The organism is Microbacterium sp. KUDC0406, from assembly GCF_021582875.1.
Taxonomy (GTDB): Bacteria; Actinomycetota; Actinomycetes; order Actinomycetales; family Microbacteriaceae; genus Microbacterium.
Map to the genome: position 1 here is coordinate 2896302 of NZ_CP091138.1, position 57376 is coordinate 2953677.

53 protein-coding genes and 1 pseudogene (2 of these 54 only partly in view) are annotated in these 57376 nt (G+C 69.2%); 37 read left to right on the plus strand and 17 right to left on the minus strand.

The window, feature by feature from the left end; translation table 11 throughout:
- Positions 1–812 carry the 5' portion of an LLM class F420-dependent oxidoreductase gene (locus L2X99_RS14305; RefSeq protein ID WP_236135291.1) on the minus strand. 118 nt of this gene lie to the left of the window's left edge, so only the first 812 of its 930 coding nucleotides appear in the window; it begins with the start codon at positions 810–812; its stop codon lies beyond the left edge, outside the window.
- A 232-nt stretch (positions 813–1044) separates the two neighbouring features.
- Here L2X99_RS14305 and L2X99_RS14310 point away from each other — a divergent pair, with 232 nt between their 5' ends.
- From L2X99_RS14310 to rplI, 11 genes are all read left to right on the plus strand, one after another.
- Positions 1045–2145: a glycosyltransferase gene (locus tag L2X99_RS14310; protein WP_236135292.1), complete on the plus strand. Its 1101-nt coding sequence runs from the start codon at positions 1045–1047 to the stop codon at positions 2143–2145.
- A gap of 689 nt (positions 2146–2834) precedes the next feature.
- Entirely contained in the window at positions 2835–3494 is a 660-nt protein-coding gene (locus L2X99_RS14315; protein ID WP_236135293.1) for a hypothetical protein, read from the plus strand.
- A 156-nt stretch (positions 3495–3650) separates the two neighbouring features.
- Positions 3651–4844: an acylneuraminate cytidylyltransferase gene (locus L2X99_RS14320; protein WP_236135294.1), complete on the plus strand. Its 1194-nt coding sequence runs from the start codon at positions 3651–3653 to the stop codon at positions 4842–4844.
- Between the two features lie 29 nt (positions 4845–4873).
- Complete coding sequence (locus L2X99_RS14325; RefSeq protein WP_236126154.1) at positions 4874–5080, plus strand: type II toxin-antitoxin system VapB family antitoxin; 207 nt, start codon at positions 4874–4876, stop codon at positions 5078–5080.
- Between the two features lie 13 nt (positions 5081–5093).
- Positions 5094–5534, plus strand: coding sequence for a PIN domain-containing protein (locus L2X99_RS14330; RefSeq protein WP_236126153.1), 441 nt, complete (start codon positions 5094–5096; stop codon positions 5532–5534).
- A gap of 105 nt (positions 5535–5639) precedes the next feature.
- Complete coding sequence (locus L2X99_RS14335; protein ID WP_236135295.1) at positions 5640–6512, plus strand: N-acetylneuraminate synthase family protein; 873 nt, start codon at positions 5640–5642, stop codon at positions 6510–6512.
- Positions 6509–7891, plus strand: a complete 1383-nt coding sequence (locus tag L2X99_RS14340) for a DUF6716 putative glycosyltransferase (protein ID WP_236126151.1) — start codon at positions 6509–6511, stop codon at positions 7889–7891. Before L2X99_RS14335 ends, L2X99_RS14340 begins: the two co-directional genes overlap by 4 nt.
- A 125-nt stretch (positions 7892–8016) precedes the next feature.
- Positions 8017–8382, plus strand: a complete 366-nt coding sequence (gene rpsF, locus L2X99_RS14345) for a 30S ribosomal protein S6 (RefSeq protein WP_236126150.1) — start codon at positions 8017–8019, stop codon at positions 8380–8382.
- 5 nt (positions 8383–8387) lie between these two features.
- Positions 8388–8897 carry a single-stranded DNA-binding protein gene (locus L2X99_RS14350; RefSeq protein WP_236126149.1) on the plus strand — a complete coding sequence of 170 codons (510 nt, stop codon included), beginning with the start codon at positions 8388–8390 and terminating at the stop codon, positions 8895–8897.
- Positions 8898–8961: 64 nt separating this feature from the next.
- Complete coding sequence (gene rpsR, locus L2X99_RS14355) at positions 8962–9216, plus strand: 30S ribosomal protein S18 (protein ID WP_071641238.1); 255 nt, start codon at positions 8962–8964, stop codon at positions 9214–9216.
- Between the two features lie 11 nt (positions 9217–9227).
- On the plus strand, positions 9228–9680 hold the full coding sequence (rplI, locus tag L2X99_RS14360; RefSeq protein WP_236126148.1) for a 50S ribosomal protein L9: 453 nt from the start codon (positions 9228–9230) through the stop codon (positions 9678–9680).
- Between the two features lie 70 nt (positions 9681–9750).
- Here the strand turns inward: rplI and L2X99_RS14365 are convergent, their stop codons facing one another.
- The 4 genes from L2X99_RS14365 to L2X99_RS14380 are packed head-to-tail and all read right to left on the minus strand — an operon-like array spanning position 9751 to position 12545.
- Positions 9751–10680 (minus strand): formylglycine-generating enzyme family protein, encoded by a 930-nt coding sequence (locus L2X99_RS14365; protein ID WP_268928520.1) that lies wholly within the window; start codon positions 10678–10680, stop codon positions 9751–9753.
- Entirely contained in the window at positions 10677–11111 is a 435-nt protein-coding gene (locus tag L2X99_RS14370; protein ID WP_236135296.1) for an ROK family protein, read from the minus strand. The genes L2X99_RS14365 and L2X99_RS14370 overlap by 4 nt, the downstream gene beginning before the upstream one ends.
- The gene (locus L2X99_RS14375; protein WP_236135297.1) at positions 11084–11866 is read right to left on the minus strand and encodes an ROK family protein; all 783 of its coding nucleotides are present in this window, start codon (positions 11864–11866) and stop codon (positions 11084–11086) included. The genes L2X99_RS14370 and L2X99_RS14375 overlap by 28 nt, the downstream gene beginning before the upstream one ends.
- Positions 11847–12545: an HAD hydrolase-like protein gene (locus tag L2X99_RS14380; RefSeq protein ID WP_236126145.1), complete on the minus strand. Its 699-nt coding sequence runs from the start codon at positions 12543–12545 to the stop codon at positions 11847–11849. The genes L2X99_RS14375 and L2X99_RS14380 overlap by 20 nt, the downstream gene beginning before the upstream one ends.
- Before the next feature lie 306 nt (positions 12546–12851).
- Between L2X99_RS14380 and L2X99_RS14385 the strand changes: the two genes are divergently transcribed.
- The 12 genes from L2X99_RS14385 (at position 12852) to L2X99_RS14440 (ending at position 28888) form a co-directional block, all read left to right on the plus strand.
- Entirely contained in the window at positions 12852–14171 is a 1320-nt protein-coding gene (locus tag L2X99_RS14385; protein WP_236135298.1) for an ABC transporter substrate-binding protein, read from the plus strand.
- Positions 14171–15082 (plus strand): carbohydrate ABC transporter permease, encoded by a 912-nt coding sequence (locus L2X99_RS14390; RefSeq protein ID WP_236126143.1) that lies wholly within the window; start codon positions 14171–14173, stop codon positions 15080–15082. The genes L2X99_RS14385 and L2X99_RS14390 overlap by 1 nt, the downstream gene beginning before the upstream one ends.
- Before the next feature lie 50 nt (positions 15083–15132).
- Complete coding sequence (locus L2X99_RS14395) at positions 15133–15906, plus strand: carbohydrate ABC transporter permease (RefSeq protein ID WP_236126142.1); 774 nt, start codon at positions 15133–15135, stop codon at positions 15904–15906.
- Positions 15907–15908: 2 nt separating this feature from the next.
- Positions 15909–16967 (plus strand): alkaline phosphatase family protein, encoded by a 1059-nt coding sequence (locus tag L2X99_RS14400; RefSeq protein WP_236135299.1) that lies wholly within the window; start codon positions 15909–15911, stop codon positions 16965–16967.
- Positions 16876–17499, plus strand: a complete 624-nt coding sequence (locus tag L2X99_RS14405) for an MgtC/SapB family protein (protein WP_236135300.1) — start codon at positions 16876–16878, stop codon at positions 17497–17499. Before L2X99_RS14400 ends, L2X99_RS14405 begins: the two co-directional genes overlap by 92 nt.
- A complete protein-coding gene (locus L2X99_RS14410) occupies positions 17486–18337 on the plus strand; it encodes a DUF6528 family protein (RefSeq protein ID WP_236135301.1) in 852 nt (283 codons plus the stop codon). The genes L2X99_RS14405 and L2X99_RS14410 overlap by 14 nt, the downstream gene beginning before the upstream one ends.
- Positions 18338–18345: 8 nt before the next feature.
- Complete coding sequence (locus tag L2X99_RS14415) at positions 18346–20124, plus strand: sulfatase (protein WP_236126140.1); 1779 nt, start codon at positions 18346–18348, stop codon at positions 20122–20124.
- Positions 20117–21799 carry a hypothetical protein gene (locus L2X99_RS14420; RefSeq protein WP_236126139.1) on the plus strand — a complete coding sequence of 561 codons (1683 nt, stop codon included), beginning with the start codon at positions 20117–20119 and terminating at the stop codon, positions 21797–21799. The genes L2X99_RS14415 and L2X99_RS14420 overlap by 8 nt, the downstream gene beginning before the upstream one ends.
- A gap of 33 nt (positions 21800–21832) precedes the next feature.
- Positions 21833–22996 carry a M14 family zinc carboxypeptidase gene (locus L2X99_RS14425; protein ID WP_236135302.1) on the plus strand — a complete coding sequence of 388 codons (1164 nt, stop codon included), beginning with the start codon at positions 21833–21835 and terminating at the stop codon, positions 22994–22996.
- Complete coding sequence (locus tag L2X99_RS14430; RefSeq protein ID WP_236135303.1) at positions 22993–26007, plus strand: glycoside hydrolase family 2 TIM barrel-domain containing protein; 3015 nt, start codon at positions 22993–22995, stop codon at positions 26005–26007. Before L2X99_RS14425 ends, L2X99_RS14430 begins: the two co-directional genes overlap by 4 nt.
- 130 nt (positions 26008–26137) lie before the next feature.
- Positions 26138–27535, plus strand: a complete 1398-nt coding sequence (locus tag L2X99_RS14435; RefSeq protein ID WP_236126819.1) for an FAD-dependent oxidoreductase — start codon at positions 26138–26140, stop codon at positions 27533–27535.
- Positions 27536–27586: 51 nt separating this feature from the next.
- Positions 27587–28888, plus strand: a complete 1302-nt coding sequence (locus tag L2X99_RS14440) for an MFS transporter (protein ID WP_236126137.1) — start codon at positions 27587–27589, stop codon at positions 28886–28888.
- Positions 28889–28917: 29 nt separating this feature from the next.
- Here L2X99_RS14440 and L2X99_RS14445 read toward each other — a convergent pair whose 3' ends face one another.
- Complete coding sequence (locus L2X99_RS14445) at positions 28918–29859, minus strand: sugar-binding transcriptional regulator (protein WP_236126136.1); 942 nt, start codon at positions 29857–29859, stop codon at positions 28918–28920.
- A gap of 315 nt (positions 29860–30174) precedes the next feature.
- On the opposite strand from L2X99_RS14445, the gene cofE reads away from it, so the two are divergent.
- Both cofE and fgd read left to right on the plus strand, forming a co-directional pair.
- Complete coding sequence (gene cofE / locus L2X99_RS14450; RefSeq protein ID WP_236126818.1) at positions 30175–30969, plus strand: coenzyme F420-0:L-glutamate ligase; 795 nt, start codon at positions 30175–30177, stop codon at positions 30967–30969.
- Positions 30966–31979, plus strand: coding sequence for a glucose-6-phosphate dehydrogenase (coenzyme-F420) (fgd, locus tag L2X99_RS14455; RefSeq protein WP_236126135.1), 1014 nt, complete (start codon positions 30966–30968; stop codon positions 31977–31979). Before cofE ends, fgd begins: the two co-directional genes overlap by 4 nt.
- 5 nt (positions 31980–31984) lie before the next feature.
- Here the strand turns inward: fgd and L2X99_RS14460 are convergent, their stop codons facing one another.
- The 8 genes from L2X99_RS14460 to L2X99_RS14495 form a co-directional block, all read right to left on the minus strand.
- On the minus strand, positions 31985–32314 hold the full coding sequence (locus L2X99_RS14460) for a hypothetical protein (RefSeq protein ID WP_236126134.1): 330 nt from the start codon (positions 32312–32314) through the stop codon (positions 31985–31987).
- An 87-nt stretch (positions 32315–32401) separates the two neighbouring features.
- A complete protein-coding gene (locus L2X99_RS14465; RefSeq protein ID WP_236135304.1) occupies positions 32402–33193 on the minus strand; it encodes an ABC transporter ATP-binding protein in 792 nt (263 codons plus the stop codon).
- On the minus strand, positions 33190–33342 hold the full coding sequence (locus L2X99_RS14470) for a hypothetical protein (protein ID WP_236126133.1): 153 nt from the start codon (positions 33340–33342) through the stop codon (positions 33190–33192). Before L2X99_RS14470 ends, L2X99_RS14465 begins: the two co-directional genes overlap by 4 nt.
- Entirely contained in the window at positions 33339–34421 is a 1083-nt protein-coding gene (locus L2X99_RS14475) for an iron chelate uptake ABC transporter family permease subunit (RefSeq protein WP_236126132.1), read from the minus strand. The genes L2X99_RS14470 and L2X99_RS14475 overlap by 4 nt, the downstream gene beginning before the upstream one ends.
- Positions 34418–35398 carry a putative F420-0 ABC transporter substrate-binding protein gene (locus tag L2X99_RS14480; RefSeq protein ID WP_236126131.1) on the minus strand — a complete coding sequence of 327 codons (981 nt, stop codon included), beginning with the start codon at positions 35396–35398 and terminating at the stop codon, positions 34418–34420. The genes L2X99_RS14475 and L2X99_RS14480 overlap by 4 nt, the downstream gene beginning before the upstream one ends.
- 344 nt (positions 35399–35742) lie before the next feature.
- Positions 35743–37605: a beta strand repeat-containing protein gene (locus L2X99_RS17965; RefSeq protein ID WP_268928521.1), complete on the minus strand. Its 1863-nt coding sequence runs from the start codon at positions 37603–37605 to the stop codon at positions 35743–35745.
- A gap of 94 nt (positions 37606–37699) precedes the next feature.
- The gene (locus L2X99_RS14490) at positions 37700–38833 is read right to left on the minus strand and encodes a hypothetical protein (protein WP_236126130.1); all 1134 of its coding nucleotides are present in this window, start codon (positions 38831–38833) and stop codon (positions 37700–37702) included.
- A 389-nt stretch (positions 38834–39222) separates the two neighbouring features.
- Positions 39223–40374: a hypothetical protein gene (locus L2X99_RS14495; RefSeq protein WP_236135305.1), complete on the minus strand. Its 1152-nt coding sequence runs from the start codon at positions 40372–40374 to the stop codon at positions 39223–39225.
- Between the two features lie 543 nt (positions 40375–40917).
- On the opposite strand from L2X99_RS14495, the gene dnaB reads away from it, so the two are divergent.
- Together dnaB and L2X99_RS14505 are read left to right on the plus strand one after the other, a co-directional pair.
- Complete coding sequence (gene dnaB / locus L2X99_RS14500) at positions 40918–42285, plus strand: replicative DNA helicase (RefSeq protein ID WP_236126817.1); 1368 nt, start codon at positions 40918–40920, stop codon at positions 42283–42285.
- A 10-nt stretch (positions 42286–42295) separates the two neighbouring features.
- The gene (locus tag L2X99_RS14505; RefSeq protein WP_236135306.1) at positions 42296–42859 is read left to right on the plus strand and encodes a class I SAM-dependent methyltransferase; all 564 of its coding nucleotides are present in this window, start codon (positions 42296–42298) and stop codon (positions 42857–42859) included.
- Positions 42860–42978: 119 nt separating this feature from the next.
- On the opposite strand, the gene L2X99_RS14510 is transcribed toward L2X99_RS14505, so the two are convergent.
- From L2X99_RS14510 to L2X99_RS18420, 3 genes and pseudogenes are all read right to left on the minus strand, one after another.
- Positions 42979–43419 (minus strand): nitroreductase family deazaflavin-dependent oxidoreductase, encoded by a 441-nt coding sequence (locus L2X99_RS14510; protein WP_236135307.1) that lies wholly within the window; start codon positions 43417–43419, stop codon positions 42979–42981.
- Positions 43420–43443: 24 nt separating this feature from the next.
- The gene (locus L2X99_RS18415) at positions 43444–43809 is read right to left on the minus strand and encodes a DNA/RNA non-specific endonuclease (protein ID WP_329608037.1); all 366 of its coding nucleotides are present in this window, start codon (positions 43807–43809) and stop codon (positions 43444–43446) included.
- Positions 43805–44248, minus strand: a pseudogene (locus L2X99_RS18420) (DNA/RNA non-specific endonuclease); the annotation flags it as partial. The gene L2X99_RS18415 and the pseudogene L2X99_RS18420, both read right to left, overlap by 5 nt.
- Before the next feature lie 171 nt (positions 44249–44419).
- Here L2X99_RS18420 and L2X99_RS14520 point away from each other — a divergent pair.
- From L2X99_RS14520 to L2X99_RS14565, 10 genes are all read left to right on the plus strand, one after another.
- On the plus strand, positions 44420–46894 hold the full coding sequence (locus L2X99_RS14520; protein ID WP_236135308.1) for a family 20 glycosylhydrolase: 2475 nt from the start codon (positions 44420–44422) through the stop codon (positions 46892–46894).
- Between the two features lie 146 nt (positions 46895–47040).
- A complete protein-coding gene (locus L2X99_RS14525) occupies positions 47041–48312 on the plus strand; it encodes an ROK family transcriptional regulator (RefSeq protein WP_236135309.1) in 1272 nt (423 codons plus the stop codon).
- Between the two features lie 46 nt (positions 48313–48358).
- Complete coding sequence (locus L2X99_RS14530; RefSeq protein ID WP_236126124.1) at positions 48359–49141, plus strand: ABC transporter permease; 783 nt, start codon at positions 48359–48361, stop codon at positions 49139–49141.
- Positions 49138–49947 (plus strand): ABC transporter ATP-binding protein, encoded by an 810-nt coding sequence (locus L2X99_RS14535; RefSeq protein WP_236126123.1) that lies wholly within the window; start codon positions 49138–49140, stop codon positions 49945–49947. Before L2X99_RS14530 ends, L2X99_RS14535 begins: the two co-directional genes overlap by 4 nt.
- Positions 49948–49970: 23 nt before the next feature.
- Positions 49971–50996: an aliphatic sulfonate ABC transporter substrate-binding protein gene (locus L2X99_RS14540; protein WP_236126122.1), complete on the plus strand. Its 1026-nt coding sequence runs from the start codon at positions 49971–49973 to the stop codon at positions 50994–50996.
- 89 nt (positions 50997–51085) lie between these two features.
- On the plus strand, positions 51086–51490 hold the full coding sequence (locus L2X99_RS17970) for a sulfatase-like hydrolase/transferase (protein ID WP_268928522.1): 405 nt from the start codon (positions 51086–51088) through the stop codon (positions 51488–51490).
- Positions 51491–51531: 41 nt separating this feature from the next.
- Positions 51532–52530, plus strand: coding sequence for a sulfatase/phosphatase domain-containing protein (locus L2X99_RS17975; protein WP_268928523.1), 999 nt, complete (start codon positions 51532–51534; stop codon positions 52528–52530).
- Positions 52531–52696: 166 nt separating this feature from the next.
- Entirely contained in the window at positions 52697–55336 is a 2640-nt protein-coding gene (locus L2X99_RS14555) for a family 20 glycosylhydrolase (protein WP_236135310.1), read from the plus strand.
- A 23-nt stretch (positions 55337–55359) separates the two neighbouring features.
- A complete protein-coding gene (locus L2X99_RS14560; RefSeq protein WP_236135311.1) occupies positions 55360–56550 on the plus strand; it encodes a discoidin domain-containing protein in 1191 nt (396 codons plus the stop codon).
- A gap of 29 nt (positions 56551–56579) precedes the next feature.
- A protein-coding gene (locus L2X99_RS14565; RefSeq protein ID WP_236135312.1) for a beta-galactosidase crosses the window boundary here: on the plus strand, positions 56580–57376 show its 5' end (the start). The gene runs 3052 nt beyond the window's last position; only the first 797 of its 3849 coding nucleotides appear in the window; the start codon lies at positions 56580–56582; its stop codon lies off the right edge, out of view.

Sequence of the window (57376 nt, forward strand, 5' to 3'; positions counted from 1 at the left end):
CGTTCCGCGATCTCGGCGGCATCGCCCACGACGGTGGCGCTGCTGCGCACATCGTCGAGAGTGCGTCCCGCCGTCTCCGCGCGACGCCGGATGTCGGACTCGGTCGCGCCGGCGAACGTCGGCAGCGCCACGGACATCTTCAGCGTCCGCGGGTCGCGGCCGATGGCCTCGCAGGCCGCGCGCACGCCGGCGAGCTTCTCCTCGACGACCTCGTTCGGCTGGAAGCCGATGTTGAACTCGGTGGCGAAGCGCGCGGCGATCGCCGGCGTGCGTCGCGGTCCGCCGCCACCGATGACCACCGGCATCCTGGTCTGCACCGGCTTCGGCAGCGCGGGGGCGTCCTGCAGCGTGTAATGCTCTCCGGAGAACGAGAAGGTGTCGCCGACGGGCGTCTGCCACAGGCCGGTGATCACGGCCAGCTGCTCTTCGAGCAGCCCGAACCGGCGCGCGGGGAACGGGATGCCGTAGGCGCGGTGCTCCGCCTCGAACCAGCCGGTGCCGAGGCCGAACTCGACCCGGCCGCCGGACATCGCGTCGACCTGAGCGACCTGGATCGCGAGGATCGCCGGGTACCGGTGCGTGGCGGACGACACCAGGGTGCCGAGGCGGATGCTCGTGGTCTCGCGGGCGAGGCCGGCAAGCGTCGTCCAGGCGTCGGTCGGCCCGGGCAGGGGAGAGCCGTCTCCCATGCGCATGTAGTGGTCGGACCGGAAGAAGGCGTCGAACCCGTGTCGCTCGGCGGTCAGGGCGCAGGCAAGCTGGTCGTCGTAGCTGAAGCCCTGCTGCGGCTCGGTGAAGATGGTGAACTCCATGGGATCACGCTATCCGTGTCACCCGGCGTTCACCTCGGCGTCGCTCGCGCTTCAGGTCGGTGTCGCACCATCGGCGGATGGCCGCACCGCTCGTGACCGTGATCCTGCCCGCGAAGGACGCAGGGCAGTACATCGGCACGACGCTGGAGACCCTCACCCGGCAGTTCGACGATCCCGGGCGCTGAAGCTCGTCGCGATCGACGACGGTTCTCGCGACGAGACCGGCGCGCTGATGCGGCGGTACGCCGAGCGGTTCGACAGCGCGGAGGTCGTGGTCAACCCGCATCCGCGCGGCCTCGCGACAGCACGCAACCAGGGCCTCGTGCACGTGGAGGGCGACGCGTTCTGCTTCCTCGACGGCGACGACTGGATGCAGCCGCGCCGGCTGGAGGTGCTCGTGCGGGCTCTGGGCGAGCTGCGCTGCGACTTCCTGCGCACCGACCATGTCACGGTCAAGCGCTCCGAGCGGCGCCTGGTGCGTGCGCCGTTCACGCACCGCGGGGCGGTGGCCGACCCGCGTACGGCGATCCTGCCCGCAGACGACCGCACGATGGTCGACTATCCGTGTGCCTGGGCGGGAATACTGCACCGAAGGGTGCTCGATCAGGGCCTGGCGGGCTTCACCGACGGGCTGTTCACGGCCGAGGACCGGCCGTGGATCTGGCGGCTGCACCTGCGGGCATCCTCCTTCGCCGTGGTCGACGCGCCGCATCTGCTGTACCGGCGCGGGGTGACCGATTCGCTGTCGAAGACGCTCGACCGGCGGCAGCTGGACTTCAGCCGCGCGCTCGGCGAGGTGCTCGATCTGGTCGAGTCCGATCCGGATGCCGCGCCGCTGATGCCGAAGGCCGTCGTGACCGTGCTCGCGCTGAGTGCGCACCACCTCGTGCGCGCGCGCCGGATGCAGCCGGCCGTGCGGAGGGAGCTGCGCTCCGGCATCCGTGACCTGCTGGCGCGGCTGCCGCAGGAGGAGGCGCGAGCGGCGGTCGCGCAGCTCGGCGGCCCGCGCCGCCGGGTGCTCGCACGCACCCTGCGCGAAGCGACCCGCGTCTCGCCGCCGTCCTCGCGCGTCCGCACGGATGCTCCCGGGCTGCCGGAGCAGGCGTTCGGCGACCATGATCCAGGTCATCATGGAACGCGGTGCGGAAACGCGGCGGGGCGGCCCGGTGGCGGTCGGAGGCGCGGACGCGAACGGAGTCCGGGTCACGGTCGAGAACCGCGCCCCGAGCGATGCCGTTCCCTCCCCACCCCGTCGATCCGGTCCCATCGCCTGCGGATACGCAGCAGCTTCGACCCACACCGCGCGCGACCGCAACCGGGGGCACGACGATGATCCAGGTCTTCGCGCTGCACAGCGGCTACGGCCTGATGACCGCCGGCAGCGGCGATCGACACCGGTCTGCTCGGCGACGCCGAGCGCATCCTCGTGCCGATGAACACGGCGAAGATCTCCGAGACGGCGATCGACCTGGCGACCACAGCGCGGTTCCGCACCCTGCGGGCGCGATTCGACCGGGTGGAGCCGCTGAACCCGCTGATCGATCCGCGGCATCCGACCTCCTGGGATCCCGACGAGCAGGATCTGCCGATGCTCGAGCGACTGTTCCGCCGCGCGTGGGCGATCGGCGACAAGGACGTGGAGCTGTACGTGCAGTCTCCGCAGGTCGCTCCGGCGCTCACCCTGATGAGCCTGTTCCGTGACGCGCGGCTCGGCGTGATCGGCGACGGACTGATGACGTACTCGCCGATCCGCAGCCGGCTGCCGCGACAGGTCACCGAACGCATCGCCCGGGTCGTCTACTCCGATGTGGTGCCCGGGGTCGAGCCACTCGTGTTCGCCGAGACCGAGGCTGTGCGGATGCCAGTGTCGATGGGCCCCTTCGGCACCGCTCTGCGGGAGGTCGGCGACGCCGCCCCGGATGCCGCCCTCGACGCGCTCGCCGCAGACGGACGCCGGACGGCGCTGGTGCTCGGGCAGTATCCTCGGCCCTGCGGCTCGTCTCGCCCGAAGAGGAGACGGCCATGCAGGTGGCGATGGTCGATCGGGCGGCATCCGCCGGCGCCGAGCGCATCGTGTTCAAGCCGCATCCGTCAGCGCCGCCGGCCCTGCGCGAGACTCTGGCTGCCCGGGCGTCGTCCCGAAGGGTCGCGTTCGCGGTCTACGAAGGGGATCAGCCGGCCGAGTACGTCGCGCAGCGCCTCGGAGCGACCGATGCCGTCGCCGGGTTCTCGACCGCGCTGCCGACGCTGCGCACGCTGTCCGGCATCCGTGTGCACGCCGTCGGCACGGGCACCGTGCTGGCCCGGCTCGACCCGTACGAGAACAGCAACCGGATCCCGGCGACGATCGTCGACGCTCTGGAGCGGGACGCCTTCACGACGCCCGGTTCACTGCAGCGGCTCGTCGACGCGGTCGGCTACGCCATGCAGCCCGAGATCATGGCGCATCTGCGGCCACGTGCGGTGCAGCGGCTGACGTCTCTGCCGGCATCCGTCCGGGAGCGGTACGTGCCCCCGCAGCGCCTGCGCGCACTCGACCTGCCCGGCGCTCCGGCGGCGACGACGATGCAGCGCATGCTCGAGCCGGCCGGCGGCGTCGGCCGCGTCGAGGAGCTGCGGCTCACCGCCGCCGGAGCGAGGCGCAGGGCACGACGGGCGTGGAAGGCGGTGACCGGCCGGTGACGCGCTCCGATGCCCCCTTGGCGCGAAACGGCGTGCTCACGTCGTTCCGGTCGCAGCCGTTGCGGGTGCGGAGGGCGTGGACCCGCAACGAGTGAGACCGGAGCTGAGGGAACAGGGAGCTGAGGGAACAGAGGGCGAAGGAACAGAGGGCGGACGATGAACGACAGAGGACTGACGGTCGCGATCATCCCGGCGCGGGGAGGGTCGAAGGGTGTGCCGGGCAAGAACCTGCGCCGGGTCGGCGGGGTGCCGCTCGTCGAGCGAGCGGTGCGGGCCGCGGCATCCGCCGTCGATCTCGTCGTCGTGAGCACCGACGACGTCACGATCGCCGCCGTCGCGAGGGATGCCGGGGCGCGGATCGTCGACCGCCCCGCCGAACTCTCCGGAGACGAGGCCTCTTCGGAGAGCGCGCTGCTGCACGCACTCGACGTGCTCGAGGACGACGGCCTGCGGGTGGGCACCGTGGTGTTCGTGCAGGCGACGTCGCCGTTCATCCCCACCAAGGGTCTCGCCGAGGCGGTCGCGCTGATCGAGGATGGTACCTACGACAGCCTGTTCTCGGCGCACGAGACCTACGGTTTCCTCTGGCGGAGGGATGCCGGGGGAGTGGCCGCGGCGATCAACCACGACGCCGCGCACCGCCCGCGCCGGCAGGACCGCGAGCCGCACTATCTCGAGACCGGGGCCTTCTACGCCTTCGACGCGACCGGGTTCCGGCGCTTCCGGCACCGCTTCTTCGGGCTGGTCGGCATCGTGACGGTGCCCGAGCGCACCGCGATCGAGATCGACGACGAGCATCAGCTCGCCCTGGCCGAGGCCCTCGCCGCGGCTGCCCCTCCCGCGCCCGCACGCACCCCCGCGCCCGCCCCGATCCCGGCTCTCGCCCTCGTCACCGACTTCGACGGCGTGCACACCGACGACACCGTGACCGTCGATGAGCACGGGCGCGAGTCGGTGCGGGTCAGCCGCGAGGACGGCATGGGGGTGGCCCGGCTGCGCCGGGCCGGCATCCCGATGCTCATCCTCTCCACCGAGACGAACCCCGTCGTCGCTCGTCGGGGCGAGAAGCTGCGGGTGCCCGTGCTGCACGGCGTCGACGACAAGGCGGCCGCGCTCGCCGCGTGGGCGGAGGAACGCGGCATCCGCCTCGAAGACATCGCGTACGTGGGCAACGACGTCAACGACCTCGGTCCGCTCAGGCTCGTGGGCTGGCCGATCGCCGTCGCGAACGCGCATCCGCAGGTGAGGGCCACGGCCCGTGTGATCCTCGCGCGGCGCGGCGGCGCCGGCGCCGTGCGCGAGGTCGCCGAGCGGATGCTGGCCGCGGAGCGCTCGCAACGGATATACTGAACTGAAGAACAGGATATCCGGAGGTCGCGATGACCAAGACACTCATAGATGTCGACGACACGCTGCTCGAACGCGCGATGGAGCTGACCGGTACGGCGACGAAGAAAGCCGCCGTCAACGAAGCCCTTGCGCAGGTCGTGCGCAGAGGAGAGGCTCTCGGCTACATCGATCTGATCAGCACGGGGATCGTGGTCGAGCTCGATGACCCGGACGTGATCGACGGCGCTCAGCGCTGACCGGACCTGCGCCATGCGCCAGATCTTCCTCGTCGACAACTCGGTGCTCCAGCGTGTCCACCGCTCGGTGCCTGTGAAGGAGGCGCTCACCGAACTTCTCGCCGCCGGAGACTTCGGCGGATGCCTGCCGCAGCTCCTCGAAGAGGGGTACTCCGCCAGGTCGGCCGACGAGCATGCGATCCTGCTCGATGCGAATCGCAGAGCCAAGATCTTCCTCCCGCCGGATGGTCGGGTCGCCGAGATCGCGGTCGACCTGCAGAGCAGGCTGTTCAACTCCGGCGCCGGCCGCTCCGTCGGCGTCAGCGATCTGCAGATCGCCGCAACCGCGATCCGGCACACCGATGAGGCGCAGCGAGTCGTCGTCGTGCACTACGACGCCGACTTCGAGAACGTCGCACGCATCGCCCCGGAGTTCGCGCACCGCTGGATCGTGCCCCACGGATCCGTTCACTGACGTCACCGTCCCGCCTGCGGCCCGTCACCGCCGCGTCTCCCGGGGTTCACCTGCCGCCCGTAGACCGGAGGGAGGGGACCGTAGGCCCCGGAACGGAGCGTCATCGTGACCGTCAGCATCGGAGACCGTGTGGTCGGCGGGGGCCGCCCCGCGTACGTCATCGCCGAGATCGGCCTGAACCACAACGGCGATGTCGAGATCGCCAAGAAGCTCATCGACGTGGCCAGGGAGGCCGGTGCCGACGCGGTGAAGTTCCAGAAGCGCACCCCCGAGATCGCCACGCCGGAGCACATGCGCGACGTGCCGCGCGAGACGCCGTGGGGCACCATGCCCTACCTCGACTACCGCCGCAGGGTCGAGTTCGGCCGAGACGAGTACATCGAGATCGGCGACCACGCCACGATGTCGGGTCTGCACTGGTTCGCGTCGCCGTGGGATGTGCCGAGCGTCGAGTTCCTTGAGGACCTGGGCGTCGTCGCGCACAAGGTCGCCTCGGCGAGCCTGACCGACACGGAACTGCTGCAGGCGCTGCGCGCCACGGGCAAGCCCGTCATCCTCTCCACCGGCATGTCCACGACCGAGCAGATCGACCGCGCCCTGGACACCCTCGGCACCGACCGCACGATCCTCATGCACGCCACGTCGACGTATCCGATGGAGCCGGGCGAGGCCAACCTCAAGATGATCAGCACGCTGCGCGACCGCTACGCCGGCGTGCCCGTCGGCTACTCGGGCCACGAGCGCGGCCTGCAGATCTCGCTCGCCGCCGTCGCCCTGGGCGCCGTGGCCGTCGAGCGGCACATCACCCTGGATCGCGCGATGTGGGGATCCGACCACGCGGCCTCACTCGAGCCGGGCGGCTTCGAGCGGCTGGTGCGCGACATCCGCGTCATCGAGGAGGCGCTCGGCGACGGCGTCAAGCGCGTCTACCCCGGTGAGCTCGCCCCGATGGCCAAGCTGAGGCGCGTGGGAGCATGACGTACCCGGGCAGCCGGGCCCCGCGCCTGCGGGTGGTGGCGATCGGTGATGCGGATTCGTTCGTGAAGTGGTCGGCCGCGCTGATCGACCGGGTGCCCGACATCAGCCAGCACATGCTGCTGGTGCGCACTCCGCTGGTCGTCAGCGACGCGCAGAAGCGCGCCGCGCTGGCCGGCACCCGGTTCGCCGAGGATGCCAGGTCGGTGACCCGCCTCGCGTACGCCGATGTGGCGTCGTGGCTGGCCCGCGACCGCCCCGACGTGGTCGTGCTGGCCGGCCGCGCACCGTTCGTGCGACTGCTGGGCTGCGAGATCGACCGGCTCGCCGAGCGGCCGATCGTCGTGAGCGGGCTGCCGGGCATGTCGATCCCCGCGCTGCGCGGTGCGCTGGAGTACCGCCGGCACACCGATCTCATGGTGGTGCACTCCCGACGCGAGGTGGCCGCGTACTCCCGGCTCGGGCGCCGGCTCGGCGTCACGGTGCCGATCGCGCTCGCGACGCTGCCGTACGCGCCGAGATCGGATGCCGCGGCCGAGGGCGCTCCCCGCGCGCCGGTGCGCGGCACCGAGACCGAGCTGCTCACCGGCCCCGGCACGGATCTCGTCTTCGCGGCCCAGGCGCTCGTTCCGGCCGCGCGTGCCGAGCGCCGCCGGATCGCCGAGATCCTTCGTCTCGCCGCGGTGGCGGATCCGGCTCGGCGGGTGGTCGTGAAGCTGCGGTCGCGCCCCGGCGAGGCCGAGACGCACGAGGAGCGCGACCCATACATCGACCTGCTCGATGGCGCACCGGACAACCTGGTGCTCTCCTACGCGCCGATGTCCGAGGCGCTCCTCACCGCTCAGGGTCTGGTCACCGTCAGCTCCACCGCGGCGATCGAGGCTCTGGGGCACGGAGTCCCCGTGATCGTCCTGGACGAGTTCGGGGTGCGGCCGGAACTGCTCAACCAGGTCTTCGAGGGCAGCGAGCTCGCCGGCTCCGCCGATGACGTCGTCGCGCGGCGGTTCCGGTATCCGGATGCCCAGTGGGCGGCGACCAACTACTTCCATCGGCCGGACGAGTCGATCTGGTGGGACGAGGTGCGCCACCTCGTCGCGCTGCGTCGTCGCGGACTGCTGCCCGCACGCTCCGTGCCGAGGCCGCGCGGCGGCGCACTGCACGCGGCGTGGCACCGCAAGAGCGTGCTCGGCGCAGAGGACCGCACCGTCAGTGGCGCGATCGCCGGCCTCGTGGGCGCCCCCGTCGCGGCGGCTCTGCTGGCCAGTAAGCGCCGCCGCGCGGCATCCGACGGCAGGGAATGGCAGGACGAGGCGAACGACTTCACGCTCGCGCCCTCGCCGCTGGTCGAACCTGTGAAGAGGCACGCCGCCGTCATCCGCTAGACTGTTGTGGTTGTCTGCCCGGCGGATGCTTCGACAAGCTCAGCAACCGGGTCAGGCACGTGCAACACACCCTCCTGCTTCCGGGAAAGTCCCGGGAGCCGTTCTAGTCCGAAGGAGGTGGGTAAGTGACGCACCAGTACGAGCTCATGGTCATTCTGACCCCTGAGCTGGACGAGCGACAGGTTGCCCCCAACCTCGACAAGTTCCTGAAGGTCATCACTAACGATGGTGGCTCGATCGACAAGGTCGACATCTGGGGCAAGCGCCGTTTCGCCTACGAGATCAACAAGAAGACCGAGGGCATCTACGCCGTCGTCAACTTCACCGCGACCAGCGAGGCCACGCAGGAGATGGACCGCCAGCTCAAGCTGAGCGAGCTCGTCTTCCGCACCAAGGTCCTGCGCGCCGAAGAGGCCCAGGCCATGGTCGCCGCAGAGGCGAAGCGCGCCGAGGCCAAGGCCGCGCGCAAGCCCAAGGCAGCGAAGGCGTAATCGCCATGGCCGGCGAAACCGTCATCACCGTGGTGGGAAACCTCACCGCCGACCCCGAGCTGCGCTACACGCAGAACGGGCTGCCGGTGGCGAACTTCACCATCGCCTCGACCCCGCGCACCTTCGACCGTCAGGCGAACGAGTGGAAGGACGGCGAAGCGCTGTTCCTCCGCGCCTCGGTGTGGCGCGAGTTCGCCGAGCACGTGGCGGGCTCGCTGACCAAGGGCATGCGCGTCGTCGCACAGGGTCGTCTGCGTCAGCGTTCGTACCAGGACCGGGACGGCAACAACCGCGTCTCGATCGAGCTCGAGGTCGATGAGATCGGCCCCTCGCTCCGGTACGCGACCGCTCAGGTCACGCGCGCCGCATCCGGCAACAGCGGCGGCGGCAACTTCGGCGGCGGGCAGTCCCGTCCGCAGCAGCAGGTCTCGGAAGAGCCGTGGTCGACCCCCGGCTCGTCGAGCGCCGACGCCTGGAGCGCTCCGGGCAGCTTCGGCGACGACACCCCGTTCTAACTTCTGGGTCCCTGAGCCTGTCGAAGGGCACAGGAACTCCCAACTCATCTCGTAAGGAAAACTCATGGCTGGAAAGTCGAGCGGCGACCGCCGCAAGCCGCGGAAGGGTGGCAAGCCCACCGCTCCCGCGAAGTCCATCCGCGTGGGCGTCATTGACTACAAGGACGTCGCCACGCTTCGCAAGTTCATCTCGGAGCGTGGAAAGATCCGCGCCCGTCGTATCACCGGTGTCTCGGTGCAGGAGCAGCGTCTGATCGCCAAGGCGATCAAGAACGCACGCGAAATGGCGCTCCTGCCCTACGCTGGCGCTGGCCGCTGAGGGGTACCGACATGGCAAAGCTGATTCTCACGAACGAGGTCGCCGGGCTCGGTAGCGCAGGCGACGTCATCGAGGTCAAGAACGGGTACGCCCGCAACTACCTCATCCCGCAGGGCTACGCCGTGGCGTGGACCCGTGGTGGCGCCAAGCAGGTCGAGTCGATCCAGGCCGCCCGCCAGGCACGCGCGATCCACGACCTCGACGAGGCCAAGGACCTCAAGGCGAAGCTCGAGGCCGGCAAGGTGCGCCTGTCGGTCAAGGCCGGCGCCGAGGGCCGTCTGTTCGGTTCGGTGAAGCCGGCCGACGTGGCCGACGCCGTCGCCGCGGCCGGAGTGGGCTCGATCGACAAGCGCAAGGTGCACATCACCGCCCCGATCAAGTCGGTCGGCGACCACGAGGCCACCATTCGTCTGCACGACGACGTGACCGCCGTGATCGTGCTGCAGGTGATCGCCGCGAAGTGATTCGCCCGATGGGCTCCTGAGCCTGTCGGAGGATGCCCCGTTCTCCTCGGAGAGCGGGGCATTCGGCGTCTCAGGAGACTGAGACCGTTCGAAACCCCGCGTTCGCCATCGATGAGTCCGGGGTGTTCGACGAGCGCGCGGAGTTGCGATAGCGATTGCAGTACGAGTCGTGGCACAGGAAGCTTCCGCCGCGGAGCACTCTGGTCGACTTCGGCGTGAACCAATCTCCACACCACTCCCAGACGTTGCCCACCATCTGCCAGAGCCCGTAGCCGTTCGGTTCGAACGTCCGCACAGGGGCTGTCGTCAGCCATCCGTCCTCGCCGCTGTTCTCATGCGGGAAGGTCCCCTGCCAGATGTTCGCCCGCCATCCGCCATCGTCGATCTCGCGGTCTCCCCAGGGATACTTGGCCGATTCGATCCCGCCTCGGGCGGCGTACTCCCACTCTGCTTCCGTGGGGAGGCGACGCCCCGCCCAGGCGCAGTAGGCGTTGGCGTCATTCCAGCTGACGTGCACCACAGGATGGTCGGCGAGTCCGTCGAGGTCGCTCAGCGGTCCGCGCGGATGCCGCCAGTCGGCACCTCGGACGCCCCACCACCAGGGGGTGCCCGGCGCACGTCCGATGATGTCGTCGTCCCGTGCAGCCAGCGCGCCCTGGAAGACCGCCGAGAACCCGAAGTTCTCGGCCTCCGTGCGGTGACCGGTGTCGGAGACGAACCGCAGGAAGTCGCTGTTCGTCACTGTCGTGACATCGATGTCGAACCGGCCGAGAGCCACGCCGTGTCGAGGCGTCTCCCCGTCGCCGACGTTCGCATCTCCGGACGAGTCGCCCATCAGGAACGACCCCGCAGGTATGCGTGTCTGGCAGATCCGATGCCGATCCGTCGACCGGTGCTCGGGCGACTGGGGTGCTGCCGCGGAAACCGGCAGCGACCGTGAGTGCCGGGGCCGCGACGGTGCGCAGCAGGACGGGTGGCCGTCGCCCGCAGCAGGGTTCATCGCTGTCGGCTCGCGTCGTCGCTCCGGCGCCGGTCGCCGGGGAACTCGGCGTGGATCGCCGTGACGGCAGCCCCTCGAGCCCACTCGAAGAAGTCCATCGGACGCACGAGCGGTCGCTGCTGTGCGGTTCCCGCTGACGCGTACTGCTGGAATCCCCGTATGAGCGCTTCCTCGGCGAGATCACACAGATGGATGCCCTCACCGGACAGGATCACGGCGTCCACGAAAGTGGTGGAGGCGATCTCGGCGGCGGCGTGACCGATCGCGTACGCCGCCTCCTGGACGACTTTCAGAGCGAGTGGATCACCGCGGCGGGCGAGCTCCAGCACATCGTCGATCGTGAGCGGACGCGATCGGCCCACCGACGCCGCGGCGACGATCAGCGAGGGCGCGACGTAGCTGGTCAGGCATCCGCGATGTCCCTCGGGCACAGCGGGCCCGCCGGGTCGACGGGCAGATGCGAGACGGCGTCCATGCGGGAGTTGAGGACGGAGTCGTGCATCACCACGCCGTCGTGCATGACCACTCCGTAGCCGATCCCTGCGCCCACGGTGAGCAGAGCGAATCCGTCGTACTCCCGCCCATGGCCGAACCAGTGCAAGGCGCGGAGCAGGCCGACCACGTCGCTGTCGACGTGCACCGGCACGGTGAAGTGCGGGGCCAGGAGGGTCCGCAGCGGCACGTCCTCCCATCGCAGATGCGGACCGACGATCACCCTGCCATCGGCGGACACTGTCCCGCCCAGGGTCACGCCCACCGCATCGAGGGGTCGCGCCGAGCCGCGTTGCAGTTCGGCGGCGACCGCGGCGATCGTGTCGATGACGGCGTCGACACCGGTCGACGGGAGCGGCAGCGCCGTGCGTGCCAGCTCCCGAGCGCGCAGATCGGTGGTGACGCCGAACACCGTGTCCGAGGTGACCTTGATGCCGGCGAAGCGCCCTCGGCTCGGCTCGACGTCGAGTCCGAACGCCGACCGTCCCAGTCCGGACGAGAGCGGTCGGTCGGTCTCGATGAGCACTTGGCTTGCAAGGAGGGGACGGATCAGCCGGGTGATCGTCGCGAGCGAGACGCCCAGAAGCCCGGCGAGCTCCGAGCGTGTTCGAGGCCCGTTCACCAGGAGATCCGTCGCGATCGTGCGCGAGAGATCTGCGGCGCGACGGGGGTGCTCATCGACGGATCCCCGCACCAGGGATCCGTGCGGGCAGCAGGTGCGTCGCCAGTTCCGGCACGTCCTGCACGACCGCCATCGCTCCTGCGCCTTCATCGTCGTCTCCGAAGCCCCATCGCACCAGGATGGCGGCGATGTCGTTCGCCTGCGCCCCTTCGATGTCGTGTCGACGATCGCCCACCAGGACGGGGGCGGTGAGATCGCAGCCGGCATCCGCCAGTGCGCGCAGGGCGTCGCGCACCACCTCGGCCTTCGTGCCGCCGGTCTCGTCGTCGCGTGCGCCGCAGATCACGACGAAGTGCTGATCGAGTCCGAGCCGCTGGAGGATCTGCACGGCCAGGGTGCGCACCTTGGATGTCGCCAGCGCCAGCGGGATGCCCGCGGAGTTCAGGTCTGCGAGCAGGTCTCTCATCCCGTCGTAGACGGTGACGTCGTGCATTCGCGGCCGGTACTGCCGGCGGAACTCCCGCACGAGGTCGTCGAGATGGTCGCCCGGGGCGCCGACGATCGTCGAGAAGCCCTCGCGGATCGGCGGGCCGGCGAACCGCAGCAGCGCGGACGCCAGCAGAGCCGGATACCCGGCCCGGCGCAGTGTGGCGGCCGCGGCGGTGGTGATCGCGGCGGCCGAGTCGGTGATCGTGCCGTCGAGATCCAGCAGGACCGCGGTCGGAGCCGGGGTCGAGGAGAGTTCGGCCATGCGCATCACTCCTTGACGGGGTCGACTTCTTTTCGCAGGGGAAAGCTGCGACGGAAGCGACACTAGCGCGGGGTCTGCGGTCGCGGCCGTCCGTCCTCGCGAGGACGGATCCCGTGCGCCTGCACGTCCGTGCACGAGGCCGCGAAATACCTGGCCACTCCGACGACAAGGGCGGGCACACATGTGCAGCTCCTGTGGCGCGCCGGAGTCTGCGCAGTAACTTCAACTCACTTCGCCTCTTTCCGCTGTGAAAAGATCCGCGAAACCCGAACCCAGAGATCTCTGATTCCAAAGGAGGAACGTCAGATGAGACGGACACAGAAGGCACTGATCGCGGCAGCGACCGCCGGGACCATGATGCTCGCCCTCGGAGGCTGCGCCGGAAGCGCCGCGGAGAAGGACGACGACGGCCGCATCGTCGTCACCTTCTGGCATTCGATGAGGGCGAACAACGGCGAGCAGCTGCAGAAGTACATCGATGAGTTCAACGACAGTCAGGACAAGATCTACGTCGATGCCTCCGAGCAGGGCATGTACGGAGAGGCGTACACGAAGGTGATGCAGGTGGTGGGGACCGAGGACGCCCCCGATCTCATGCAGATGGGCAACCTGCGCGAGACGATGGACGCCGACATGATCACGCCGATGCAGGACTTCATCGACGCCGATGACGATTTCGATGAGGACGCTCTTCTCGACGCCGCACGCGGCACCTACAGTGCCGACGGCAGACTCCAGTACATGCCGCAGGCGGCGTCGAACAACGTCGTGTTCTACAACGTCGATGCTTTCCGGCAGGCCGGGCTCGACCCGGACAAGCCGCTGAAGACCTACGCGGAATTCGAGAACGCCGCCCGCGTGCTGAAGCAGAAGCTCGGCATGGACCAGGGCGCTGCCTTCCTGATCGAGGGCGGGGCGTTCTCATCGCTGATGAGCGTGCAGGGCGAGCCTGTGGTGAACAACGGCAACGGCCGAGAGGACACGCCCACGGAGGCGGTCTTCAACGACAAGGCGGGCGTCGAGACGATGACCTGGCTGAAGAGCATGTACGACGAGGGCGTGATCGGCAACTACGGCCGGGCGTATGACGACATGCGCCAACCCTGGTACTCGCAGAAGATCGGCATGATCGTCGACACGACAGCAGCGACGATGATGCACTCGCAGGCGGCGGAGTTCGAGTTCAACTCGATGCCCATGCCGGTGCCGGAAGGGATCACCCCTGGTGCGGCCTCGCTGGGCGGCGCAGGGCTGGCGATCTTCTCCGACAGCCCCGATGAGACGCAGCAGGCGGCGTACGAGTTCGTGAAGTTCCTCGTCTCGCCGGAGATCCAGGCACGCTGGGCCGCGAGCACCGGCTACTTCCCCGTCGTGCAGACCGCGTACGACGAGCAGATCCTCATCGACGCGATGGCGAAGAGCCCCGCGCTCGCATCGGCCAACAAGCAGGCCAGGGAGGCCGGAGACGATGTCGGTTCCCTCGGCGCGCTGTCGGGTGTCAGCCCCAACAACTACATCGCCGACGCGTGGGAGGCCGTCTACAACGGAGGCGATCCGCAGGCCGAGCTCGACAAGGCGGCCGACCTCGTGACGGACGCACTGGAGAGTTACAACGGTGTGAACTGATGACCATGGTGGACGCGCGCCGCCGCAGCAGGCGGCGCAAGGAATGGAAGAACCTGCTCAGCGGACTCGTCTACCTCGCACCGGCCCTGATCGTCTTCGGCGTGTTCCTGTTCTACCCGGCCGTGAAGACGGGGTGGCTCAGCGCGTTCACAACCAACGTGCGGGGGCTGCCGAAAGCCTTCGTGGGGTTCGGCAACTACATCGACAACCTCACATCGGAAGGCTTCCTGTCGAGTCTTCGAGTGACGCTGCTGTTCGCATTGATGGTGGTGCCGGTGACGATGATCGTCGCGTTGTGCCTGGCTGTGCTCGCGAATGAGAAACTGCGCGGCATCGGGTTCTTCCGCACTGTGTACGCGATCCCGCTCGCCGTGTCGTCCGCGGCCGCCGCAGTGGTCTGGCGACTGATCTTCCATCCCAGCCAGGGGATCCTCAACTCGCTGCTCGGGGTGTTCGGCGTCGAGCCGGTCGGATGGCTCACCGATCCCAATGTCGCCCTCATATCGGTGTCGTTGACGACCATCTGGATGCACCTCGGGTTCAACTTCATCGTGCTGCTCGGCGGGCTGCAGTCGCTGCCCACCGAGCTGTACGAGAGCGCGGCGATCGATGGGGCGGGGCGCATGCGTCAGCTGACGAGCATCACGCTGCCACTGCTGTCTCCTGTGCTGTTCTTCGTGGGGATCGTGCTTGTCATCGACTCGTTCCAGTCGTTCGGGCAGATCGACATCCTCACCCAGGGCGGCCCTGCGGGAGCTACGAACCTGATCGTCTACGAGATCTATCAGAACGCGTTCGTGCGCAACCGCGTCGGCTACGCGAGCGCGCAGACCATCGTGCTCTTCGTCATCATCCTGGTGCTCACCGCCGTGCAGTACCGATTCAGTGAGCGGAAGGTGCATTACCAGTGAATCTCGCGCAAGGACGGGTATCCCGAATCCTGGTCTGGACCGGCCTGTGCGTGGCGGCTCTGCTGACCACGTTCCCGGTGCTGTACGCGATCTCGTCGAGCCTGATGACCCAGCGGGACTTCAACGCCGGCGCCGTGCTGCCTTCCTGGCCGCTCGAGTTCGGCAACTATGCCGCCGCGTTCGGCAAGTTCCCGCTGCTGCACTATCTGCTCAACACGCTCATCATGTCCGGGATCGTCACCGTGGCCCTGCTGATCACGTCGAGCCTCGCGGCGTTCGCGTTCACCTTCATCCCGTTCCGCGGGCGCAGCGTGCTGTTCGGGATCGTACTGGCGACTCTGATGATCCCGTGGGAGGCGACGATCATCGTCAACTTCCAGACGGTACGGGATCTGGGGTGGCTCAACACGTTCGCGGGGCTGACCGTGCCGTCCTTCGCGATGGCGTTCGGCATCTTCCTGTTGAGGCAGTCCTTCCGCACGCTACCGGTGGAGCTCTACGAGGCGATCCAGATCGATGGTGCGTCCCGCTTCCGGTTCTTCGTGTCCGTCGTCCTCCCGCTCTCGCGTCCGATGCTGGCCACGCTCGGGGTCTACAGCTTCATCACGACCTGGAACAAGTACCTCTGGCCGCTGCTCGTGACCAGCACCGACAAGGTGCGCACGGTGCAGATCGCTCTGAAGGGGATGCAGGGCGAGGCGACGACCGCGTGGCCGCTGGTGATGGCGGCGACCGTGATGGTGATGGCGGCGACCGTCCTCGTCCTGGTGATCGGACAGCGTCAGCTGAAGGCCGGGCTCGCCGCCGGCGCGGTGAAGGGATGAGCATGACTGCAGGAACCGACGAATCGGTCCGCCACAGAGTGCTGCTGGTCGGATGGGACGGCGTGCGCGACGACACGGCCCGTGGTCTGCAGCTGCCCGCGCTCGGCGGTCTGGCCGCAGCGGGGCGGTGGTGGACCACGACTCTGCCGGATGTGGACGTCGCACCGACATGGACCGCAGTGGGCTGGTCGACGATCCTCACCGGCGTGGGACCCGACGAGCACGGAGTGATGGGTAACGACGCGGAGCTTAACCGGTTGCACCGATACCCGGAGGTGCTCACGACCGCTTACTGCGAGCGTCCCACACTCAACACCTATGGCGCGGCCTCAGCGCTGATCTTCGGCACCGCGCACGGGCCAGGCCCCTTGTTCGGGCCGGGGGTGCGCACTGTCGACTGGGTGGACAGGCGGGAGTACCCGGGCAAGTTCACCGAGACGGATCTGGTGATTCAGGAGGCCGCCGAGCGTCAATTGCGCGAGCACGACCCCGATCTGGCGTTCGTCTATCTCGGTGAGGCCGATCAGATCGCGCACGAGATCGGCACCGGCGATGAGTACGAGGCCGCGATCCGGCGGCAGGACGGCAGGCTCGGCCGGCTGATCGCCGCCGTGCGCGGCCGACCGCGGTTCGCCCAGGAGAACTGGCTGGTCATGGTGACGACCGACCACGGTCACCGGGACGGCGGCGGACACGGTGGCGGCACCTGGCAGGAGCGGCAGTCGTTCGTGGTGGCGGGGCTGATCACGGACGATCCGGTCGCCCCGCCCGCTGCATGGGCGGATCACGCGGAGAACGTCGACATCGCCCCCACGATCCTCAGCCACCTCGGAATCCCGCTTCCCTCCCGGTTCCGGGGAGGAGTCTGCGCGTCTCATGATCGGGTTCTTCACCGACTCCACCTGGATCGAGGTGGAGCTGCTGTTCGCGGCGTTCCTGTTGTGCTCGCTGATCGGCGTCGAGCGCCAGATGCGCCAGAAGAGTGCCGGATACCGCACCCATGTCCTCGTCGGACTCGGCGCCTGCGGCTTCACCCTGGTGTCGGCGTACGGGTTCGGTGAAGTGCTCGGCGCCGACGTGACCCTCGATCCATCGCGGATCGCCGCGCAGATCGTCTCCGGCATCGGCTTCCTCGGCGCAGGGGTGATCTTCAAAGCCGGCAGCGCGGTGCGCGGACTCACGACGGCGGCGACGGTCTGGGAGGCCGCCGCCGTCGGAATGGCCTGCGGGGCGGGGATGATCTCGCTCGGCGTCGCCCTGACGGTGCTTCACCTGCTGACGCTGTTCGTGTTCGCTCCGCTCCTGCGGCACCTGCCCAGCGCCGACCGCAACCGTGTGATCAAGATCACCTACATCGACGGCGGCGGCGTGCTCCGGGACGCGTTGGCACGAGCGACATCGATGGGGTACAGCGCCTCGGTGCTGAGCAGCCATCGCAGCAGCGTCGCCGATGTCCCTGCCGTGCGCGTGACGGTGAGGTTCCACGGGAGGCAGCCGCTCACCGACCTGGTGCCCTCGCTGGGGGGACTCGAAGGCGTGGAGAGCGTCGAACTGGTCGGCGCCGCGAGAGGCGGCGACGATGACACCGTCTGATCGATCGATGCTCGTGACCGATCAGGCCGGGGCACATGTGGTGCTGACGGATGAAGTCGGGCTCGTGCTGCGTGAATGGCGGGTCGATGGCGACCCGGCATGGGGTCTGCCGAACGAGGCCAAGGCGGTTGGCTGGAGCGGTGAGCGGATGCTGCTCGTCACGGACTCGCGCGGGTTCACGGGGCTGTTCACCTGGGATGGCGACCTGAGATGGAGGGTGGATGAAGGACCGGACGCCAATCCGCACTCCGCCGAGCTTCTGAGCGACGGCCGGGTCGCCGTGGCCTCGTCCGACGGCGGGACGGTGCGCGTGCATCGCGGAGTCGGTCAGGGGGATGCTGATGAGCAGGGTGGCCTCATCGCCGAGGCGGCACTTCACGATGCGCATGGGCTTGCGTGGGATCCGGCACGCGGCGGGCTGTGGGCGCTGGGCGGTCGATGGCTGGTGCACTGGAGCTGGCAGTCCGGCATCGCGGCCCTGCATGAGACGTTCCGCACCGAACTGCCGAGTGCACACGGTCACGACCTCGCCTGGGAGCGAGGACAGCACCCGGACCGGCTCTGGGTGACGACGGACTACGGGGTGCATTCCTTCGACGTCCGTCGACGCCAGTGGCTGCCGCCGGAACCTGTATGCCTGCGCAGTGCGCGGGGCGTGAAGAGCATCGGTCGTTCGGCCGCAGGGGATGTGCTGTACACGCAGGCCGACGAGGAGTGGTGGACCGACTCTCTGAACATCCTCACGGAGGAGTCGAGCCGGGAGAATGGCCGCCCGGAGCGCGTCCGTCTCGCCGGCATGCGGATCTACAAGGCGCGATGGGCGGAGGGCGACCGATGAGGGCCCTGATGGTCATGTTCGACAGCCTGAACCGGCGCTACCTCCCGCCCTACGGCGCCACGCGCGTGCACGCACCGAACTTCCGGCGGCTCGCCGCCCGGACGGTGCGCTTCCTGAACTGCTACGCGGGCTCGATGCCGTGCATGCCTGCGCGACGCGAGCTCCACACGGGCCGGCACAACTTCCTGCACAGGGAGTGGGGTCCGCTCGAACCGTTCGACGACTCGATGCCGGAGCTGCTCCGGGACAGCGGTGTGTACACGCACCTGGTCACCGACCACCGCCACTACTGGGGCGATGGCGGGGCCACCTTCCACGGTCGTTACAGCAGCTTCGAGTTCATCCGGGGGCAGGAGGGCGACGCCTGGCAGAGTGCGGTCATCGATCCTGAGACGCCCGACATCGCCCCGGAGCTCCAGCCGCGGGACGACAGCATCTGGCGGCACGACTGGGCCAACCGCCGGCACATGACCCAGGAGGCCGACCATCCCCAGACGCGCACCTTCGACGGCGGCATCGCATTCCTCCGTGAGAACGCGCGGGAGGACGACTGGTTCCTGACCATCGAGTCCTATGACCCTCATGAGCCGTTCTTCTCTCCTGAGCGATTCCAGCGCCTGTACGAGACGGACTACGACGGCCCTCACCAGGACTGGCCTTCATATCGCAAGGTGCTCGAAACCGAATCGCAGGCGGACCATCTACGGGCGCAGTACCAGGCGCTGGTCAGCATGTGCGACGAGTCGCTCGGGCGTGTTCTCGACGTGATGGACGAGCTCGACCTGTGGCACGACACGCTGCTCATCGTCTGCACCGACCATGGACTGATGCTCGGGGAACAGGGCTGGTGGGGCAAGGGTGTGCAGCCTTGGTACGACGAGAACATCCACACACCGTTGTTCGTCCGGGATCCCCGGCATCCTGCGGAGGGAGTCGTCAGGGATGCGCTGGTGCAGACCATCGACATTCCGGCGACGGTACTGGAGTACTTCGCGGTGCCCCGCCCGAACGACATGCAGGGCAGGAGTCTCGACGTCGTGCTGCGGGATGACGAGCGAGTGCACGATGCCGCGCTCTTCGGCTCATTCGGCGGCCACGTGAACGTCACGGACGGGCGGTACATCTACATGCGAGCTCCCCTCACCGCGTGCAACGAGCCGTTGTCCAACTTCACGCTCATGCCTGTGCACGCCGCATCGCGATTCAGTGCCGAGGAGCTGTCCGGGGCCGAACTGGTGGCGCCGATGCCGTTCACCAAGGGGATGCCCCTGCTGAAGACCCCGGCCTCGCCGCACGGCAATCCGTACCACTTCGGTTCGATGCTGTTCGACCTCGAGGACGACCCCGGTCAGGAGCACCTGATCGTCGACGACGAGATCGAGCTGCGCCTCGCGACGCTCCTCGTGCAGCTGATGCGGGACAACGACGCCCCGGACGAGCAGTTCGTGCGGCTCGGCCTGCCCGATCGGGGCCCTGTGCAGTACCGACACCTGTTGCTGCGCGCGCAGCACGAGCGGGCGGCGACCGCGAGGAAGGATCCGCCGGTCAGGGCGCTGTTCCACAGCGCTTCACCGGTGGTCGCGCGCAGTGTTGCCGAGCTCTGCGCCGATGACCGCGCGCGGGCGACCGTCGAGAACCTGTTCCCGGACGTGATGGGGATGGCGGGTCTCGCATCGGTGAGCAGGAGAACTCTGTGGGAGATCGCGTTGATCCTGCCGTCCGTCACGACCGCGCGTCTTCGTGAACTCGAGAAGGAACTGTCCAGTGAAGGGAAAGAAAATGTCTGATCACAAGGGTGTGAGTCGTCGCCTGCTCCTCGCGGGGCTGGCAGGAGCACCGATCGCGGTGGGCGCTTACGGTGCCGTACAGCAGGAGGCGCAGCCGGGAGAGGCCGCGCTCGCCAGATCGACGGTGGACGAGACCACGGCGTCCGCGACGACGGATCATCGGAAACGGATCCATTTGAAGCTGGACCGCGCATTCGACGGCTTCGCCGATGCCGTCGCCGCGGGCGGGGTGAACAGTTACTTCCCGCAGGGGTTCTCTGTCGACGAGGAGGAGAACGAACTGTACGTCTCCTACTCCGCCGTGACCTCGGCGACGACGAAGCCGCTGTGCTACGTGGTTTTCGACTTCGAGACGGGGGCGACCAAACGGTGGTTCCTGGCGGGGGCGGGCGGCTACGCGCAGTCCTTCAGCATCGTGCGTCGTGCAGGCGTGAAGTGGCTGGTGGCCGTGCACAAGTACCAGCAGAGCATCGGGAGATACGACATCACCGCCGCGGCCACCGGGTCGACGGTGCAGCCGGAGTCCGTCTTCACGGTCGACTGCACCACGGACGTCTGCGTCACCGGCGACTACGCCTACGTGTCCACAGCCCAGCGCCGGGCCTCCGGTCCCGGGTACAAGTCGGTGACCATGGTCTACGACTGGGACTTCACCCCACGGGCGCAGTTCGAGATCCCGATGATGTCGAACGGCAACTTCTACACCGGGAAGATGACGCCCAAGCGGCAGAGCTTCTGGGTGGGGCCCGGATTCATCGCGGCGGGCTATGGCCGGGGAGAGGCGGAGAACGACACCCACGGCTATGACGCGATCGGGTGCGTGCTCTTCGGCCCTGACGGCGGCGTGCGCCGATCCAGTCTGCACAAGCGCGCGCTCTACCGGACCGTCTTCGAGACCATGGAGGGGGCCTCGCCGACCACCCGGATGGAGAACGAGGGCGTCTGGGTGAGCAAGGCAGGAGATGTCTTCACACTGCAGGTCGGCGGCGGCGACAAGATGTGGATGTATCTCGTCCAGGAGTTCTGCGGCGCGGGCGCCGAGGCGACCGACTTCTCCTCGTCGGCCATGGTACTGGGCAACAACGCGCGAACGGATGCGTACTATCCGGTTCCGACCAAGGAGGGAATGATCCGGCATCCGCTCACCGGCGCACTGGTCTCGACATCGGCGGCGGTGGCGCGCCTGATGCGCGAGATCGGAGTCGTCACGCTGGGCTTCTCGACGGTGGAGTTCAGCGGGATGAAGCAGGGATCGGCGGCATTTCCGGCGAAGTCGTTCGTCGAGTTCACCATGTGGGGCGAGCGGGAGTTCGACTACACCGTTACGTCGGCGACCGCGATCAAGCGCTACCATCTCACGCTCGACGCCGCGGGCGAACCCACCGGCGAGGTCGCGCCCACGGACGCGCGCCAAGGCGTCGGCACGGACAGTGGCGGGCTCCAGGACACCGCACTGGGCGACGGCCTGTACGAGGTCGGGCCCGACGCGTCGGGTGCGCCGAAGGGCAAGCCGTTCGGCGGGGTGCTGCAGCGGATCGTCCACGGAGACGGTGATCTCATCAACCTGCTCTTCGGCGCCCCAGGCGGAGAGAACGCGGGCAAGGTGTTCATCCAGACCAAGGCCGAAGCCGGATCGTGGTCGGCGTGGCGCGCCTTCACGACGGAGGAGGTCTGAGTATGACGGCGCGGCGAGGGGCAGGAGCGACGGATGCGGGCTGACGACGACTTCCCGGGTGGCAACGGGCTCATCGAGCAGGTGGACGGGCGGATCGATGTGCGTCCTGATCTGCGCGACACGATCGGCACCTGGTTCTACTGGTGCTTCCGGGTGCGCGATGGTGCGGGGCGGCGGATCCGGGTCAGGGTCAGCGGCGAGCCGCACACGCCGATCGGCCCCGGCGGTCCGGCAGTGAGCACAGATGCGGGACGCTCCTGGCGATGGCTCGGGAACGACGCGCTCGCCGGCGACGAGTTCGTCTTCGATGCGCCGCACGACGGCGACGAGATCCGCTTCTCGTTCGGGATGCCGTACACGGCCTCTGATCTGACCGCATTCCTCGATCGTCACGCGGACGATCCGCGGTTGGAACGACGGGAGCTCACCCGTTCCGAGCACGGCAGGCCCGTCGAGCTGCTCGTGCTGCGCAGCACAGCGGAGGAGCCACATCACCGAGTGCTCCTCACCTGCCGCCACCACGCCTGTGAGATGATGGCGAGTCATGTGCTCGAGGGGGCTTTGGACGAACTCCTCGCCGTCGCGGACCCCGTCACGCGATGGCTCGCCTCCCGGGTCGAGTTCGTCGTGCTGCCCTTCGTCGACGTCGACGGCGTCGAGGAGGGCGATCAGGGCAAGAACCGCGCGCCGCACGACCACGGGCGCGACTACGCCGCCGAGGACGGACGGTACGCCGCGGTGCGCGCGGTGCGCGATCTGGTGCGCGCAACGCGCTTCGATGTGGTGCTGGATCTGCACTGTCCGAACATGACCGGTCCGACCTCGGAGCGGATCTACTTCGTCGGATCGCCGGACATGGAGAACTGGGCCGCGGTGCAGTCACTCAGCAGGGAGCTGGAGCGCGGCGCGAAAGGGTTGCCGTACCACCGGGCGAACGACCTGCCGTTCGGTACGTCCTGGAACGTCGAGGGCAACTACACCGCCCGCGACGGCTCCGACCGGCCGCAGCAGTCGATCGGTCTCTTCCTGGACGGTATGTCCGATGTGGGAACGCATGCCATCCTCGAGGTGCCTTACGCCTCGGCTGAGGGCGTCCAGGTCGACACCGGGTCGGCCAGGGCGTTCGGTGCCGACCTGGCCCACGCCATCGGCCGTCACCTCAGAACCTCGATGCCGATGGAGGCGCGCGCAGAATGACCGACGAACACCCGACCGATGAACACCCGACCGACGGGGACGCCGCCAGACGGAGCCCTGCCCGATCCTGGTTGCGCAGCGACGCGCCGCAGCTGGACCTGTCGGGGTCGTGGAGATTCCGGTGGTCCCCGGTGGCCGATCCGGGAGACGCCCCATGGGCCGAGGACTATGACGACAGCGCGTGGGACGAGCTGCCCGTCCCCTCGCACTGGGTGCTGCACGGGAGAGGCCGGTACGGACGTCCGATCTACACGAACAAGCGCTATCCGTTCCCACTCGATCCTCCGCACGTCCCCGACGAGAACCCCACCGGAGATCACCGCAGACGGTTCGAGCTCCCGGCAGGCTGGCCCTCCGGTCGTACCCTGCTGCGCCTCGACGGGACGGAGTCGGTCGCGCGGATCTGGCTGAACGGCAGTTACGTCGGCGCACGCTCCGGGTCGCGACTGGTACAGGAGTTCGATGTCACCGACCTGCTGCGCGGAGCGGACAACGTGTTGCTGATCCGCGTGCACCAGTGGTCCGAGGGCTCGTACCTGGAGGACCAGGACCAGTGGTGGCTCCCCGGCATCTTCCGCGAGGTGGCCCTCCTGTCGCGGCCGTCCGGTTGCCTGGACGACGTCTGGCTGCGGGCAGAGTTCGAAGCAGGGCGGGGGACGGTCGTCCCCGAGATCACGGCGGCATCGGACGCGTACCCGGTGACGCTCCGGATTCCGGAGTGCGGCGTCGCCGTCCGCTGGGATGCGCCCGGTGACGTCTCACCAGTCGCCGTGCTCGGTGTGCAGCCGTGGAGCGCCGACATCCCGCGTCTCTACGACGCGTATGTTGAGGCGCAGGGAGAGACCGTGCGGATGCGACTCGGGTTCCGCACCGTGCGGGTGGACGGCACGCGCGTGCTGGTGAACGATCGTCCACTCCGACTGCGCGGAGTCAACCGTCACGAGATCGACAGCCGCGCAGGGCGCGTGTTCGACCTCGATCGGGCACGGGCGGATCTGCTCTCGATGAAGAGACATCACGTCGATGCCATCAGGATGGCGCACGCCCCGCCCCACCCCGCGCTCCTCGAGTTGACGGATGAGCTGGGGTTCTGGGTCATGGACGAGTGCGACCTGGAGACCCACGGCTTCGAACTGGTCGGCTGGCGGCAGAACCCCTCCGACGAACCGCGGTGGGCAGCAGCGATGCTCGATCGGGCGGAGCGGATGATCGAGCGGGACAAGAACCATCCGTCGGTCGTGTTCTGGTCGCTGGGCAATGAGTCATGGACGGGGGCAAATCTCGCGGCGATGGCCCGGTTGATCCGCACGCGGGATCCCTCGCGCCCGATCCATTACGAAGGCGATCACGCCGGCGAGTACGTCGATGTGTACTCCCGGATGTACCCGGCTCTGGAGGAGATCGATGCTTTCTTCGCCCCCGACGGTCCGATCGCCGCGGCGCACCATCCGGCCTCACACGTGACACCCGCGGAGGCCGCGCGGGTGCGCAGCATGCCGTACCTGATGTGCGAGTACCTGCACGCGATGGGAACGGGGGCCGGCGGGGCGGCGGAGTACGCCGCGCACACGGCTCACCGTCCAGGATTCGTGGGCGGATTCGTCTGGGAATGGCGTGACCACGCGCTGCTCGACGATGACGGACATCTCGCGTACGGCGGTGACTTCGGCGAAGAGGTGCATGACGGCGACTTCGTCTGCGACGGCCTGGTGCTGGCGGACTCCACCCCCACCTCCGGGTTGTTGTCCTGGTCCGCGACGATCGCGCCCGTGCAGATCGGGTGCGACGGCGACGTGGTCGTCGTCGAGAACCACCAGCACGCAAGGCCGACGGACGTCGTCATCGCATGGAGGGTCGAGCGCCGGGGAGTGCCGGTGCGGCAGGGGGAGTTCGGCATCGATGCGGTGCCTGCCGGGCAGGAGCACCGGATGCCGCTGCCGCAGCAGGTGCGGGACGCGATCGAGAGCGCACGCGCCGATCCGGAGGAGACCTGGCTCACCTTGGAGCTGCGCAGCGTCGCGGCGACCGAATGGGCCGACCCCGGCTGGATCGTGCATCGCACCCAGGTCGCTCTGACGCCGAAGCCCGCGCGAGCGCGCTCAGGTGCGGCCGCCGCTCCCGCGCCCGCAGAGCTCTTCCAGAACGAGGTGCGAATCGGTGCGGTCCGCTTCGATCGCACGACGGGGGAGATCACCCGGCTCGGGGCGATCCCGCTGTCCGGTCCGACGCTCGAGCTCTGGCGGGCACCGACCGACAACGACGAGGGGCACGGGCCGTTCGACTACGAGGTGCAACGTCCCGCCGAGGCATTCGCCGACGGAGGCACCGGACCGTCGTCGGCGGACCGATGGCGGGCATCGGGTATCGACCGCATCCGCCGCCGGGTGCTCGGCGTCGAGCCGACCGGGGAGGGGCTGCTGGTGCGCTACCGTTCCGCGCCGGCTGGGTCGTCGCTCGCCGTCGACTCCACCTTCCGCTACAGCTGGCGGGACGGGCGGCTGCAGTGCACGGCGGCCGTCGAGCCGGTCGGGCCCTGGACGGGCAGCTGGCCGCGGGTGGGACTTCGATTCGGCATCCCGGCGGTCGAGGCGGCGGAGTGGTTCGGCGAGGGGCCGGGAGAGTCGTACCCGGACATGCGGGACGGCGTTCACGTCGGCCTGTTCCGCTCATCCGCGGATCGGCTCGCCTCCAACACCGTGCGCCCGCAGGAATCCGGTCACCGCAGTGCGATGCGCCACCTCGTTCTGGAGACGGCGGCGGGGGACGTGCGTATCGAGGCCGAAGACGACCCCGACCTGCCCGGGTTCTCGGTCGGTCCGTGGACGGCGCAGGAGCTGTCGAAGGCGAGCCATCGGCATCGGCTGCGGCCGCCCGGCGACACCTGGTTCCTCTATCTCGATCTCGCGCAGCAGGGTCTCGGTTCCCGGTCCTGCGGGCCCGGGGTGCGGCCGGAGCACGTGCTCACCCCGCGCCCGATGCGCACCGCGTTCACGGTGCAGATCACGGGATGAGTTGCGCATGTGTTCACGCTGTCCCGGAGCACGCGGGACGTCGCGGTTCGGCCCCTGCACCTCTGTGCACGCGATTGTCGGAGGGGCCGCCGCTCAGCACGATCGATCAGAGCACGGAGAGAGGATGACCATGAGCACGAGGACCTATACGAGGACGATCACGTCTGAGGAGCCCACCGACGTCCTGGTGGTGGGCAGCGGACCGGCGGGGCTCGCCGCAGCGGTGGCGGCCGCCAGGAGCGGTGTCTCCGTGAGGATGATCGAGCGGTTCGGGTTCCTGGGCGGCAACCTCACCGCCGGGCTCGTCGGGCCGTGCATGACCTCCTTCTCGCTGGACGGTGAGACGCAGCTCGTGCGCGGGGTCTTCGACGAGTTCGTGCGCAGGATGGAGTCCATCGGCGCGGCCGTCCATCCCTCCCACACCAAGGGCGGCACCCCGTACGCGGGCTTCATCAGGTTCGGACACGACGCCGTCACCCCGTTCGAGCCGGAGGCCGCGAAGCGCGTGGCGCAGGAGATGGTGCTCGAGGCGGGTGTCGATCTGCTGCTGCACACCTGGGCCGTCGACGCGGTCGTCGAGGACGGCGCGGTGCGCGGAGTGGTGGTCGCCAACAAGAGCGGCATGTCGTTCCTGCCCGCCGAGGTCGTGATCGACGCGACAGGGGACGGCGACATCGCCGCCCTCGCCGGCGCGGAGTTCACGAAGGGGAGGGAGAGCGACGGGCTGATGCAGCCGATGACGTTGTTCTTCCGCATCGGCGGCGTGCACGACGCGGAGGTCGAGCGCTATCGGGGTGAGCATCCCGATGAGCTGTTCCCGTTCCAGGGGATCGTCGAGCGTGCACAGGCGTCGGGGCGCTACGTGCTGCCCCGCCGCGGGGTCCAGTTGTTCAAGACCCTCGAGCCTGGCGTCTGGCGGATCAACACCACGCGTGTGCTCGGCCTGGACGGCACGGATGCCAGGGACCTCACCCGCGGCGAGATCGAGGCGCGCCGGCAGGTGGACGTGTTGATGGACTTCTTCCATCGCGAGCTCCCCGGCCTGCAGGACTGCACCCTCATCGACACCGCGGCGACGGTCGGCGTCCGCGAGACCAGGCGGATCGCCGGTGAGTACGAGTTGACCCTGGACGACCTGGTGGCGGGCCGGCATTTCGACGACGTCATCGCCGTGGCCGGCTATCCGGTCGACATCCACAGTCCGTCCAGCACGCAGGGACCGTTCGACGACGGCATCCCCCCGACGGCGAACGCCTATGAGATCCCGTACCGTAGCCTGGTTCCGCTGCAGGTCGACGGCCTGCTCGTCACCGGCCGGTGCATCTCCGCCACGCACGAGGCCCTCGCAGCTGTGCGGGTGATGCCGCCGTCGTTCGCGATGGGCGAGGCGGCGGGCGTCGCGGCGGCATTCGCGGTCGGTGCCGGCGCGCCCGTGCGAGACGCCGATGTCGGTCTCGTGCAACGGGAGCTGGTCTCGCGCGGCGCGTACCTCGGGGCGCCGGCCGATGCTGTTCCCGCCACCCCCTGACTCATCCTTCCCTCGGACCGGACCTCTTCCTCACATTGGAGTGACAAGGAAATGATCAGACGCGTCGTCTCGGCGAGCACCATCGGAACCGCGCTGGAGTGGTATGACTTCATGCTCTTCGGCACGGCGTCGGCCCTCGTCTTCAACAGGGTGTTCTTCGCCGATGCCGATCCCGTGGCAGGCACGCTCGCCTCCTTCGCGACGTTCGCCGTCGGGTTCTTCGCCCGGCCGATCGGAGGACTGCTCTTCGGGCATCTCGGGGATCGTTACGGACGCAAGTGGGTGCTCGTCGCGACGCTCACCATCATGGCGATCTCGTCGTGCCTGATCGGCGTGGTGCCCGACTACCGGACGATCGGCATCCTCGCCCCCATCCTGCTCGTGGTGCTCCGCATCGCGCAGGGGCTCGGCGCCGGTGCGGAGTATGCCGGCGGCTCGCTCATGGCCGCCGAGCACGCGCCGGAGGGCAAGCGCGGCCTCTACGCGGCGATTCCGCCGACGGGCAATGCGCTCGGCGTCATCCTCGCCGCGCTGGTGTTCACGCCGTTCACCTGGCTTCCAGAGGAGGAGTTCCTCGCCTGGGGATGGCGCATCCCGTTCCTGGTGAGCATCCTGATCCTGCCGGTGGGCCTCTACATCCGTCGACGGGTCGACGAGACCCCGGCCTTCACGAATGACGTGGAGCAGGGGCACCGCCATCGGGTGCCGTTCCTCGCGCTGATGCGCAGTCACCCGCGCCAGGTGATCCTGTCCGTTCTGGCGAGCGTGGGACCGAACGTGGCGACGTATGTGCCGAGCGTGTACGCGCTCAGCTACATCACCGGCAACGTGGGGCTCGCCGCATGGATCGCCACTGTGGGGGTACTGATCGCGAACGTCGTGAAACTCGTGACCCTCCCGCTCTCCGGGGCGCTCTCAGATCGTTTCGGGCGAAGGAAGGTCTTCATCTCCGGCGCGCTGCTCTGCGCTCTGCTGGCCTTCCCGTTCTTCTGGTTGCTCGACTCCGGGCTCAGCATCCTGGTCTGGCTGGCGATGCTCCTGGTGCTGACCGTCTCGAACGATCTGATGCTCGGATCTCAGGCGGCACTGCTCGCCGAGCAGTTCGACAGCAGTGTGCGGTTCACCGGGGTGGCGTTCAGCCGAGAGTTCGCGGCGGCGGTGGCGGGCGGAACGCTGCCGTTCATCGCAGCCGCGCTCACGGCGGCCACGCACGGCACGTGGGCGATCTCTCTGGTGATGATCGGAATGAGCCTCGTCGCTGCGGTCGCGGCGTTCTTCCTCAAAGAGGGGAGCGGCCGCGCCCTCTGGGGCAGAGGCGCGGACAGTGTGGACCGGGTCGAGAGGGTCGGCTGAGCCCGACCGACTGCGACGACGCTTCCGGCTCAGCCCAGAAGCGTCGTCGCGGTCACCTCGTCGATGACGAGGTCCGTGACGAAGCCTCCGCGGAGTGCGGCAGTGAGCGCGGGCACCTTGTGATTACCGCAGGTGACGCAGATCCGTCGCGGGATCCCGAGCACCGCAGTGGGGTCGGGGCCCGTCGTCCGGTCGTTCATGCGGATCCGGTCGGTGCGTCCTTCAGCGTCGACGAAGGTCGTCGCGACGTCGCCGATGGCGCCGTCCTCGCGCAGCGCGCCGAACTCATCCTCGTCGAGGAAGTGGCCGTTCAGCCACGGCTGATTCGGATGGCCCTTGTTGACCGTGCCGACATTGAACAGGAAGAGGTCGGCTGAGGCGAGCATGCTCCTTGCGTTCCGCATCAGCCTTTCCCGCTCGATGAGCTGTTTGCTCTCGGGGGAGTCGAGGAAGATCGGGAACGGCACCTGCTGGATACTGGCGCCGAACGCGGAGGAGAAGCGCTCCAGGATCCCCACGGAGTGGTGGATGCCGCTGGAGGACTGCCCGATTCCGTTGGCCTGGACGATCCACGAATTCGTGCAGGGCTTCGAGGTGAGGTGGCGGCTGATCTCGTTGACCATGGTTCCCCAGGACAGCGCGAGCACCGCGTCGGCGTTCATCGTCTCGACGACGAGTGCCGCCGCCGCGTTCGCCGTGCGCGCGTAACGTTGATCGCCAGGGGTGCCGTCCGGAACGGCGACGACGCGCGCGCGGACGTTGTGGCGGGCGGCGATGGCCCGCTCGAGCGAGTCGATGCGGAACCGCGGCGGCAGGACTCTGATCTCCACGAGCCCGTTCTCTCGCGCCCCGGCGAGGAGGCGGGAGACACTGGATCGCGAGACCTGCAGATCGTGGGCGATCGCGGCCATGGTCCTGCCCTCGTCGTAATACTGCTGTGCGGCCATGACGGCCAGCTCGTCAGGATCCACGACGCTGTCCCTTCCTTCCCGGTGCGCTGATCGGGGCGCACTCTAAGCCATCGTAGGTCGGCAGGGCGCGGACCGAGGCTGCTCGTCCCGGGATTCGAGATCGACTCTTGGGTCCCGAGGCGGATCGGATCATGGCCTTCGGCGACCCGCAGCGACAGAAGCGAGCGCGGATGCCGCGTACACGGAAGAATTCGAGGAGGAGGTGGTCATGAAGATCGGATATGATGCGCTGGAACAGGTGGCTCCGACCGCCGTGATCGACCAGTGCATGGCCGCGGCGCCCTTCGGTGGCGTGGCGCTCCCGAAGGCGCGCGCATGAATACGCTGACCGTCTTCGCCCCGGAGGGCATCGGCGAGGTGCAGCCGGGCGAGGATCTCGCCGCGATGATCCTCGCCACGGGCGTGCGGCTCCGCGACGGCGACATCCTGGTCGTGACCTCGAAGGTCGTCTCGAAGGCCGAGGATCGGTACGTCCGCGCGGATGACCGCGAGGACGCGATCACCGCCGAGACGGTGCGGGTCGTGGCATCCCGCACTCGGAACGGGCACACGATGCGCATCGTCGAGAACCGGCTCGGCATGGTGTCGGCCGCCGCTGGCGTCGATGCCAGCAACACCCCTGATGGCTGGATCCTGCTGCTGCCGCTCGACCCGGATGCCTCGGCGCGAGCGCTCGCCGCGCGACTGCGCGAGGCCACGGGCCACCGGGTCGGCGTGCTGCTCAGCGACACACTCGGCCGGCCGTGGCGGGTCGGGCAGATCGACGTCGCGATCGGAGCCGCCGGCGTGCACGTCATCGAAGACCTGCGCGGCACGCTCGACTACGGCGGCAAGGCGCTCAGCGTCACAATGCCGTGCGTGGCCGACGAGCTCGCCGCCGCCGCCGAGCTCGTCAAGGGCAAGGCGCGCGGACTGCCGGTCGCGGTGATCCGTGGACGCGCCGACCTGGTCGGCGATCTCGACCTGCCGGGCGCCGCCTCGATCGTGCGCACCGGACCCGACGACCTGTTCCGCCTCGGCAGCGAGGAAGCGCGAGCCGAGGGATACGACGAGGGCTATGCCGCCGGCATCCGCTCTTCCGGAATCCGTTCCTCTGAAGGAGAGTCATGACGCTGAAACTGGGTTACAAGGCGAGCGCAGAGCAGTTCGCGCCGCGCGAGCTCATCGAGATCGCGGTCGAGGCGGAGCGGCACGGCATGGAGTCGGTGTTCGTCAGCGATCACTTCCAGCCGTGGCGGCACGACGGCGGACACGCGCCGTTCGCGCTCACCTGGATCGCGGCGGTCGGCGAGCGCACCTCGTCGATCCGGATCGGCACCTCCGTGATGACACCCACATTCCGGTACAACCCGGCGGTGCTCGCGCAGGCGTTCGCGAGCCTGGGATGCCTGTACCCCGACCGGATCATCCTGGGTGTCGGCACCGGGGAGGCGCTGAACGAGATCGCCACTGGCTTCCGTGGTGCCGGCGAGCAGGACTGGCCGGAGTTCAAGGAGCGCTACGCGCGGCTGCGCGAGGCCGTCCGCCTGATGCGCGCGCTGTGGTCGGGCGATCGGGTGAGCTTCGACGGGGAGTACTACTCCACGCACGACGCGTCGATCTACGACCGACCGGACGGCGGGGTGCCGATCTACATCGCGGCGGGCGGTCCGCAGATGGCGAAGTACGCCGGCCGCGCCGGCGACGGATTCATCTGCACCTCGGGCAAGGGAGCCGAGCTGTACGTCGACAAGCTGGTGCCGGCGGTGAAGGAGGGGCTCGAGCTGTCGGGGCGGTCGTTCGACGACTACGACCGGATGATCGAGATCAAGCTCTCCTACGAGGAGACCCGCGAGGCGGCCCTGGAGAACACCAGGTTCTGGTCGCCGCTGTCCCTGTCCGAGGAGCAGAAGCGCGGCATCACCGACCCCGTCGAGATGGAACGGGCGGCCGACGCCCTGCCGCTGGAGACCATCGCGAAGCGCTGGATCGTGGGCAGCGACCCCGACGAGGTCGTCGCGCAGATCCAGCAGTACGTGGACTGGGGGTTCAACCACCTCGTGTTCCACGCGCCCGGTCACGACCAGCGCCGGTTCCTGCAGCTGTTCGAGCGGGACCTCGCGCCGCGGCTGCGGGGCTGATCGGCTCAGCGCCCGTTGTCATCCGGTGGCGGGAAGGCGGAGTGCTCATCGACCGACTTCGCGACCGGAGGGGAGCTGACCCGCCCCAGGTAGAGATCGTTGATGGGCTCGCCGACGCCCTCCAGATCCCGCCTTCTAAACCCTGTCGACAGGACTGAGCGCAGCAGCAGACCGAGGCCGATGAACGCCGCGATCGCCCAGGGGATGGCCGTCCCGATCCCTGTGCTCAGCGCGGTCCAGTCGAAGATCCCGGCGAGCACGTACAGCAGCAGGCCGACCGCGACCAGAGCGAGCGCGGCCACGACCAGCGCTCGACGCCAGAGGTGTCGCTTCATCGTGCCCCCTGCATCCTTGAGATCGGAGTGATACCCACTATCCCGCTGTTCAGCGCCTTGCGGAAGGCCGACAAGTGAACGACCGCGTCAGTCCACCCTCGGCGCATCCACCGGTTCGCCGAACACGATCAGCGGGCGCCCGGCATGCTCGACGACCTCGGCGGAGACCCGCCAGACGTCCCGCACGCATTCGGGCGTGAGCACGTCGGCGGGGGAGCCGGCCGCGCGCACGACGCCGTCGGCGAGCACGACGACGTGATCGGCGAACCGGGCGGCGTGGTTCAGATCGTGCAGCGCGGCGATCACGGTGAGCCCATCACTGGCGAGGTCGCGCAGCAGCCGCAGCGATGAGAGCTGCGCGTGCACATCGAGATGGTTGGTCGGCTCGTCGCAGAGCAGCAGCCGTGGCTGCTGGGCGAGTGCGCGCGCCAGGTTCGCCCGCTGACGCTCGCCCCCGGAGAGGGATGCCGCATCCCGATCCGCGAACTCCGCGGCGCCCGCTCGTCGCAGGCTGTCCTCGACGACGTCCTCGTCATCGCTGCTGGCCGCGGCCAGCAGGCCCTGATGCGGGATGCGTCCGAGCTCGACGATCTCGCGGACCGTCAGCCCCTCCGCTTCGGTCCACTCCTGCTCGACGAGGGCGATGCGCCGCGCCCGCTCGCGCCTGCTCAGCCGGCGCAGTTCGGAACCGTCGTGCGCGATCATGCCGTCCTGCGCGGTGAGCACGCCGGCGATCAGCCGCAGCAGCGTGCTCTTGCCCGCGCCGTTCGGGCCGAGCACGGCGGTCACGGCTCCGGAGGGCGCGGTGATGCCGACGCCGTCCACGATCATCCGCCCGCCGGCGCTGTACCGCAGCCGTTCGGTCTGCAGCCCGCTCATCCGGCGATCCCCTCGTCACTGGTCCGCCGCTTCGTCACCCGGGACAGGAGAGCGTGCGAATACAGGATGCTGTCGCGGCATCCGTCCTGTTCTGGGCGGATCTCCTGTTCTCGATGACGGCGGATGCCGACCGGGCGCAGCCCGCTCATGCCCGCATCCTCCGCCGGCGTCCCATCCTCATCAGGAGCACGACGAACACCGGCCCGCCGATCAGCGCGGTGACGATGCCGACCGGCAGTTCGCGTGGGTCGAAGGCGGTTCGCGCGATCGTGTCGGCCCAAAGCAGGAACACGGCGCCGACCAGGAAGGATGCCGGCAGCAGCACCCGATGCCGCACGCCGACCACGGCGCGGGTGGCGTGCGGCAGGATCAGGCCGACGAATCCGACCGATCCGCTCACGGCGACGAGCGCGCCGGTCAGCAGCGCGCAGAATCCGAACAGCGCGACGCGAACCGGGCCGACGGGCACCCCCAGCGCGGAGGCCGCCGAGTCGCCCAGCGCGAGGCTGTCCAGTACCCGCGCCGACGCCAGCAGCGGCAGCGCGCAGGCGGCCATGACGATCGCGGCGAGGGTGACGTCCGCCCAGTCCGCACCCGACAGCGATCCGAGCAGCCAGCCCAGGATCTCGCGGTAGCTGTCGTTGTTCGAGCTCCAGAAGATCACCAGGCTGGTCAGCGCCGACAGCACCGCCGACACGGCGAGCCCGGCGAGGATCGTCGACGTCGGCGAGCCCCCGCCCGCCGCACGGGAGATGCCGAGGGTCAGGACCAGTGCGATCATCGCACCGGCGAACGCGGCCGCAGGCAGGGCGATCGCCGCGCCGAGCACGAGCACGAGCACAGCGCCGGTGGATGCCCCGGACGACAGCCCCAGCAGATAGGGGTCGGCGAGGGGGTTGCGGGTCAGCGCCTGCATGACCGCGCCGCACACGGCGAGGCCGCCGCCGACCACCACAGCGGTCAGCACCCGTGGTGTCCGCAGACGCCAGACGATGGCGTCCTGCGTCACCGGGAGTACGGGATGCCCGCCGGTGACGTGCGCCCAGAGCGTGCCGGCGACGTCACCGGGTGCGATGCGCGCCGGGCCGATGCCGATGGCGACCACGATGGACACGGCCAGCAGGGCGAGCAGTGCCACCAGAACTGCGGCGGTCCGCATCCGCGGCATCCGGGTCCTGCTCTGCGAGGTGCGCGCCGGTGGCGCGACCCGCACCGGCGCGGAGGTCATCGCTCCGCCAGCTGGTCGATCAGGGAGGCGACGGCGTCGACATTGCGCACTCCCGACTCGGTGGCGGGAAAGTCGACGGTGAGGAAGGCGTCGTTCTGCACTGCCTTCAGCGTGGACGCCACCGGGTTCGCCTTCAGCACGTCGATCTTGTGCTGGGCGGTGTTCCAGGTCGAGTCGACCAGCACGATCACGTCGGGGTTCAGATCGGCGACCTTCTCCCAGGAGGTGGAGAACCAGCTCTCCTTGACGTCGGAGAACGCGTTGGTCAGCCCGGCGCTGTGCATGAGCAGCTGCGGGGCGCCGATGCCCGCGCCGACGAACGGCTGATCGCTGCCGGAGGAGTACCAGACGGCGGTCAGGCCACGGTCGTCGGGGCGGAGTTCCGCGAGCTGCGCCTTCTGCTCGTCGACCAGCTTCTTCGCGGCATCCTTCTCGCCGAGCAGATCGCCGGCCTGCAGGAACGAGTCGAAGACGGCGTCGAAGGTGAGCGGGTCGGGCTGGTACTTCTTCTCCTGGCAGGCGGCCGGTGCGACATAGGTGGTGACGCCGAGCTGCTGCAGCGCGTCACGCTCGCCGACGCCGTCGGCCGAGAAGTTGGACTCCCAGCCGGCGAACACGAAGTCGGGATTCAGGGCGAGAACGGCCTCCTGCGAGGGCACCTTCTCGGCGATCACCGGGATGCCCTTGCCCGCCGACGCGAGGTCGGCCGGCAGCGGGCCGTCGGAGTAGGCGCTGCCGACGATCCGGTCGCCGGCGCCGAGCGCCAGGGCCAGTTCGAGGGTGGACGACTTCACCGTGACGATGCGCTGCGGGGGGCTGTCGACGGTCACCTCGGTGCCGCAGTTGTCGACCGTGACGGCGGATGCTGCAGACGAAGACGTCGGCTCCGCGGATGCACCGGAGGAGCAGGATGCCAGGGCCGGCACCGCCAGGGCGACGAGGGTGAGCGCGGCGACCGGGCGCAGGGTGCGGGGCATGTTTCCTCCGAGACGCTCGCGGACGAGGCTGTCGCTGACCGATCAATCATCCCACCGGCTCCGCCGGGCCGGCGCGCAGGCGCGAAGAAGGGCGGGTGTCTCCGTGAAATGGGAGGTCGGAGACACCCGCCGGGCGGCGCGGGAGGGCGCCACCCTTCCAGGACCGTGACCCGGGTTGGGATGGGAGACGGTCACGGGTCCTGGATCACGGATGCCGGCGGGGAGTCGCCGGCCATCCGCACCGTGGGTTCGGCGCAGAGGCCCTCCGGCGTTGGCGCCGGTGCCCACGGGGGTCTGTGGGGTGTCCGGGAGGCCCCGCGTGCGCAGGGTCTCCCGGACGGCGTTCAGGCGACGCGGCGGCGTCGCAGGAGTCCGGCTCCCGCGATGAGCAGGAGCGCGGCGACTGCGGCGAGCAGCGGCGCACCACCGTTGCCTCCCGTGGAGGCGAGCGTGTCGCCGCTCGCCGTGGTCACCGCACCGCCGCCGCTCGCCGCGGCGGGCTGCTCGGGACCGGAGCCGGACACCGGGGTCGTTCCGGGGTTGGTGCCCGGGTCAGTGCCCGGGTCGGTTCCGGGATCGGTCCCCGGGTCGGTTCCGGGATCGGTCCCCGGGTCGGTTCCGGGGTCGGTGCCGGGGTCGGTGCCGGGGTTGGTGCCCGGGTCGGTGCCCGGGTCGGTCCCCGGGTTCGTTCCCGGATCCTCGACCGTGCTCTCGCCGACGACCGAGATGGCGTTGCCGCCGGTCGTGATCGGAGCCGAGATCGGGGCCAGCACCTGGGTGCCGCCGAGCAGCGACCCGAGCCCGTCGGTCACCGGGTTCCCCGCGCCACCGGGCGTGCCGCCCGCCGTGCCGGAACCGCCGGTCACCGTGCTGGTTCCCGCAGCAGAGATGGCGTTGCCGCCGACGTTCACGGGTGCGGTGATCGGTGCGACGACCTGCGTGCCGCCGAGCAGCGAGCCGTCGCCGTCGGTGGTGGCCCCGGGAACGGGTGCGGGCACTGTGCCCGTCCCAGTCGAACCCGACTTGTCAACCGTGCTGGTGCCGAGCGCCGCGATGGCGTTGCCGCCGACGTTCACGGGTGCGGTGATCGGTGCGACGACCTGCGTGCCGCCGCCGAGCGAGGACCCGCCGTCGGTGGTCGCGGAGGTGCCGGCTGCCGCGGGCGTGCTGCCCGTCGACGCCGGTGCGGTGCCGCTGACCGCGCTGTCTCCGAGGACGGAGGTCACGTTGCCGTTCGCGGTGATCGGCGCTGCCACAGGCGCGACCACCTGGGTCCCGCCGAGAGCCGCGTCGTCGCCGCTGGTTGTGGCGTCCGTGCCCGGAGCCGTGGATGCGGCGGGCGCGCCTGCCGATGCACCCTTCGCGTCACTCGTGCCGAGGACGGAGGTCGCGTTGCCGTTCGCGGTGATCGGCGCCGTGATCGGAGCGTTCACCTGGCTGCCGCCGGCGATCGACGACCCGCCGTCCGTCGTGGCATCCGTGGTCCCGACAGCGGGTGCCGCCGGAGCGGAGCCGCCGCCCGACGCCGTGCTCCTGCCGAGCACGGAGATCGCATTGCCGCCGAGATCGATCGGTGTGCTCACCGGCAGGAGCGCCTGGGTGCCGCCGGCGACCGACGACTCTCCGCCGGTGGCAGCCTTCGACGCGGGAGCCGCAGCCGTCGGTGCAGGTGCGGCGGTGCCGTCGGCGGCGCTGCTTCCGAGCACGGACAGGCTGTTGCCGGTCACGGTGATCGGTGCGTCGACGGCCACGAGGGCCTGCGTTCCCGAGAGCACTCCCTCAGCTCCCGAGGTGGTGATGATCGGCTTCGGGGCCGCCGCAGGAGCCGCGTCCGGCGCGGGAGCCGGACTCGACTTCGAGGTGCCGAGTACAGCGGCCGACACGTTCTTGACGGTGACCGGCGCATGGACGGTCACCACCGCCTGCGTGCCGGACGCCGCACCGTCGCCACCGGAGGTCTTCGCGACGGGCGCCGGTGCCGGTGCGGCGGATGCCGGAGCGGTGGAGGCGGCCTTCGACGTGCCCAGTACGGACAGCGCATTGCCTCCGACGTGCACCGGTGAGTTGATCGGCGCGACCGCCTGGGTCCCGGAGAGGATCCCGTCCTGTCCGCCTGTCTCGGCCGCGTTCGCCGCCGTGGCGCCGAGCAGCGTGATGCCGCCGGCGATGAGCGTGCCCCAGAGAGCGCGCTTGATGATTGCATGCATGATTCAGTCCCCCTGACTGATGGTTGGGTCTCGGATGCCGCACGCGGACGCGTGCGGTCTCAGTCGTCGCTCACAGGCGACAGTGAGACCCCCGTCAGTCGGGGGAGACGTCGGATTCGGCGACGGGCGACGCCGGCAGGACGTCGTCGATCGCCGGGACAGCGCCGTGGCCGAGCAGGCCCGGGCTGTGCAGCGCATCGTCGATGCGCGCGTTCATGGCCGTCGAGCCGCCGCCGGACCCGGCGGCGGACGACGAAGAGGACGGTGCCTGCGCGGGCCCGGGCGGTGCGGCGGGATGTGCCGGTGGCTCCGTGCCTCCGGCATCCGATCCCGCGGCGACGGTCGTGACCTGCGAGGCCGACGCGAAGAAGCTCGTGAGCGCTTCAGCGGATGAGGGCCCACCGGTGGCCGGAACGGCCGCACCGTCGCTGCGGGCCGGTGCGGACGCGTCCGTCTCGCCGACGATGACATGGACGGGCGGCGCGATCTCGCTCGGCGGCGCACCCGGCACGACCGGTTCCTCGTCCGAAGGGGTGACGGCGTCGAGGACCGGCGGAAGCAGCGTGTCGGTCACGTCGGTGACGGACGCGGTGGCGGAATCGACCGTCCCGGCAACCTCGCGCAGCAGCTGGGTCGCGCCGATGCCGTCGACGGTGTCGCCGACGATCGGGACGCCGCTGATGACGTCGAGCACGGGGTCGAGGACGGCCGAGGCGGGCGCGTCCCGGAGGATGCCGGTGACCGGAGCCGTCACGGCCGTGACCGTGTCGCCGGCGGTCTGCGCGATCGGCGCGACGACCTCACCGACGACAGGAGTCCTGGTGACTGTCGAGACGGCCTGATCGACAACGGCGGGCACGGTCTGCCCCACCGACTTCGCGACCGCCTTCGTGGCGGGGGAGGCGACTTTCGTCACGACCGGAGCGACCACCTTCGTGACCACTGGTGCGACGACCTTCGTGACGACGGGCTTCACCGGCGCGGTCACGGGGGCGACGATCGGGGCGGTGGCCTTCGCGACCGGCTCCAGGGCATCCGTGATCGGAGAGGTCGCGGTCTTCACCGTGCTGGTGACGACTGACGTGAGCGAACCGAGCGGGTTGTCGGGTTCGTCGGCGTGGGCGGCGGAGCCGCCGGAGAAGAGCGTGAATGCGGCCCAGGTCAGCACTCCGAAGGCGCCCCAGACGACGGCCGCAGGGATGCGGCGCCGGGACACCGTGGCATTCACGCTGTGCTTCCTCCCCGAAGACGACGAACGCGAGGACGCAGAGCGTCCTTGCGGGGAGACTACCCCGGCAGTGGCGACGTGTCTACATCACGTCGACGGGATGAGAAGGGGCGGATGCCTCTCGGGAGGTGAGAGGCATCCGCCCTGAGGATGCCGACGGCGGGGGAGGCCGGCCGGCATCCGAGGGGCGATCGCGAGGGAGGGGGAGGGTTTCGCGATGCCCCGAACTGCGGAGGGGACTGGCGTCGAGGCGGGGAGGGGGAGGTGCCTCGCCGGGTCCGCGCATCCGCACCGGTGCTCCGGACCGGAGGTCGACGGAGGCACCGGATGCCGCGATGCCGAGAGCATCGCAGCATGTCGGACGAGCCGCACGGATGGCGGCCGGAGGATCAGTCGGGGGAGACGTCGGTGGTGAACACCGGCGCTGCGTGCACGACGGACTGCGTCGCCTCGGCGGCGCGCACGGGGGTGCCCTCCTGGGAGGGCAGGTCGTCGGAGGGACGCGCGGCCACCGCGAGCGGAGTGCTCGCGCTGCCGGCGATCGTCGTCGAGGGCGCGGACGGGGCCGGCGGGATGGAGAACTCCGTGTCAGACGTGTCGGAGGGCGCCGAGACGTCGTACGACGTCTCCGTGCTCGGTGCGGCGACGGCGGTCACGTCGGCGTGGTGCCCGACGACCGCTCGGGTCCAGGACGAGGCGACCGCAGCGCGAGGCGCGGGCTCTGCGTGGACGTGGCGTTCGGGAGTGGCACGGTGATGTCCGTGATCGGCGGAACGGAACCGATCGTGGACGCGCTGCCGGAGGCCGTCGAACCGGTCGCGAGTGGCGACGCGATGATCGCGGTTCGAGGCGATGTGGGACGTCGCGCCGGTCAGCCATGACGTGGCCGACCGGAACGCGTCCCGGCTCGAGAACATCGTTGCGTCGCGAGCCTGATCGCGCTGGTACCCGTGGAACGAGAGGACATCGGAGTGCTCTCGTTCGCCCTTCGCGAAGCTGTCGTCCTGTGGGGAGGACGAGCCCATCGTGAAGGAGCGGAGATCGCCGGTCGCGCTGAAGGCGACCGGCTGAAGGGTGATGGTGGTCGGCTTCGCGACGGTGCCCGTGCGGCGCTCCGGTACGAACGATGACCTCTTCACGGACGTACCGGCCTGCGCTGCCGTCCGCTGGACCGTCGCGTGGCGGTCGGTGCCGCGATCGCTGTGCTGCTTCCTCGCCTTCGGAGCGTGCGGCGCAGGGCGCTGCACGGCGTGCTTCGTGGCCTGCGCGATGTGCTTCGCGGTCTGCCCGCCGGCGCGATGCGTGCTCGGCACGGTGTGGTGAGCGCTCGGCGCGGTGCGGGACGCGCGCCACGAGTCCTTGCCGTGCTGCCCGCTCTGCTGAGCGTTGGCCGCCGGGCGGTCATGGTGCGGTGCGCCGCGATCCGAGGCATGCGCGGCCCCGCCGCCGAGCAGCACGACCAGGAGCGCCCAGGCGAGCACGCCCAGTGCTCCCCAGATGGCGACCGTGGGCACACGGCGCCGGGAGGTCGCGGCAGTCACTCGACTGTCTCCGTTCGGGATGAGGCAGATCCTGTACAGAGTACGTCACCGGACCGCGTCCCGTCGAGGGCCTCTGCCGCTTCGGACGTGAATCCCGGGCGTGTCCGGGGCGTCGTCGCGCGGGACTGCGCGGCATGACCGTTCTCCCCAGGTTGTGCACATCGCGCAGAGTTACGGCCAACCTTCAAGCGCCGGTTTAAACCGATTTCCATCCACAGGGTGAGGAAACTGAAACAACCTGATCAGCATGGATAAAAAGGATTGAGATAGAATCTCTCCACTGAGTTGTCCACAGCCGTTCTTCACAGACACTCCGACGTTGTCCGCATCCTCTCCACAGAGTTATCCACAGGCTGTGTTGCAGTGTGGAGAAGGGGCTTCTAGCGTGGTCGAGCGACCGGATGTCGGGGTGCGTGATTCGCTGTTCGCAGCGGCCCGGAACGAGCTTCCGATCGTGACCGCACGGGCACTCGAGACCGTGCGCCATGAGTGGCCGGAGCCGGAGGGAGCACTGTGTCGATCGCCGACATCACCGAGGACCGGATGGGTGCACCCCGTGGACCGGAGCGCGTTCCTCCGCACGATCTGCTCGCAGAGCAGAGCACCCTCGGCGGCATGATGCTCTCGCCCGACGCGGTGGCCGATGTGCTCGAGACCCTCAAGGGCGCTGACTTCTACGTGCCCAAGCATGAGCTGATCTTCGAGGCGGTGCTGTCGCTCTACTCGCACGGCGAGCCGACCGACGTCGTTGCCGTCACCGACGAGCTGATCAAGACCGGTGAGCTGGGTCGCGCCGGCGGCGCGGACTACCTGCACACACTCACCTCGATCGTGCCGACCGCGGCGAACGCGGGCTACTACGCCGAGATCGTCGCCGAGCGAGCCATCCTGCGGCGCCTGGTGGATGCCGGCACCCGCATCGTGCAGCTCGGCTACGACGGTCAGGGCGACGCGACCGAGATCGTGAACAGCGCACAGGCCGAGATCTACTCCGTCACCGGTACGCAGGAGGCGGAGGACTACGTTCCGCTGACCATCGCCGTCGACGCCGCGCTGGAGGAGATCGAGGCGGCCAGCGGCCGCGACGGGACGATGACCGGTGTGCCGACGGGCTTCAAGGAGCTCGACGAGCTCACCAACGGCCTGCACGGCGGGCAGATGATCGTGGTCGCCGCGAGGCCCGCCATGGGCAAGTCCACTCTTGCTCTCGACTTCGCGCGCGCGGCATCCATCGGACACGACGAGCCGTCGATCTTCTTCTCGCTCGAGATGGGCAAGGCCGAGATCGCGATGCGCCTGCTCAGCGCCGAGGGCGCCGTGCCGCTGCAGAACCTGCGCAAGGGCACGCTCGACCAGCGCGACTGGACCACGGTCGCCGCCACACGCGGCCGTATCAACGACGCACCGCTGTACATCGACGACAGCCCCAACATGACGCTGGTCGAGATCCGCGCGAAGTGCCGCCGGCTCAAGCAGCGTGCCGGCCTGAAGATGGTCATCATCGACTACCTGCAGCTGATGACCAGCGGCAAGCGCGTCGAGTCGCGTCAGCAGGAGGTCTCGGAGTTCTCGCGCGCGCTGAAGCTGCTCGCGAAGGAGCTGCAGGTCCCGGTGATCGCGCTCTCGCAGCTGAACCGCGGACCGGAGCAGCGGCAGGACAAGAAGCCCGCGATCAGCGACCTGCGCGAGTCGGGCTCGATCGAGCAGGACGCCGACATGGTGATCCTGCTGCACCGCGACTCGGTCTACGACAAGGACGTGCGTCCCGGTGAGGCCGACCTGATCGTGGCCAAGCACCGTAATGGCCCGACCGCGACGATCAACGTCGCCTTCCAGGGTCACTACTCCCGCTTCGCCGACATGGCCCCCGGTGACTTCGGCGGCGGTGGCGGCGGCGGAGACTTCAACTGAGGTCCTCCCCGTGTCGGACGACGCTCCGTCGGACTTCGACCGCGCACGCCGCGAGACCGTCCGGTACCACGAGGAGCTCTACGCCGGAGCATCGCTCGGCGCCAGGGGAACCTGGCTGGCCCGGCCTCATCCTCTGATCTTCGAGGCCATCGCGCTGCTGCCGACCGGGCGTCCGCTCGTCGCCTACGATCTGGGTGCCGGCATCGGCCGGCACACCGTGCCGCTGATCGAGGGACTGCCGGACGGATCGGTGGTGCACGCCGTCGATCTTCTCGCGTCGGCCGTGCGACGCCTGGAGCAGTTGGCTCCGGCATCCGGGTCGACCCGGGTGATCGCGCAGCAGGCCGATCTGGCCGACGTGGAATTCGATCGGGGCATCGATCTCGTGTTCGCGTTCTCCGCGATCGAGCACCTTCCGGGTGCCAGCGGACATCCGGCGGCTGCTCCGGAAGGCGGCGACGGCGATCCGGCCTGGTGGCGTGATCGCCCTCGGCGTCGTGGCCGACCGCTACGAAGTCGACGAGACGGGCGAGCGGCGACCGGCGCTCCTGGAGAGCGGCATCACCGTGCATGAGGTGGACGACCTGCTCGCGACCGTACTCGCCGATTTCGAGGAGATCAGCCGGACAGCGCGGCCGGCCGCCGTCGTCGAACGTCGTGACCAGGAGGAGTACACGCTCGCGTCGACGCTCGTCACGTGGATCGGCCGACGTCCAGCACGATGACACAGCCCCCGCTACGTCTCCGTGTGCTCGTGCAGCAGCCGGAACTCGTGCCGGTGCAGGAGCTTGAGGACGAGGGCCCGCGATTGCCGAACGCCTTGAGTCCGTCTTCGACGCTGCACGGTCCGATCCCGTCGATGTGATGCTCCACCCCCTTGTACACGACATCGCAGGAGCCGGCCGCGACGATGTTGCGGTACCAGTTGACCTGCGGCCCGTAGGTGAGCTCGGCGACGAAACCCGCGGGATGGCGGGCCAGGATGATCGGAGTCTCGTAGGTCGTGCCCGACGTGCGGCCGATATGCCGCACGAGTGAGAAGGGTCCGCGACCGCGTCGCGCTGCGCGCAGCGTGAGCGGGTTGAGAGTGTTCTTCAGCACCCTCAGGTAGCCCTCGCGGAACGAGCCCGTCATGCCTGCCGATCGTACTCCCCGACCTCAGAGGACGATGTCGCCCGGCTCTGTCAGTTCAGGCCAGGCCTCGCCCCGGGCGGCTCGGCCACTGAGCACGTCGGCGTCGACGAGCGCCCCGAAATCGATCCCGGTCATGTCGTCGATGGCCGACACCGGCATCTGGAACGTGCGGAACGCGCCGAGCGGCGGCACGGTGAGCCGGCCCTCCGCCGTGTCGACGAGCTCGGACTGGTCGAGCACGAACCCCGCGCAGGCGAGAACGTCGTCGTCGCACCACGCCGCGACCTTCCAGAACCGCAGCGGGATCCGGATGCCGACGGTACGGCGGGTCGTCGTCGCCCAGCACCGGGCCGGTGAAGACCGAGATGCGCAGATCCGTGGCCTGCGCATACGCGAGCACGTGGTCCTCCAGCCCGAGCCAGAGCTCCTTCGACTGATTGAAGCCCGCCGCCTGCGGCGCCGCGTTCGGGTACACGAACGTCGCGGCCATGGCCGCGCGCGCGGCATCCGGCTCGCCCCAGCCCGGATCCCGCCGGCGCACGAGATGCCCGCGGTCCAGGTCGTTCCCCGCGTACGCCTCGGGGCCGGTCTGCTCGGACACGGGGATCCTGGGGTCGAGGTGCCAGTCGCCCTCGCGGGGAAGGTCGCTCAGGGTCTGCCCGTCGATGTTGACCGCGGTGGCGGCGGCGAGCCGCCGGCCGGGATCGAGCAGCACGGTGAACCGCGGGTACGTCAGCGTGCGCACGTCCTGCAGCGGCGCCGGCAGCGGCACTGCCGTCGTGAGGAACCCCGGATCGTATCCATCGGTCATAGCCCCATCGTGCCCCATCCCGCCGACAACCGGGGTTCTGGACGACAGGTTCGTCGAACTCGACGCGACACTCGTCGAAAGGCAGCTCGAGATCGCGGCCCGAGCGTGATTTCGTCGGTGGGTTGACGGAAGAAATCAGGCCGGTCGAAGCTGGCTTCTCGCACGTTCCTGTCTCGAGGAGGAGAAGCAATGTTCCGTCACCGCTCCCTGCCGGCGCCGGCCGCCGTCGCGGTCGCCCTGGCACTGGCAATGACTCCGGGAGGAGCCGCATCAGCGGCGGCCACGGCATCGGCGCAGCCGGTCGCGCTCGCCGCATCCGCTCGGGCCGGCGTCGACGTCGCCCACGACGCCGTCGCCACCGCGTCCTCCGTCGAACTCGATGAGGACCGATTCGCGGCGGCGCTCGCGAATGACGGCGACCCGTCCACCCGCTGGTCGTCGAAGTACGTCGACGACAGCTGGCTGCAGCTCGCCCTGGCGAAGCCCTCGCCGGTGTACTCGGTCGAGATCGACTGGCCGAACGCCTGTGCGCGCGCCTTCTCGCTGCAGACCTCGGTCGACGGCACGACCTGGAAGACCGTGGCCGAACGCACCGGCCAGACCACGTGCCCGCGCACCGACGAGATCGTGATCGACTCCGACGAACCGGTGTCGTTCGTGCGGATGCAGGGCGCGCAGCGCTGGTCGCAGTACGGCTATTCGATCTCGGAGATGCGGGTGTGGAACGGCCCGAAGCCCGAGCCCGTGCCCGAGCTGCCGCTGGTTCCGCAGCCCGTCGAGGTGCAGCGCGCAGACGGCGCGTTCACGCTGCCGGCGGATGCCCGCATCGAGGCGTCGCGCGATGCCAAGGATGCGGCGAAGGTGCTCCGCGACGTGCTGCGTCCGTCCACCGGATACAGGCTGCCGATCACCGGCACCCGCGATCGGGTCGACTCCGCGATCGAGATCGACGTCGCCGACGGCCTCGCTCCGGCCGGCCACGCGGCCGAGGGGTACGTGCTCGACGTCGACGCCGACGGCATCCGCATCGGCGCCGACACCGCGGCCGGCGCGCTCAACGGCGTGCAGACGCTGCGGCAGCTGCTGCCCGCCTGGGCGGAGGGCGACTCGCGGGCCGACATCGACTGGACCGTGCCGTTCGTGTCGATCGAGGACTACCCGCGGTTCGAGCACCGCGGGCTGATGGTGGATGTCGCTCGCAGCTTCTACACGGTCGACGAGGTCAAGCGCCTGATCGACTCGGCGGCACCGCTCAAGCTGAACCGCCTGCATCTGCACCTCACCGACGACCAGGGCTGGCGACTGGCGATGGACACCCCCAGGAGGAACCCGTCCGGCATCGACTACCGGCTGCTGACGAAGATCAGCGGCGCGACCGCGATGACGTACAACGGCGCGGGTGACCTGATGGGCACCGAACTCGGGCACACCGGCTTCTACACCCAGCGCGACTACCGCGAGATCGTGAAGTACGCGGCCGCGAACGGCATGACCGTCATCCCCGAGATCGATCTGCCCGGCCACACGAACGCCGCGCTGCACGCGATCCCGCAGTTGAACTCGGCCGGATCGTCGCCGAAGCCCGAGGCAGGCAGCGACACCGCTCCGGCACAGGGCACGGGCGATGTGGGGCGTTCGACGTTCGACGCGAACAACGACGCCACCTACGAGTTCATCTCGACCGTGCTGCGCCAGCTCGCCGAGCTCACCCCCGGACGATACATCCACATCGGCGGCGACGAGGCGCACACCACGAGTCACGCCGACTACGTCAAGATGGTCGACTTCGCCAACGCGCAGGTCGCGGGCCTCGGCAAGACCGTCCTCGGATGGAACGAGTACGCCGGCACGGCGCTGCCGCAGGATGACGCCGTCGTGCAGTACTGGAACGGGGCGGGCGCACCCGTCGCCGCCGCGGTCGCCGACCACGGCGCCAAGGTGATCATGTCGCCGGCGAACCGCACGTACTACCCGCAGAAACAGGATGCCCGGCAGACCGCGGGCGGCACCTGGGCCTGCGGCGGCCCGTGCACGCTCGAGAACGCCTACAACTGGAACCCGGCGACGCAGATCTCCGGCGTCGGCGAGGGCGACGTGCTCGGGGTCGAGGGCGCGTTCTGGGGAGAGTTCATCCGCGGCGTCGACCAGGCGCAGTTCTTCACCTTCCCGCGCCTGCTCGCCACCGCGGAGACGGGCTGGACGCCGCAGACCGAGAAGAACACCTCGGAGTTCCTGCAGCGGGTGGCCGACAGCGGGCCGCGGCTGGCGCTGCAGGGCGTGAACTTCTTCCCGACCGCGACCGTCGACTGGGCGGCATCCGCCGCGCCGCGGGTGACTGTGTCGAAGGGGCTGAACTCCGCTTCGCACTCGAAGGCGAAGGCGAAGGCAAACGTGAAGCTGCAGTGGCGGATCGCCGCCCCGGCGACCTCGAGCGACGAGGTCACAGCGCGGATCATCTGGGCGGACGGTCACTCCGAGTCGGTGGCGCTGAAGGCCGGTGGCACGACCGACATCGCGGCGATGACGCTCAACCCGGTGTACACCGGTCAGACGACGCGCACCGTCTCGAAGGCCGGTGACTACACCGCGCAGTTCGAGGTCTCGGTCGCGGGCGATGTGGTGTCGACGACGCCGATCACCGTCACGGTGCCCAGCCGGCACTGACCGACGGATCACGAGGGGTGTGCAGCCGGTCGGCTGCACACCCCTCATACGTCCGGACAGCGCTTTCAGACAGCCGCGCGACCTTTATCCTCATTATTTATGTCGGAGGGTTGTCGGAAAAATTCCGGCCTCATAACGTGGTGCTCATGCCGCAGCCCGCCGGAGTGCAAGCGCTCGTCCGCAGGACCCACGAAGACCGGGTCCTTCAAGTGCTGCGCGAGCACGGAGGCCTGACCCGCAGCGAGCTCTCCGCGCACATCGGCCTGTCCCGCACGACGCTCTCCGAGATCACTGCGGCACTGCTCGCGCGCGGCGTCATCTCGGTCAGCACGCCGACCGAGCAGGTGGTCGGCCGAGGCCGACCCGCTGAGACCCTGCGTCTCGACCCCGCCGCCGGTCAGTACATCGGCGTCGACTTCCGGCACAGTGTCGTGCGTGTGGCCGTCGCCAACGCGGCGCGCGAACTGATCGCCTCGGATGTCGCCGGCTATGACGGCACCGAGGGGTGGGAGGGGCGCATCGCCGTCGCCCTGCAGCTCATCGAGGAGATGCCGCGTCGCCACGGCGTGCACCTGAGCAGCGTGCTGGGGGTGGCCGTCGGGCTGCCGGGTCCGTTCTCGCCGCGTGTGCCGCGCGACGAGTCCGAGCCCATCGTCGAGGCCCGGCGCGCGGGAGCGGAACTGGTCCGTGCTGCGTTCCGCGACCGTTTCGGCACCGAGGTGATCCTCGACAACAACACCCGTCTCGCTGCCCTCGCCGAGGCGGCATGGCGGCCCAGCGAGGGAGTCGGGCACCTGCTCTACATCCGGCTCTCCTACGGCATCGGCGGCGGACTGGTCATCGATGGCCGCCTCGTCGCCGGATCCACCGGCCTGGCCGGTGAGTTCGGTCATCTGCAGGTCAGCGACGCGACCACGCCCTGCCGGTGCGGCAAGCGCGGCTGCCTCGAGACGATCGCGTCGATCGACGCCATCCTCGGCGGATGCCGCGACGCCGGCGTCCCCGTCGCATCGCTCGCCGACGTCGAGGACGCGGCCGCGAAGGGCGATCCGCTCGTGCTCGGGGTGCTGCGGAACGCGGGCAGCGCGGTCGGCAAGGTCCTCGGCTCGCTCGCCGTGGCGCTGAATCCGGCGGAGATCGTGATCGGAGGAGAGGTCGCGATGGCCTCCGACGTGATCGTCACGCAGGTCGCCGAGACCGTCACCTATGAACTGCTTCCCGTCGGCCAGTACGGGCCGCTGATCAGGCGGACCGATCTGGGCGACGAGGGCGGCGCGATCGGCGGGATCATCGCCCTGCTGCGCCGGACCCCGCTGCTGACCGACTACCCGAACTCCACAGCATCCGACACCCCGCCCCGGGCCATGACACGAAGGACCCCGACCATGACCGCTCCCGCATCCCGAGGAGGTCGATGATGAGCACCGCCTCGCGCACCGCTCCCCCGAGACCGCCACGTCCACGATGGCAGCGCCCGCACGCCCCCGGCGCAGCAGGTCGGCAGCCCGCCGGTCGCCGGTGCTGCTGACCACGATCAGCATCATCGTGGGCATCGGCATCTGGTGGCTGCTCTCGCTGCTCGGATTCCGCCTGCCCACACCGCCCGAGGTGGTCGCCAGGTTCGGCGAGCTCATCGCCGACGGCACCCTGATCACCGACCTGCTGGCCAGCCTCACCCGCGTGCTGATCGGCTTCCTGCTCGGATCCATCGTCGCCGTTCCGGTCGGGTTCCTGATGGGCTGGTACGCCTGGGCTCGCGGTCTGATCGACCCGTGGATCCAGTTCTTCCGCATGATCCCGCCCCTCGCGCTGATTCCGCTCGCGATCGTGCTGCTGGGGATCGGTGAGGAGCCGAAGATCCTGGTGATCTTCCTGGCCGCGTTCTTCTCGTGCGTGGTCTCGACCTTCCAGGGCGTCGTGAACGTCGACCGCACGCTGATCAACGCCGCGCGCGTGCTCGGCGCCAAGGACGGCGCGATCTTCGTGCGAGTCGTCGTGCCGGCATCCGTGCCGTTCATCCTGGTCGGCATGCGCGTCGGCCTCGGCGCCTCCTGGGCGACCCTCGTCGCCGCCGAGCTGATCGCCGCGCAGGTGGGCCTCGGCTACCGGATGCAGCAGGCGCAGATCTACTACGACCTGCCGACGATCTTCGTCGGCCTCATCGTCATCGGCGTCTTCGGTCTCGTGATGGACCGGCTGCTGCTGCTGGCGGAACGCAAGCTCACGGGATGGCAGGAACGCCGATGAACACCTCCACTGCGACCGACGCGCGCATCAGCGTGCAGAACGTGACCAAGACGTTCGATCTGAAGGGTGAGAGCTTCGTCGCCCTCGACGGCGTGTCGCTCGACGTCGCCGACAACGAGTTCGTGACCGTCGTCGGCCCCTCGGGCTGCGGCAAGTCCACCCTGATGAACATCCTCGCCGGGCTGGACACTCCCACCTCGGGTGCGGCGCTCGTCGACGGCGTGCCCGTGGACGGACCGGGCCCCGATCGCGGCGTGATCTTCCAGCAGTACGCGCTGTTCCCCTGGCTCACGGTGCGCAAGAACGTCGAGTTCGGTCTGAAGACCGCCGGCCTCCCTGCCGCGGAGCGCCGCGAGCGCGCCCAGCACTTCATCGACCTCGTCGGGCTCACCGAGTTCGCCGACGCGCTGCCGAAGATGCTCTCCGGCGGCATGAAGCAGCGCTGCGCGATCGCCAGGGCCTACGCGGTGGATCCCCGCATCCTGCTGATGGACGAGCCGTTCGGCGCCCTCGACGCGCTGACCCGCGTGAAGCTGCAGGAGCAGCTGCTCGACACCTGGAGCGCCGACAAGCGCACGGTGATGTTCATCACGCACGACGTCGACGAGGCCGTCTTCCTCGCCAACCGGGTGATCGTGATGGCGGCGAGGCCGGGCCGCATCTACGAGATCATCGACGTCGATCTGCCCTATCCGCGCACCGAGGAGATGCGGCTCAGCCCCGAGTTCGCGGCGCTGCGCAACCGCGTCTGGAACGCGGTCTACCACCAGACCCCCGGCCATCGAGCCACCACCGCCGTCGTCTGACGGCTCTGATGATGAGGAACACCATGACCCGATTCTCCCGCGCGCGCGGCGCCGCTGCCGCCGCCGCCATCGTCACCGCCGCCCTGGCGCTGGCCGGATGCTCCGCCGGATCGTCCGGCGACAACGGCGACGCCGGATCCGCCGAGGACTCGCCCACGGTCCGCTTCGGCTACATCGCCGACTTCAACGGCGCCAGCCTGCTCGCGATCGCCGACGACCAGGACCTGTGGAAGAAGCACGGCCTCGAGGTCGAGACCCCGGTCTTCACCAACGGCCCGCTGCAGATCCAGGCGCTCGGCACGAACGATCTCGACTTCGGCTACATCGGCCCCGGTGCCATGTGGCTGCCGGCATCCGGTCAGGCGCAGGTCGCGTCGATCAACAGCCTCGGCAACGCGGACCGCGTGATCGCGCAGCCCGGCATCGACTCGATCGAGGACCTCAAGGGCAAGAAGGTCGCCGTTCCCGAGGGCACCTCGGGAGACATGATCCTCACGATGGCGCTGAAGTCCGCCGGAATGAGCATCTCCGACGTGCAGAAGGTCGCCATGGACCCGTCGACGGTGGTCGCCGCGTTCTCGTCCGGGCAGGTGGATGCCGCCGGCATCTGGTACCCGCTCATCGACACGATCGAGAAGCAGGTGCCCGACCTGGAGATCCTCGCCGAGAACGAGGACTTCTCCGATGAGGTGGCCTTCCCGAGCGCCTTCGTGGCCAACCCGACCTTCACGAAGGAGCACCCGGAGGCGACGAAGAAGGTGCTGGCCGTGCTGCGCGACGCCATGGACTACCGTGCCGAGAACCTCGACGACACCGTGAAGATCACCGCGGCGATGCTCAAGGGCGATGCCGACGCCTTCGCCTCGGACGCGAAGAACGCGAAGTACCTCAGCTCGTCCGAGCTCGACGAGCTGACCGAGGACGGCACGGTGGCCACCTGGCTGACCAGCCTGAACGAGTACTTCGTCTCGGCCGGCAAGCTCGACAAGCCCACCGACGCCTCCACCTACTACCTCGGTGACGAGTTCGTCGCAGCCGGGAAGAAGTAGGACCACGATCGGCTGCCGGCCGCGGACACCGCGGCCGGCAGCGCCAGCCCGCCCTGCGAACGCCGGGGCATCGCGAACGAATGAGAAGCATGACCAGCCAGAAACGCCCGAACATCGTCCTGATCCTCACCGACGATCACGCCTCGCACGCGATCAGCGCGTACGGCTCGGTGGTCAATCGCACACCGCGGATCGATGAGATCGCCGACGCCGGGGTGCGGCTGGAGAACTGCTTCTGCACGAACGCGCTGTGCACTCCGAGCCGGGCTTCGATCCTGACCGGCACGTACAGCCACGTCAACGGGGTGACCACGCTCGAGACGCCGATCGACGCCTCCCAGCCGACGTTCGTGTCGCAGCTGCGCGAGGCCGGATACCGCACCGCGATCGTCGGCAAGTGGCACATGGGCGAGGGAGCGGGCCACGATCCTCAGGGCTTCGACTACTGGGCGGTGCTGCGCGATCAGGGGAGTACTTCGACCCGCAGATCCTGACCGAGGACGGGGTCGAGATCGTCCCGGGGTACGCGACCGACGTGATCACCGATCTGTCGCTGAAGTGGCTCGATTCGCTCGAGGGCGACGAGCCGTGGTGCCTGCTGATCCATCACAAGGCGCCGCACCGGCCCTGGGAACCCGACGAGAAGCACAGGGGCATGTATGCGCAGGACCGGATCCCGCTGCCGGCGACGTTCGACGACGACTACGCCACCCGCACCTCGGCGGCGCACCGCGCGGCGATGCGGATCGCCGACCACCTGACGCTGACCGATCTGAAGGTCGCGCCCCCCGAGGGGCTCACCTACGAACAGGCGGCGGTCTGGAAGTACCAGCGCTACATGGAGGACTACCTCGCCTGTGTGGCATCCGTCGACGACAACGTGGGCCGGGTCATCGACTGGCTCACCGAGCGCGAGGTCTTCGACGACACCCTGCTGATGTACACCTCCGACCAAGGGTTCTTCCTGGGCGACCACGGCTGGTTCGACAAGCGATTCATGTACGACGAGTCGCTGCGGATGCCGCTGGTGCTGAGCTGCCCGTCGCGGATCCCCGCCCGGGAGGAGCCGCTGACGCAGATCGTCACGAACGTCGACTTCGCGCAGACGGTGCTGGAAGCCGCCGGACTCGCCCCGCATGCCCGGATGCAGGGCGTGAGCATCTGGCCGCAGCTGACCGACGAGCCGGATGCGCCGACGCGCGACGCGATGTACTACCGGTACTTCGAGAACGACGACGTGAACCATCACGCCTTCGCGCACTACGGCATCCGCACCGAGCGGCACAAGCTGATCTACTTCTACAACGACGGGATGGGGCTGCCCGGATCCTCCGGCCTCAGCTACCCGCCCGAGTGGGAGCTGTACGACCTGGCCGAGGATCCGGAGGAGCTGCGCAACGTCTACCTCGACCCGGCCTACCTCGACCTGCGTGAGGAGCTCAAGGTGCGGCTGTGGCGTCTGCAGGCCGAACTGCTCGACACCCCGCATCCGTCGCAGCCGGTTCCGGAACGGATCACGGCCGCCGCCGGCTGAACTCGGGCGGCCCCGCCGCGCGGGCGCGCGGTTCCCGGAGCGCGACGGCGACTTCCGCCGGAGCGCCCCGGAAGAAGTAGCGCAACCATTGACGGATTTGTAAGCCGTCTGTACGTTACATATCACCGTGTGTTTGCGGAAACATTTCCCAGCGAAGGTGACCTCGATGATGAGACATCCGAAGTACGTCCGACGACTGTCCGCCGGTGGAGCGGCACTCGCGACCGGCCTTGCGCTCTTCCTCACCGCGCCGGTCTCTCCGGCCCTGGCGGCATCGGCCACCCCCGCCGCGTCCACCGAGGGCGAGAACGTCGCGCTCGCCTCTCAGGGCGGGAAGGTGACCGCCACGGGCCAGGAGGTGGCGGGTCAGTGGGGGCCCGATCTCGTGATCGACGGGGTCATGAACCCGGGCGCCGCATCGCGCGACCAGTCCCGCTGGTCGTCGAACACCGCCGACGACGCGTCCGTCACCGTCGAACTCGCCGAGCCGACCGTGATCGATCACGTCGCCATCGAGTGGGAGGCCGCCTGCGCCGCGAAGTACAAGCTGCAGGTCTCCGCGGACGGCGTGACGTTCGTCGACGCGACCGACGTGATCGCCCCCACCTGCGGCGCGCGCGACGTGCAGAAGCTCACCGCGGTCGACGCCGGCACCCCGTACCGCTTCGTGCGGATGCAGGGCGTCGAGCGCACCCCCATCGGCGGTCAGAAGTACGGCATCTCGCTGTGGGAGCTCGAGGTGTGGAACGGAGCCGAGCCGGTGATCGAGACATCGCGCGCCGACTCGCTCGTGCCGCTGCCCGTGAACGTCGACGCCGATGACGATGCGGCGCCGTTCACCCTCGGGCGTGACGCGCGCATCGTCGCGCCGGCATCCCTCGCGCAGAGCGCAGAGTTCCTCGCGAAGCTGATGCGCGGATCCACCGGGTACGACCTGCCGGTGGTCTCGAGCGGCGCCCGCGACGGTGACATCGTCTTCGCCGACGGCGCGGTCTCCGGGTTCGCCGGAAAGGGCGAGGCATACGGCCTGACGAGCGGCGAGACCGGCATCACGGTCACGGCGAAGACCGAGCACGGCGCCTTCAACGGCGTGCAGACCCTGCGGCAGCTGTTCCCCGCGTTCATCGAGTCCGACACCGTCGTGCAGGCCGACTGGACCGCACCTGCGGTGCAGATCACGGATGCCCCGCGCTTCACGCACCGCGGTTCGATGCTCGACGTCGCCCGCTCGTTCCTCACCGTCGACGAGGTCAAGGACTACCTCGACTCGATGGCGGCCTTCAAGCTCGACACCCTGCACTTCCACCTCGCCGACGACCAGGGCTGGCGGCTGGAGATCACCAACGAGGGCAGGGCCGCCGGAGACACCATCGACTACTCGCTGCTGACCTCGCGCTCCGGCGCGACCGCGATGACCCAGCAGGGGTACAAGAACGAACTCGGCCGCACCGGGTACTACACGCAGAAGCAGTACAAGGACATCGTGGCCTACGCCGCGGCCCTGCACATCACCGTCATCCCCGAGATCGACACGCCGTCGCACACCAATGCGGCGCTGCACGCGATTCCCGAGCTCAACACCGCGAACTCGCGACCGGGCGTCGACGAGAGCGGCCGGGTGCCCGCCAACGGCACCGGCAGCGTCGGCTATTCGACGATGGATGCCAACTCGGATGCCACGTGGACGTTCCTCGAGCACGTGCTGACGCAGCTGGCCGCGCTGACCCCCGGCGAGTACATCCACGTGGGCGGGGATGAGTCGCATGTCACCCCGCACGACGACTATGTCGCCTTCATCACCAAGTCGGTGCAGCTCGTGCACGGCCTCGGCAAGAAGATGATGGGCTGGAACGAGGCATCCGTCGGCGGCGTTCAGCAGGACGACGCGATCCAGTACTGGGTGGGCGGCACCGCCGACACCCTCGACGCCGTGAAGAACAAGGGCGCCAAGCTCGTGCTCTCGCGCAGCAACAGCGCGTACCTCGACATGAAGTACAACAGCAAGACGCCGATCGGCCTGACCTGGGCCGGTATCGGCGACTTCCCGGCGTACTACAACTGGGATCCGGCCGGTGTGGTCACCGACGGCGGCCAGAAGCTGCCGGACGAGTACATCCTCGGTGTCGAGGGACCGATGTGGGCCGAGACGATCCGCGGCGGCGAACAGGCCGAGTTCCTGGGCTTCCCGCGCGTGATCTCGCACGCCGAGATCGGCTGGACGCCGCAGGCGCAGCGCGACGTCGCCGACTTCACCACGCGGATGGCGTCGGTCGGCGAGCGCCTGCTCGCGATGGACACCAACTTCTACGACGGTGCCGCCACGAAGTGGGAGTGGTCCGCGGCCGGACAGCCGGTCGCCGTGTCGCCCGGACGTGATCTGACGCTCTCGGTGGCGACCGTCGCGGCGCCCGGCACGAAGCTGCAGGAGGACGGTGCCGCCATCGCCGTCGACCGGGTCGACGACGCCGACGGCGTCAGCGCCTCGACGCTGCAGGACGCGCTGACCGCGACCGTCGACTGGGGAGACGGCAGCGAGCCGACCACGGCATCCTTCCGCACCGACGCCGAGCGCAACGCGCTGCGGGCGGCCGGCCTCTACGAGGTGCGCGGAAAGCACGCCTACGCCGAGGCGGGCACGTACCGCGGAACCGTGACGTTCTCGGATGGCTCGTCGGCAGCCTTCACGTCGAAGGTCGTGGCAGGCACTCCGGATCCGTCCGATCCCGCTCCGTGGGACTCCTCGGTGACCCCGAAGATCGACGTCGCTCCGAGGGGGATGCTGGTGACAGGCTGCCGGGGACGCTGAGCGGTTTCGAGCCCGGATCGTACGTGGAGCTGAGCGTCGGCGACCGCGTTCTCGGCACGGTGCGCCCGGACGCGAAGGGCGAGTTCGCCCTGTCGCTGCCCGTCGTGCCCGAGACCTACAGCGGCACGTACACGGTGACCGCGAAGGCGGGCGACCGCACCGCATCCGACAAGGTCGTCGTGTCGTCGCACCTGGTGCCGCTGGCGAACCAGCTCGACAGCTCCACGCTGTCGCTCGTCGGGGTCGACTCCGAGGAGACCGCCGGCGAGCAGGCCGGAGGGGCGAACGCGATCGACGGCGACCCGGCCACGTTCTGGCACACCCAGTGGCAGGGCGGCAGCCCGGCCTACCCGCACTGGATCACGATCGACCTCGGTGCGGAGTACGAGGTCACCGGGTTCGCCTACACCCAGCGCGCAGGCCAGGCCAACGGCCGCATGAAGGACTACGAGGTGTACGTCGGCGACTCGCCGGACGAGTTCGGCGACGCGGTGCAGACCGGATCGTTCCTCGACATCGGGCGTGAGCAGGTGTTCGAGTTCGACACCCCGGCGCGCGGGCGCTACCTGAAGCTGGTGGGCACCTCCTCCATCAACGGCAACGCCTTCGGCGGCGCGGCTGAGATCGCCGTCGGGGCGGTCACGCCGACTGCCGACACCACGCGGCCGACCGTGTCGCTCGTCTCGCCGACGGCGGCCGGTCCGTTCCAGGCTCTGCAGATCGAGATGGATGCGGCGGATGCCGGCGGACTGAAGCGGATCGTCGCGAACATCTACAAGGGCAGCACGCTGGTCAAGAGCACCCAGACCCAGGTCGGCGGTGCGACGACAGGGCACCACGCCGCGACGGTGAAGCTCCCCGACGGGGACTACACGATCCGCTACAACGCGCAGGATCTCGCGGGCAACATCTCCGCCACCAGGACCTTCGCCGTGACCGTCGACGCCACCGCGCCGACGGCGACGGTGAAGGACGGCGCGCAGTTCACGGTCGGCGCCGACGGCGTCTACGACAGGGTCAGCTTCAAGCTGCACGACGCCGGGAAGATCGACAAGGTCACCCTCAACGGCGTCACCAAGGACCTGTCGAACAACACCTGGTCGGATGTGAACGGGATCAAGCCGGGCACGTTCGGAGCGGTGAAGGGTGAGAACACCCTGGTCGTCTTCGACGTCGCAGGCAACACGTCGACCACGACGTTCACCCTGAGCTGACCCTCGCCACAATGAAGGATGCGGAGAAGATGCGACGAGAGAAGCAAGGATGGCTGCGGCATGTGGGACGCACTGCGCTGGTCGGATCGGTCGCCATGGCGATGATCGGTGGCGCAGTCACCCTGACGGCCTCCGCCGCTCCAGCGGCCGTCGCCGCGTCGAAGGCCGCGATCGTGTCGTTCCCCGGCAATGACGGCGCGCCCCATCGGGTGACCTGGGACTCGCACTCGTTCAAGGTCGACGGCGAGCGGCTCAACATCTGGTCGGGCGAGTTCCACTACTGGCGTCTGCCGGCGCCGGAGCAGTGGCGCGACCTGATGCAGAAGCTGAAGTCGGCCGGGTTCAACGCGGTCTCGCTGTACTTCTTCTGGGGGCTGCATCAGTCCGAGCGCGGCGGCGACTTCGACTTCACCGGCATCCGTGACGTCGACAGGCTGCTGACCATGGCGGAGGAGGAGGGACTGTACGTGATCGCCAGGCCCGGTCCGTACATCAATGCCGAGATCTCGATGGGCGGGCTGCCCGCGTACATGACCAACGTCGACGCACCGCTGCGCGGGTCGGAGGACCCGCAGGTGCTCGCCGACTCGAAGGCGTGGCTGAGCGCGGTCAACCGGATCATCGGGAAGCATCAGGTGACCGACGGCGGTGGGTCGGTGCTGATGTACCAGGTCGAGAACGAGCTGCTCGACGACAGCCCCCAGCGCAAGCAGTTCCTCACCGACCTCACCGCGAGTGTGAAGGTCGACGGCATCACGGTGCCGGTCTTTCACAACGACTGGGGCATGGGCGGCCGGTTCCGCGACGTCGACACCTACGGTCTCGA

Excerpts from the sequence above, each read along its gene's own strand:
- L2X99_RS14310 (WP_236135292.1), top strand. The coding sequence starts at position 1,045 with ATGCGGCGGTACGCCGAGCGGTTCGACAGCGCGGAGGTCGTGGTCAAC.
- L2X99_RS14315 (WP_236135293.1), top strand. The coding sequence starts at position 2,835 with ATGCAGGTGGCGATGGTCGATCGGGCGGCATCCGCCGGCGCCGAGCGC.
- L2X99_RS14320 (WP_236135294.1), top strand. The coding sequence starts at position 3,651 with ATGAACGACAGAGGACTGACGGTCGCGATCATCCCGGCGCGGGGAGGG.
- L2X99_RS14325 (WP_236126154.1), top strand. The coding sequence starts at position 4,874 with ATGACCAAGACACTCATAGATGTCGACGACACGCTGCTCGAACGCGCG.
- L2X99_RS14330 (WP_236126153.1), top strand. The coding sequence starts at position 5,094 with ATGCGCCAGATCTTCCTCGTCGACAACTCGGTGCTCCAGCGTGTCCAC.
- L2X99_RS14340 (WP_236126151.1), top strand. The coding sequence starts at position 6,509 with ATGACGTACCCGGGCAGCCGGGCCCCGCGCCTGCGGGTGGTGGCGATC.
- L2X99_RS14350 (WP_236126149.1), top strand. The coding sequence starts at position 8,388 with ATGGCCGGCGAAACCGTCATCACCGTGGTGGGAAACCTCACCGCCGAC.
- rpsR (WP_071641238.1), top strand. The coding sequence starts at position 8,962 with ATGGCTGGAAAGTCGAGCGGCGACCGCCGCAAGCCGCGGAAGGGTGGC.
- rplI (WP_236126148.1), top strand. The coding sequence starts at position 9,228 with ATGGCAAAGCTGATTCTCACGAACGAGGTCGCCGGGCTCGGTAGCGCA.
- L2X99_RS14365 (WP_268928520.1), bottom strand. The coding sequence starts at position 10,680 with ATGAACCCTGCTGCGGGCGACGGCCACCCGTCCTGCTGCGCACCGTCG.
- L2X99_RS14380 (WP_236126145.1), bottom strand. The coding sequence starts at position 12,545 with ATGGCCGAACTCTCCTCGACCCCGGCTCCGACCGCGGTCCTGCTGGAT.
- L2X99_RS14385 (WP_236135298.1), top strand. The coding sequence starts at position 12,852 with ATGAGACGGACACAGAAGGCACTGATCGCGGCAGCGACCGCCGGGACC.
- L2X99_RS14390 (WP_236126143.1), top strand. The coding sequence starts at position 14,171 with ATGACCATGGTGGACGCGCGCCGCCGCAGCAGGCGGCGCAAGGAATGG.
- L2X99_RS14400 (WP_236135299.1), top strand. The coding sequence starts at position 15,909 with ATGACTGCAGGAACCGACGAATCGGTCCGCCACAGAGTGCTGCTGGTC.
- L2X99_RS14405 (WP_236135300.1), top strand. The coding sequence starts at position 16,876 with ATGCGCCAGAAGAGTGCCGGATACCGCACCCATGTCCTCGTCGGACTC.
- L2X99_RS14410 (WP_236135301.1), top strand. The coding sequence starts at position 17,486 with ATGACACCGTCTGATCGATCGATGCTCGTGACCGATCAGGCCGGGGCA.
- L2X99_RS14415 (WP_236126140.1), top strand. The coding sequence starts at position 18,346 with ATGGTCATGTTCGACAGCCTGAACCGGCGCTACCTCCCGCCCTACGGC.
- L2X99_RS14420 (WP_236126139.1), top strand. The coding sequence starts at position 20,117 with ATGTCTGATCACAAGGGTGTGAGTCGTCGCCTGCTCCTCGCGGGGCTG.
- L2X99_RS14425 (WP_236135302.1), top strand. The coding sequence starts at position 21,833 with ATGCGGGCTGACGACGACTTCCCGGGTGGCAACGGGCTCATCGAGCAG.
- L2X99_RS14430 (WP_236135303.1), top strand. The coding sequence starts at position 22,993 with ATGACCGACGAACACCCGACCGATGAACACCCGACCGACGGGGACGCC.
- L2X99_RS14435 (WP_236126819.1), top strand. The coding sequence starts at position 26,138 with ATGAGCACGAGGACCTATACGAGGACGATCACGTCTGAGGAGCCCACC.
- L2X99_RS14440 (WP_236126137.1), top strand. The coding sequence starts at position 27,587 with ATGATCAGACGCGTCGTCTCGGCGAGCACCATCGGAACCGCGCTGGAG.
- cofE (WP_236126818.1), top strand. The coding sequence starts at position 30,175 with ATGAATACGCTGACCGTCTTCGCCCCGGAGGGCATCGGCGAGGTGCAG.
- fgd (WP_236126135.1), top strand. The coding sequence starts at position 30,966 with ATGACGCTGAAACTGGGTTACAAGGCGAGCGCAGAGCAGTTCGCGCCG.
- L2X99_RS14460 (WP_236126134.1), bottom strand. The coding sequence starts at position 32,314 with ATGAAGCGACACCTCTGGCGTCGAGCGCTGGTCGTGGCCGCGCTCGCT.
- L2X99_RS14465 (WP_236135304.1), bottom strand. The coding sequence starts at position 33,193 with ATGAGCGGGCTGCAGACCGAACGGCTGCGGTACAGCGCCGGCGGGCGG.
- L2X99_RS14470 (WP_236126133.1), bottom strand. The coding sequence starts at position 33,342 with ATGAGCGGGCTGCGCCCGGTCGGCATCCGCCGTCATCGAGAACAGGAG.
- L2X99_RS14475 (WP_236126132.1), bottom strand. The coding sequence starts at position 34,421 with ATGACCTCCGCGCCGGTGCGGGTCGCGCCACCGGCGCGCACCTCGCAG.
- L2X99_RS14480 (WP_236126131.1), bottom strand. The coding sequence starts at position 35,398 with ATGCCCCGCACCCTGCGCCCGGTCGCCGCGCTCACCCTCGTCGCCCTG.
- L2X99_RS17965 (WP_268928521.1), bottom strand. The coding sequence starts at position 37,605 with ATGCATGCAATCATCAAGCGCGCTCTCTGGGGCACGCTCATCGCCGGC.
- dnaB (WP_236126817.1), top strand. The coding sequence starts at position 40,918 with ATGGGTGCACCCCGTGGACCGGAGCGCGTTCCTCCGCACGATCTGCTC.
- L2X99_RS14510 (WP_236135307.1), bottom strand. The coding sequence starts at position 43,419 with ATGACGGGCTCGTTCCGCGAGGGCTACCTGAGGGTGCTGAAGAACACT.
- L2X99_RS18415 (WP_329608037.1), bottom strand. The coding sequence starts at position 43,809 with ATGCGCAGGCCACGGATCTGCGCATCTCGGTCTTCACCGGCCCGGTGC.
- L2X99_RS14520 (WP_236135308.1), top strand. The coding sequence starts at position 44,420 with ATGTTCCGTCACCGCTCCCTGCCGGCGCCGGCCGCCGTCGCGGTCGCC.
- L2X99_RS14525 (WP_236135309.1), top strand. The coding sequence starts at position 47,041 with ATGCCGCAGCCCGCCGGAGTGCAAGCGCTCGTCCGCAGGACCCACGAA.
- L2X99_RS14530 (WP_236126124.1), top strand. The coding sequence starts at position 48,359 with ATGGCAGCGCCCGCACGCCCCCGGCGCAGCAGGTCGGCAGCCCGCCGG.
- L2X99_RS14535 (WP_236126123.1), top strand. The coding sequence starts at position 49,138 with ATGAACACCTCCACTGCGACCGACGCGCGCATCAGCGTGCAGAACGTG.
- L2X99_RS14540 (WP_236126122.1), top strand. The coding sequence starts at position 49,971 with ATGACCCGATTCTCCCGCGCGCGCGGCGCCGCTGCCGCCGCCGCCATC.
- L2X99_RS17970 (WP_268928522.1), top strand. The coding sequence starts at position 51,086 with ATGACCAGCCAGAAACGCCCGAACATCGTCCTGATCCTCACCGACGAT.
- L2X99_RS14555 (WP_236135310.1), top strand. The coding sequence starts at position 52,697 with ATGATGAGACATCCGAAGTACGTCCGACGACTGTCCGCCGGTGGAGCG.